We start from the raw sequence: 57671 nt of genomic DNA on the forward strand, positions 1-57671 counted from the left end.
TTTTATACAGTTTTGTCTTTTCGACCTTTTGGGAGAAATCACATAAAGTTGCTCTATTTTGTATTCTCTTCTTTATGTGACTTCTCACGCTGTTCGAAGTGACAATTGTTTTAGGTTTGTTGTATTTTCTTAACCATCTCGAATAACTAACTTCGCGTTAAGGATTACTCATACTTTAATATTTTTTTGAAATCGTGAATGCTTCGCATTTGAAGCAATTGTTTGAGCTCTTTTTTGTTTTTCACAAAAAAAGCGAGTGCGAAAGCCTGACCCTTTTGGGGAACGCCCAAGAAATAATATGAGTTTTTATTTTTTATATGAGCCTTTTTGGTAAAATTTTTTATTTATGATTTGATGGTAAATCAACATCACAAATGATATCTTTGCGTTTTTAAAATTTACACCCATGTTACAAGTACAATTTATTAGAGACCACCAAGAAACTGTTTTAGCTGGTTTGGCAAAACGTAATTTTGCGAATGCTAAAACGATTATAGAGCAGGTTTTAACGACCGATGAAAATAGAAGAGCAACACAAGTTGAGTTGGATAATACATTGGCAGAATCTAATAAAATATCTAAAGAAATTGGTGGTTTGTACAAATCTGGAAAAGCACAGGAAGCAAATGTTTTAAAAGAAAAAACGGTTCTGCTAAAAGAAAAATCTAAAGAACTTGGAGAACGTTTTAATAGTATTTCTGATGATTTACAAGCGTTGTTATATCAAATACCAAATATACCTCACAGTTCTGTAAAACCAGGAACTTCTGAAGAGGATAATGAGAATATTTTTAGTGAAGGTACAATTCCTGATTTGGGAGAAAATGCTTTGCCTCACTGGGAATTGGCTAAGAAATACGATATTATAGATTTTGAATTAGGGAATAAAATTACAGGTGCTGGTTTCCCTGTTTATAAAGGAAAAGGTGCAAGATTACAACGTGCTTTGATCAACTATTTTTTAGATAAAAATATAAAAGCTGGGTATACAGAAGTGCAAGTGCCACATTTGGTAAATGAGGCTTCTGCAACTGCTACTGGGCAATTGCCAGATAAAGATGGGCAAATGTATCATGCTACTGTAGATGATTTGTATTTAATTCCTACTGGTGAAGTGCCAATAACAAATATGTTTCGTGGTAATTTAATGCAAGAAACAGAATTTCCTATAACTGTTACTGGTTATACACCTTGTTTTAGACGAGAAGCTGGTAGTTATGGTGCTCATGTGAGAGGTTTAAACAGATTGCATCAATTTGATAAAGTAGAAATTGTTAGAATTGAACATCCAGATAATTCTTACCAAGCTTTAAACGGAATGGTAGAACATATTAAAGGTATTTTAAGAGAATTAAAATTACCTTACAGAATTTTACGTTTGTGTGGAGGAGATACTGGTTTTACAGCTGCTTTAACATTCGATTTTGAATTGTTTTCTACGGCTCAAGACAGATGGTTAGAAATTAGTTCTGCATCTAATTTTGAAACTTTTCAGGCAAATAGATTAAAATTACGTTTTAAAAACAAAGAAGGAAAAAGCGAATTGGCACATACTTTAAACGGTAGTTCTTTAGCTTTACCAAGAGTTTTAGCAGGTATTTTAGAAAACTACCAAACTGCAGATGGTATTGTAATACCTGATGCTTTAGTGCCTTATTGTGGGTTTTCTATGATAGATTAAATTTGATAAGTAGCAGTTTTTAGTTGTCAGTATTCAGTCTAAAACTGACTGCTTACTGAACACTGCATACCAACTTTAATTCGCAATAACTGCAATCATTAATCGTTTGTATTTATTCATTTCTAAAAGCGAGTTTAAATACTCGCTTATTTGTCCTTTTTTCATAAACTTAATTGAGTTGTTTTTTGCAGCTTGGTATTTTTGTGAAAAAGTAGTCATCTTCTTAAAATTTGATTTGTTATTTATACATTATTCAAGTTCCGTGCCAAAAATTTAAAACAGTGTATTTTATAATTGATTGGTTTCATAGAAATTAACAATTATCTTGAGTATCTTTGATTTGAAATGAAAAAACTATTTATACTTATTTTTTTTACTATCAGCAGTTTTACTGTTGCACAAAACGCTGCACAAAACGATTATCTTTTAGCTGAAAGCTACTACAGAGAAGGTGAGTATGAAAAAGCAACTCAGATTTATAAAAACCTATATTCTAAAAGTACTTTTAATACTACGTATTTAAAACGATTAATTTCTTGCTACCAAGAAACAGATCAATTTTTAGAGGCAGAAAAATTATTAAAATCGAACTTAAAAAAAGACGCCAAACAGCATTTTTTATATGTGTTTTTAGGGTATAATTATGAGCGTCAACAATTAAAAGAACTCGCTACTAAAAACTATCATTTAGCCTTAAAAGCTATTGGTAAAAAAACACGTTATGGAGGTGTTATTGGAAAAGCTTTTAAAGAATACAACCTTTTAGACTATGCAATTTTAGCCTATGAAAAAATTATGGCAGAAAATGAAAATGCGAATTATAATTTTCAAGTTGCAGAAATTTATGGAGAAAAAGGGGACTTCAAAAAAATGTTTGAGGCCTACATTAATATGATTGATAAAAACGAAAGCTTTTTTAATATTGTACAAAGATATACTAGTAAATATATTACTGATGATGCAGAAAACGAAGCCAATATTTTATTTAGAAAAACACTTTTAAAAAAATCTGCTAGCAACCCAAAAGATATTTGGAATGTGTTGTTGAGTTGGTTATTTACCCAACAAAAAGACTATAACAAAGCATTGATTCAAGAAAAAGCTTTGTATCAAAGAAACGCATCTGATTTAACAGCTATATTTAGTTTAGGCAAGATTGCTTTTGAAAACAAAAATTATGAAGCATCAAAAGATTGTTTCGATTTTATCACTCAAAAAACCACATTTGCAGAAGAACAAGTAGAAGCGTTTTTATACATCGCTAAAATTGCTGTTGCTACCAATAATCCTGATACAGAAAAATTATTTCAGTCTTTATTTAGTAGGTTTGGTAAAAATAAATATACCATTCAATTACAGGTAGCTTATGCAGATTTTTTAACCTTTCAACAAAACAAACCTAATGAAGCAAAGGTTATTTTAGAAGAAGCTTTATCATTTTCTAATTCTAAATTTGATAAAGCAAGAATTAAATTAAAATTAGGAGATATTTTAGTATTTACAGGCAAATACAACAAAGCTTTAATTTATTTTTCTCAAATACAAACACAGTTAAAAAATCACGAACTAGCACAACAAGCTCGTTTTAAAGTTGCCCAAACAAGTTATTTTAAAGGAGATTTTACTTGGGCAAAAGCTCAATTAAAAGTTTTAAAAAGTGCTACTTCACAATTAATTGCAAATGATGCTTTAGAGTTGTATTTAACCATTATAGACAATGAACCTGTAGATTCTATTCCTTCTGGATTGATACAATATTCTAAAGCAGCATTGTTATCTTTTCAGAATAAAAATCAACAAGCAATTGATACTTTAAGTACGATTGATCAAAAGTTTAAAGGTCAGCCAATTGAAGATGAAGCATTGTTTAAAAAAGCAAAATTATATGTTAAACTGAATCAGTTTGAGGCTGCAATTACAAATTTTGAAAAAGTAATTGCATTAAATACTGAAGGCATTTTAATTGATGATGCTTATTATGAATTGGCAGAGTTGTATAAAAATCAATTAAACAACCCAGAAAAAGCATCAGAATACTATCAAAAGATTATTTTTGATTATTCTTCTAGTATTTACCTAGTTGATGCTAGAAAAAAATATCGAAAATTAAGAGGAGACAATATTTAGTGGGTGGTTTCTGGTTGATGGTTTTTAGCCTGAGTTAATCAGAATAACTAAAAAGAGTCAATTTTTAACCAAAAACTAATAACTAATAACTAAAAGCTAAAATGTACATATACAACGTAACTATAAATATTGATGAAAGCGTCCATTTAGAATGGCTCACTTGGATGGAAACTCACATTTTAGAGGTATTAAACACAGGCAAATTTATATCAGCAAAACTAACAGAGGTTTTGGTGGAAGAAGAAATGGGTGGCAGAACCTATTCTATACAATATACTGCAAATACAAAAGAAGATTTAGACGATTATTACAAACACGATGCCGAAAAATTGCGTGGAGAAAGTCTTCAAAAATTTGGCGATAAAATGTTAACTTTTAGAACAGAATTAAGGTTGATTAAAGAGTTTTATCCTACAAGTGTGGGGAATTAGAAACTAATTTCAACTCCTAAAGAAAAAGTATTAATTTTAGAAACAGCTAACTTATAATGCTCATATCCAGAAGAAATTCTATAGTTTTTTATATGATATTTTAAAAGCAATTTTGTGTTTCTAATCGATTCTTGATGAATGGTTGTCCATTTATGAGAACCCACTAAACTAATTGGCTTTTTTATAAATATTTCTCCTCCAAACCCAAAAGTAAAACCAGTTTCGTTCACATTATTTGCTATATGTGTTGCTCCTAAACCAAACCATGCATCAAAACGTTGTGTTCTAATTCTGTAGTATTTTAAAAGTGCGGAATACATATTAAAAGAATCTTTTTTACCCTCTACTTTTTCTAAAAAAGTGGTGTAATTTATATCAATCGCAAAACGTTTTAAAAAACGAAAGTTTACTCCTAAATCATTGCCATATAGGTTTTTATTTTCGATTAAAATGTGATTATAAATATCAAATCTTGTAATTTTATAGTTTATAGAATCTGTATAAATAAAATTGCCAGATTTAGACTCTTTATAAGGATAATTAGATATTTCTGCATTGTGCATTTTTCCTTCCTTTTCAAATTCAGACTCTATTGCAACACCATAAACTGTATACTTTGCTATCTCCCAGAAAAAACCAGCGAAAATTGAACCAAAAAAAGACTCATTATCATTATTATTTGCAGAAGAACTTCTTGAAGATTTATTTGTTTTAATTGATGTTGAACTTGAAGAGGAACTTTTTAAGCTCTCTTTTGCTTTCTCTAGTTTTCCCTCTTGTGAAAATCCTTTGAAGCAAATTATAGAGAATAATATTGATAAAACAAGTAAATTTTTAGTCATTTAGGGCGATTTTTAAAAAGCCAAACTGACCAAAAATTATGCCGAATTAACTGTATCTTTGTTTTTTCAGAAGCATAAAAAACAAAAACTGTGTCAGTTAAAGCAAAAAAACATTTAGGTCAGCATTTTTTAACAGATGAAAGCATTGCAAAAGATATTGCAGATGCCTTATCTGGCAATGGTTATGATGATGTCTTAGAAATTGGCCCAGGAATGGGTGTTTTAACAAAGTATTTATTGCTTAAAAAGCCTAAAGTTACAGTTATGGAATTAGACAGAGAATCTGTTGCTTATTTGCATGACACTTTTCCTTTAGAACATATAAAACTAGATACATCAAAAGAACATTTTGAAATTATAGAAGGCGATTTTTTAAAGAAAAACATTCAAGGTATTTTTAATAAAAAACAAGTAGCTATTATTGGTAATTTTCCCTATAATATTTCTACACAAATTGTTTTTAAAGCCATTGAAAACAGAGCGTTTGTACCCGAATTTGCAGGCATGTTTCAAAAAGAAGTTGCTATGAGAATTGCAGAAAAAAAAGGCAGCAAAGTATATGGAATTTTATCTGTTTTAACACAAGCATTTTTTGATGTTGAGTACCTTTTTACGGTACCACCAACTGTTTTTAATCCGCCACCAAAAGTAGATTCTGGCGTAATAAGATTCGTTAGAAAACAAGATTATTCACTTCCTGTAGAAGAAAAATTATTTTTTAGAGTGGTAAAAACAGCATTTAATCAACGTAGAAAAATGTTACGTTCTAGCTTAAAATCTTTCAATCTTTCGGATTCTTTAAAAGAAGAACCTATCTTTGCAAAAAGACCAGAACAATTATCGGTTCAAGAGTTTATTTCACTCACGCAAAAACTAGCAAATAATGCCATTTGAAATCTCAGACGACTTTCTAGATAACCTTTCAGAATTAATTGCAAAAGACCAATCAAAAGAAATTACAACTTTATTTGAAGACGTCCATTTTGCAGATATTGCTGAGGTTTTAGACGAGTTAGATTTCGATGAAGCTATTTACATTATTAAACTTTTAGATAGTGAAAAAACATCTGAAATTCTTACAGAATTAGAAGATGACATTCGAGAAAAAATCCTAGAAAATTTATCTGCCAAAGAAATTGCCAATGAAATTGGCGAAATGGATTCTGATGATGCTGCAGATATTATTGGAGAACTTTCCGTTGAACGTCAAGATAGAGTTATCAAGGCCTTAAATGATGAAGAATTAGCTGCAGATATTAAAGAACTTTTATCTTACGAAGAAAATACTGCTGGTGCTTTAATGGCAAAAGAATTGGTAAAAGTTTATGAAACTTGGACAGTTGCAGGTTGTATGCGTAGAATTCGTGGACAAGCTAAAGAAGTAACCAGAGTACATTCTATTTATGTGGTCGACAAACAAGATAAATTAGTTGGACGCTTGTCTTTAAAAGACTTAATTATTGCCAAGTCAGATCAAAAAATAGCAGACATTTCTAAAGATTCTGTAGATTCTGTAAACGTAGATGAAGATGATGAAGAAATTGCCAAAATTATGGCAAAATACGATTTAGAAGCCATACCTGTTGTAGACAAAAACAATGTTTTAGTGGGTAGAATTACTATTGATGATATTGTAGATGTTATTAGAGATGAAGCTGACAAAGATTACCAAATGGCAGCTGGTTTTTCTAAAGATGTAGAAGTAAATGATACTATTTGGGAGTTAACAAAAGCACGTTTACCTTGGTTAATTTTAGCCCTTTTTGGCGGTTTTATTTCGGTATCAGTTTTAGGAAGTTTTGATGGTGCCATGAAAAACTATCCAGAACTATTTTTCTTTACACCTTTAATTGCTGCCATGGCAGGTAATGTTGGTGTACAATCGTCTGCAATTATTGTACAAGGTTTGGCAAACGATAGTTTAAGAGGCTCACTTTTTAAACGACTTTTAAAAGAAATTTTACAAGGTTTATTAAACGGATTTGTTTTAGCAGCCTTATTAATGTCTGCAGGAATGTTGTTTCTTGGTTTTCCTTTAAACTTAGGTGTTACAGTAGCTGCATCGCTAATTTCTGTAATTATAATCGCTTCTATTATTGGTACATTTATCCCTATTATTTTAGCCAAAAGAGGTATAGATCCTGCATTGGCAACAGGCCCTTTTATTACCACAAGTAATGATATTTTAGGAATTTTAATTTACTTTTCTATTGCACAATTGGTGCTGGGCTTTTAATTTTTTTTAGAAGCTATTTCCAGCTTTCAGCACTCGCTTTTTTTGCCTGAAAAAGGCAAAAAAGAGCTCAAACAAATGCTTCAATCTGGGCTAAGCCTATTTGCTAACTTTTAGCTTTTTTATAAGTTATTCCTTTTTTAGAAACGATACTTAGTTACATATCATAAAGGTCAATTGTTAAAAAAGAGCGATAGCAAAAAACAACATCCTTTTTAAAAAATAACTTTTGCGAATCTCTTTGTTTTCTCTATGAAATTCAGAGTAATTACTCACTTTTTTACCTTAAATACTTCTTATCAACATAAAAAGTACCAAAAGGAATTACAGAAGCAATTAAAACGATTCCTAAAGTTTTGTTGTTCCAATTCATTTCTTTTTTAATAATAAAAGCCAAAACAATATATAGCATAAAAAGAATTCCATGAGGCATTCCTAACATTTTTACATAACTAGCATCTCCTTGTGTGTATTTAATGGGTACTGCAATAAAAAGTAATAATAAGTAAGAAATTCCTTCTAATAAGCTTACAATTCTAAAGATGTTTTTCATTTTTATAAAGTATTAAAAATTAGATGACAAAGATACATTTTGAATTACTATTTTTGTGGATGTATGCAGAGAACTTCAATTAAAATTACATCAGAAAAATTAGATTTACAAGAATGCTATCGTTTTGTAGAAGATGCTTCTTGTGGAGGTATTTCAGCATTTATAGGAACTGTTAGAAATGATACTCAAGGAAAAGAAGTTACACAGTTAGATTTTTCTACCTACAAACCAATGGCAATTAAAGAAATGCAAAAAATTGCAGATGTAACGTTAGAAAAATTCAATATAAAAAAAATAGCCATTCATCATGCAGAAGGAATGTTGCAAATAGGAGAAATACCAGTAATAATAACGGTTTCTTCTAAACATAGAAAAGCAGCCTTTGAGGCTTGTGAATTTGCTATTGATACCTTAAAAGAAACAGTACCAATCTGGAAAAAAGAACACTTTTCTGATGGTGAAGTTTGGGTAAATGCACATCCGTAATTTTAGTTTTTGAGCAGGCATTAATTATCTGAATTTTTAATATTAAACTTAAAAAAACTTTGTTTTCTATATCACTTCTTTGTAGTTAATTTTTCAGTTAAGACAAAAGTGTGAAACTGAAAACTAATTACTTAGCATAGCGACTCTGCAACCATAAATAAAATTGCAATCCAAATAAAATAGCACCAGACATTAAATGTATTGCTTGTGTTCCAATAGGTATTGCAGCATAGTACATTAAAATACCAGTTATTGCTTCTAAGAATATTAAAAAAAGTATCCAATTTAATAATTTATAGCCTAGGTTTTTAATTTGGTTTAGGTAGAACATTGCTAAGTTTACCAAAACAATTGCAATGGTAAAAGATCTGTGAAAATAAAAATTAAGATTGGCATTCATTAGACTATGGTTCTTATTTTCAAAACCATATAATTTTACTTGTTCATCTATAAATTGCCTTACTTGAGTTCCCATTGCAATTTGTACTAATGAAAAAATTACAGATATAATTAGTAGTTTATTAAAAACAGTATTGTATTTAAAATTTGTTTTTTTGTCTGAAATTATAAATTTTAACCACAGTAAAAGTGCAATTATAATTAAGCCAACTACCATGTGAATGGTAATAATTTCTGGTTTTAAGTTAGTATCTACCACTGTTTTACCTAACCAAGCTTCAAGTAGCATTAAAAAGAAGGCACCAAAAGCTAAAAGAGGAATTCTTTTGTCTGTTTTTCTTAGTTTAAATGCTCCATAAATTAAAAATAAGAATACAAAACCTGCTAAAACAGAAACCAGTCTATTAATATATTCTGTCCAAGTATGAAAAACATTGAAAGTATTATAATCGTGTTTAACGTATTTTTTCCAGTTTTTTTGATTAAAGTTTGCTGCTGTTTTTAAATCTTTTTCTGCAACATATAAGGTTTCATTTTTAATAATGATAAAGCCTTTTTTAAATTCGGTATTTGGTTTCCAAGTAATTTGTTGTTCAGAAGTTGGTGGAGTGTAATAACCAAAACACTTTGGCCAATCAGGGCATCCCATTCCAGAACCTGTCATTCTAACAAAAGAACCTGCTAAAAAAATTAGATATACAGATAGAATAGCAATTTGTGTGGTTTTTAAGAATTTACTTTTCATCACTAATAAATTTTTTACAAAAATAAGGCAAAAAAAACAGGCTTAAAATTTTTTAAACGACTTGTTGTTATGTGAAAAAAATCTAAATAAGGTATTTGTAGTTTAATTTGTTTCTATTTTAGAAAAAGGCATAAAAAAAAGTCACTTAAATATTAAGCGACTTTCTGTTTCTTTCAAAGAATTTAAAGAAGTAGTAATTAGATAACTCTAACGTCTACAGCATTTAAACCTTTTCTACCTTCTTTAAGGTCAAATTCTACTGCATCGCCTTCTCTAATTTCGTCAATTAATCCTGATACATGTACAAAGTACTCTGTGTTTGAATCATCTTCTGTTACAAATCCAAATCCTTTAGATTCGTTGAAGAATTTTACGGTTCCTTTTTTCAAAATAAAATAATATAAATTGTTAATAATACTACAAATATAGCAATATAATAATTGGTATTGCAATAATGTTGTTTAAAATTATTTTGTTTAATCTTCAACGAAAATTTAAGTATTGAAAATTAAATTTTAGTGCTATTATCTATAATTTTAATTATCTTTGATTAATATTTAAGAATGTCAATAAACATAGTGCTTGTAGCGATTTTTATTTTGTAAAATATTAATAAACAGGTTTTTAAAAATTTATTTTTTAAATGTTAAAATTTTAAAAAAAAGGCATTTTGTTAAAAACTTCAAGGAGTTTGTGAATAACTATAACTTTCATTTTGGAGCAAAAAACGCAATCTTTGTAGAGCCACTATATTACATTTAACCAACTCTTAAACAAATCTAACAAACATGGAAATTACACAAATAATAAAAAGAGATTCCGAAATAACCAATTTTGAATTAGATAAAATTACTAGAGCTATAGAAAACGCTATGCTTTCTGTAGATAACGGAACTAGAGAAGATGCTATTGCAATTACCAATATTGTAAATGGTACTTTGTTAGAAAGGAAATTAAATGAGCCCAATTATACCCCTACAGTAGAGCAAATACAAGATATTGTAGAGTTTAAGTTAATGGACAGCCCTTTTCATGATGTAGCCAAAGCATATATTTTATATAGGAATGAGCAAACAAGAAATAGAAAGAAAAATATTTTTGAGAAAAGGTTAAATTTAAAGCCTTATGATTATCCTGCTTTAAATGAATATGTAGATGCTATTAGGCACTCTTATTGGATACATACAGAGTTTAATTACACCAGCGATATTCAAGATTTTAAAGCTACACTTACTAAAGTAGAGCAAAATGCTATTAAAAACACAATGCTTGCAATTTCTCAAATAGAAGTTGCTGTAAAGACTTTTTGGGGAGATATTTATAAAAAAATGCCAAAACCAGAAATTGGTTCAGTAGGCTCTACATTTGCAGAAAGTGAAGTACGTCATCACGATGCATATTCTCACTTACTAGAAATTTTAGGTTTAAATAACGAGTTTAAAAACTTAAAGAAAAAACCTGTAATAATGAAACGTGTTAATTACTTAGAAAACGCGTTGAAAAATGTAAATAGTGAAGACAATAAAGAATTTTCAGAATCTATCATTTTATTTTCTTTGTTTATAGAGCATGTATCTTTATTTTCTCAGTTTTTAATTATCATGGCTTTTAATAAGCATAAAAATGTATTAAAAGGTATTTCTAATGTTGTAGAAGCTACTTCTAAAGAAGAGCAAATACATGGTGATTTTGGAATTGATGTTATTAAAATTATCAAAGAAGAAAACCCAGATTGGTTTAATGAAGACCATGCTTTAATGGTACAAGAAACTTGTAAAGAGGCTTATGAGTCTGAGAGTAAAATAATTGATTGGATTTTTGAAGAAGGTGAATTAGATTTTTTACCTAAAAATGTAATTAAAGAATTTTTAAAGAATCGTTTTAACAACTCTCTAACAAGCATTGGAATTACCAAAATATTTGATGTAGATCAAGTATTATTATCTGAAACAGATTGGTTTGACGATGAAATTATTGGAACAAAACATGGAGATTTCTTTGTAAAAAGATCTATAAACTACAGTAAAAGAACGAAAAGTATAACCAGCGACGACTTATTTTAAACTATGATCCCTAACAAACTAAAGACTTCCGAACTTACAGAGCACGAAAAATTAATACAAGCTACAAATATTGCTAGAGAAAAAATGCTAAAAGAAAAAAATAAACCAGATATAGCCTGGTTAACAGAAAATAGTCGTAAGTTTTTACAGTCTGGTTATTTAACTGGGAACACAACGCCTGAAGAAAGAATACGCGAAATAGCAGATAATGCAGAAGGTATTTTAAAAATTAAAGGTTTTTCTGATAAGTTTTATAAATACATGGCTGCAGGATACTTTTCTTTAGCATCGCCAGTTTGGTCTAACTTTGGAAAAAAAAGAGGCTTACCTATTAGCTGTTTTGGTTCTCATGTAGCAGATGATATGGGAGATATTTTATTTTCTCAATCAGAAGTTGGTATGATGTCTAAATTAGGAGGTGGAACTTCTGGCTACTTTGGCAAGTTACGTGAAAGAGGAGCAGATGTAAAAAACAATGGTTCATCATCTGGTTCTGTACACATTATGCAATTGTTTGAAAAAATGGTGGATGTTGTTAGTCAAGGTTCTGTAAGACGTGGACGTTTTTCTCCTTACTTACCAATTGATCATCCAGATATTAAAGAATTTTTAGAAATAGGTACAGAAGGAAACCCAATACAAGAGTTAACACATGGTGTAACTGTAAGTGATGAGTGGATGCAATCTATGGTTGATGGTGATGTAGAAAAAAGAAGTATTTGGGCAAAAATATTACAAAGAAGAGGAGAAATTGGATATCCTTATATACTTTTTAGAGACAATGCAAATAATGGAACGGTAGATGTTTACAAAGACAAAAACCACGAAATTTATGCAAGTAACTTATGTACAGAAATCATGCTTCCTTCTAATGAAGATTGGTCTTTTGTATGTTGTTTATCATCAATTAACTTGGTGCATTATGACAAATGGAAAGATACAGATGCAGTAGAAACATTGGCATATTTTTTAGATGCAGTAATGCAAGAGTTTATCAATAAATTGGATGTTTATAGAGATTCTCCACATAGAGACGATCAGTTTACGTTCCGTTTTATGGAAAAAGCTTATAATTTTGCAAAAGACAATAGAGCTTTAGGTTTAGGTGCTTTAGGATGGCACTCTTTATTGCAATCTAAAATGTTACCATTTGATAGTGCAGAAGCTTATGCGTTAAATAGCGAAATATTTAAGGTAATTAAAGAAAAATCATACAAAGCCTCTGAAGAGATGGCAAAAATGTATGGTGAACCAGCAGTTTTAAAAGGTTATGGAAGACGTAATGCTACTTTGAATGCAGTTGCCCCAACTACATCATCTGCATTTATTTTAGGACAAGTATCACAGGGTATTGAGCCAATTTGGTCTAATATTTATGTAAAAGACATTGCTAAGATAAAAACAACTATTAAAAACCCTGTTTTAGAACAACTTTTAGAAGAAAAAGGTCAAAACACATCTGAAATCTGGAAAAGTATTAGAGATAATGATGGTTCTGTACAACATTTAAGCATCTTAACTGAACATGAGAAAGAGGTATTTAAAACCTATTCTGAAATAGATCAAAATGTAATTGTATATCAAGCAGCAAACAGACAAAATCATATAGATCAAGGGCAATCTATCAACGTAATGGTACATCCAGATATGCCAATTAAAGAAGTAAATGCAGTGTACATAAATGCATGGAAATTAGGCGTAAAATCTATGTATTACCAACACAGTATGAATGCTGCACAGAAATTTAAGCAAAAGAAAGAATGTGCTTCTTGCGAAGGATAGTATATATTTTTTATTATTAGAGATACAAAGAGAAGCTGAAAAGCTTCTCTTTTTTTGTAAAACTAATTAATAAAAAAGCAGGTAAACTAATACGCATGCAATTTTATAGATAATCGATGTAAAATAATTACTTGAGTTAATTCAAAATGATATAAAAAAAGTTAAACGTTTACTTTTTTAGCAGCAGATCTTAAAATAAAATACCCTAAAATTGCTGAGATTAACGAGCCTAAAAGAATACCAATTTTAGCAGAACTTATGTATTCTGGAGAAGAAACAAAAGCCAAACCTGCAATAAAAATTGCCATGGTAAAACCAATACCAGCAATAAATGAAACGCCAATTATTTGTTTAAAATTTATATCTATTGGTATCTGAACCAAGTTTAATTTTTTTGCTATAAGAACAACTAAAGGAATTCCTAGTCCTTTACCTAGCACCAAACAAATGATAATGTTTATAACTAAAGGAATTTCTATTGCTACAGAGCTATCAATTAAAACACCTGCATTTGCCAACGCAAAAACAGGAATGATAAAGTAGGCAACCCAACCATGCAAAACATGCTCTAAATGCTGTAAAGGAGATTGAAATTTGCTACTCCAATCTTCTAAATCATCTAAATGCTCAATTTGCTCTTTAGATAATATTGGTTTTTTAAGGTTGGTTGCATTCTTAATATCTGTATAAATTTTTTCTAATTGAGTAGCAAAGGTTGCTACATCTATTTTTTGTCTTATAGGTACAGAAAAGGCTAATAAAATACCAGCAACTGTTGGATGAACACCAGATTTTAAAAATAATAACCAAACAATAATTCCTACAAAAAACAGTAAAAATTTAGAATAAAACCCTTTGTAAGATATAAAGTATAAAACGGCTAGTAAACCTAAACCAAACAATAATAGCGTAGTTTTAATAGCACCACTATAAAAAATTGCTATTACCAAAACAGCTTCAATATCATCTACAATAGCAAAAGCAATTAGAAAAATTTTAAGACTCAAAGGAACACGTTTTCCTAGGGCATTTAAAACGGCCAAAGAAAAAGCAATATCTGTTGCCATTGGTATGCCCCAACCTTTAAAAGTTTCTGGGTTTTGGTTTAGCAGCATATATAGAGCAACAGGAACAATAACACCACCTAAAGCACCAAATAAAGGAAATGCTAATTTTTTTAAAGAGTTTAACTCGCCTATTAATACTTCTCTTTTAATTTCTAAACCAATTAAAAAAAAGAAAATTGCCATTAAACCATCGTTAATCCAAAGTATTAATGGTTTTTTAAGCTCAAAGGTTTCACTTGTAATACCTATTTCAAAGTTCCAAAGTGCGTTATATGTATCTCCAAAAGCAGAATTTGCCCAAATTAGAGCAATAATGGTGCTTAAAAGTAATAGAATTCCACTAAAACCTTCAATTTTTACAAATTTTTGAAATGGGGTAAGAACTATTTTTTGAATCATAGATTTAATTTAAATAAACAGCTTCAAAAACTGCTAGAGAAGCTTGTTTGCCAATATTTAAAAATAAAATATCGTTTGTTATTGTATAATTGTTTACTGTGTTTAAAACGTCTAAAAAAGTTTGTTCATCGGTATTAGGACAAAACATTTTAGTCGATGCTATTTCACCAAATTTTATTCTATTGCCTTCATCTAAAATGTATTCGCCATTTATAACATTACAACCAGCAAAACCAGTAAATCTATTATCTTTTGTTTTTAAAGTGATATAAATTTCTCGTTTTTGATTTTCTACCATTTTAACTTTTTTACCTTTTAAGGTTTTTAATTTCCAATACTTTTCTGTGATTGTATTAGAAGCAGTATCATTGTTGTTTTTAATACTATTACAGCTCATAATAGTTGTACAAATAACGATTAATAAGAGTATTTTAATTTTCATAATTAGAAAAGTAATTATAAAAAGCAATATAGTAATATTCTAACAATTAAAAATAGCTTCCTTTTTTAGTAATTTTATCAACCTAAAAAATAATAGTTTGTATTTTTACGTTTTAAACCTTACAATTTATACAGAGATGAACTGGGAACAACTCCTTTCTTTAAAACGCTTTGGCGATACACAAAAACGCCCTAGAGCAACGCAAGATGAAACCCGTTTAGGTTTTGATGTAGATTTTGATAGAATCATTTTTTCATCGGCATTTAGAAGCTTGCAAGACAAAACACAAGTAATTCCGTTATCTGAAACCGATTTTGTGCACACGCGTTTAACACATAGTTTAGAGGTTTCTGTAGTGGGTAGAACTTTAGGTAGAAGAGTTGGTAAAGTGTTATTAGAACGTCATCCTAATTTAGTAGATCTAGGCTATACTTTTAACGATTTTGGAGCAATAACTGCAGCAGCTTCTGTAATGCATGATATTGGAAATCCGCCTTTTGGGCATTCTGGAGAAAAAGCCATTGGAGAGTATTTTAAAACAGGAAAAGGTGTAAAATATAAAGACCAATTGTCTGATGTTGAATACCAAGATATCATCGATTTTGAAGGAAATGCTAATGGATTTAAAATTTTAACAGAATCTAGAGAAGGCATTTCTGGAGGATTACGTTTAAGTTATGCTACTTTAGGAGCCTTTATTAAATACCCAAAAGAGAGTCTTCCTAAAAACCCAACAAATCATATTGTAGATAAAAAGTATGGTTTTTTTCAATCAGAAAAGACAGCATTTTTAGAAGTGGTAGAGGATTTAGGGATGAAACAAAAATCTACTTCAGCAATTTCATTTTATAGGCATCCTTTGGCTTATTTAGTAGAAGCAGCAGATGATATTTGTTACACAATTATAGATTTTGAAGACGGAATTAATTTGGGTTTAATTGATGAAGAGTTTGCGTTAGAATATTTAATAAAGCTAGTAAAAGATACCATTGATAGTAAAAAATACCATTCATTAAAACATAAAACAGATAGGGTAAGTTATTTACGTGCTTTGGCAATTGGTGTACTAATTAATGAAGCTGTAGATATTTTCTTAGAAAATGAAGTAGCTATTTTAAACGGAACTTTTGAGAAGTCTTTACTAGATAAATGTAAATACGAAGCCCAAATAAATGATATCATAAAAATTAGTGTAGAAAAAATTTATAATAGTACAGAGGTTGTAGAAAAAGAAATTGCAGGTTATAGAATTATTGCCGATTTGTTAGATGTTTTTGTTACTGCTCTAAACAATAAATTTAATGGTACTACTTCTAATTTTGATGAACTTGTTTTAAATTTATTACCAGAAGAATATCAAACAGACCTAGATAATTTATACAATAGAATCATGCAAGTTTGTAGCTATGTTTCTAGAATGTCTGATAGTTATGCGATTAGAATGCATAAAAAGATGACAGGGAATATTGTTTCTTAAATTTTTTTAATTTCATTATTTCTAATAATAACCTATAATTTTGTCTTTTCGACGTCAAGAGAAATCACATAAAGTTACTCAACTTAGCATTATCACTGTTATGTGACTTCTCATTGTTTAGAAGTGACAAGTTTGAATATTGTTATTTATACTCCGTTTAGACTTTTATCCCTATTTAAACTCATAAAAAAAGCCTTGATACATATAAACGTATCAAGGCTTTTTATTAGAAATTTTTGTTTATTTTACATTTAGTTTGTCACGCTGAAAGCGTCTCACGCAAGCGTAAGTAAACTTATATTACAACCCATAACGCAAACCAAACAAAATATTACTTGGTGGCATGGGTACAAAGCCAGATTCTATATAATCTGCATTAAAAATATTGTTTGCAGTTATTGTAAAACTAAACTTATGTACATCTACAATTACAGAAGCATCCCAAACATTATAACTTGTACCAATAGTACGTTCTGCATGTTTGTAGATAATATTTTGTCTTATGTTTTTAAAGAATTTAGATGAAAAACGAGTTGTAAATTGATGTTTTAAGGTGTTTAAAGAATAACGAGATAAATCTTTATTTTGATCTAAAATATCATCATTTAAATACGTGTAACCAAAATTTAAAGTTTGATGATACGCTGCTAATTTAAAATTATAATTTCCTTCAAACTCAAAGCCTTGAGTGTTTACTTCTGCAATATTTGTTGCTGTAAATTTACTAATACCTGTATTTGGTCTAATATAATCTATTAAATTATCTGAATCTCTATTAAAAATAGCGATAGCACCAGAAAAACGAGTATCATTATATTTTAAACCTATTTCTTGTGCAAAAGCACTTTCTGGTTCTAAATTTTCGTTTCCAGAAGTTACAGGATCACTGTAATATAGATCTGTAAAAGTTGGCACTCTAAAAGTATAACCAACATTACCATAGGCTTTTAAGTTATCTGAAATTTGTATACCTATATCCAACCCAGGAAACGCATTAAAATCGAAATCAGAAAAGTAAGTAACAGCAACTCCTGGAGTAATATCTATTTTATCGCCTAATTTAAAAAGGTGTTCTAAAAATAAATTAGCCATATTTCTATCTCTATCTCCTAAGTTATTACTTGCAATTGAAAAGCGAGAAATATCGATTCCAAAACCTGTAACACCTAAATCTGATGTATAAGAAACATTTGTTTCAAAGCCAACTTTGTTGGTAATATGTAAATTTCTAAAAAAACTAGGATCGTCTCTTTTTAATAAGAACATATCTTGTCCTCTTCTCCAATAAACTCTTGGTGTAATTTTAAATTTTTCTGATTTAAAAGTTGTAGAAACCCCCAATAAACTATTTTCAGTTTCTTCATACTCGTTCCAAGCAGGGTTTGTTGTGTAAAAGTTTTCTGCACCAAAATCTTTATCAAAAAAAGTAGCAATTATTTCTATCGCTTGTTTTTTCTTATTTAAAATGGTTTTTAAAAAAAAGTTTTTATTTTCATAATCAGAGTTATTTCTGTAGCCATCAGAAGTTAATGCCCCAACATGTGCAATAAAAGAGGCGTTTTCATAATCTACACCAAAAGTTGCAGAACTATTTAGTTGCCCAAAAGAACCAGTTTCTACGTTTATAGAAGCAGTATTTGTTAATTTATTTTTAGTTACAATATTTATGGCTCCTGTAAAAGCATTCTGACCAAAAATTCTTGCTGCAGGTCCTTTAATAATTTCTATTCTTTCAATAACTTCTATTGGTAAAGCTGCATTCATGGTATGATGTCCTGTTTGTGCATCATCCATTTTAATACCGTCAATTAACAATAATGTTTGGTCAAAACCACCACCTCTAATAAATAAATCTGCTTGTGCACCACCAGTTCCTCTTCTTCTAATATCTACTCCAGCAACTTGTTGTAACAAGTCTGCAACATTTGTAGCGGCACTATTTTTTATTGCTGTTGATGAAATAATATTGATGGTTCTAGAATTTTCTTTAAAAGGCAAATCTATTCTGGTAGATTTTATTAGAACAGTATCTAAGGCTTGTATTTCTTTTTTTTCTTGAGAAAATAGCTGAATTTGCAATATTAAAAAGGCAATAATTGGTAATTTACTTTGTATCATTTTTTTTAGTTTAAAAACGATACAAAAGTCGTAACTTTCTGAACTATTAAGCTAGTCCAGTTTTAAAATGATAGATAGTCCGGAATTTGCAATTTTTAAACAATTATTACCTTTTGATAGGTCTATTGCACAACCTGTTTACAGTCAGGTTTCGCAACAAATTATCAATGCAATTCAGCGAAACTATTTAACAAAAGGAACTCAACTACCAGGAACCCGTGTTTTAAGCAATATTTTAAACATCCATAGAAATACTGCAGTTGCTATTTATGATGAATTAGCCTCACAAGGTTGGGTAAAAATTATTGCAAATAAAGGTACGTTTGTTTTAGATCCAAAGCAAAAATCAACCAAAAAAAGAACCGTTTCTACAACCATAAATAAGGCATATTCTTATGCAAAAAAAACAGGTTTTTCATTTCAAGAATCATTTCACTTGGCTTCTACTGCCACTTTAGTTGATGTAAAATATGCTATTAATGATGGCAAACCAGATTTACGATTACATCCAGTAAATCAATTTACGAGATGGTATAGTGCTGCTATGAAAAGAAAAACGCTGATAAAAAAATGGAACAATGCTAATGTTTCTTCACTTTTATTATTTGAAACACAATTGTGTAATTATTTAAATGTAACTAGACGTTTACACATTAATCCTAAAAACATTATTAGTACAAGAAGTACAGAAATGAGTTTGTACATTGTTTGCCAGTTATTAATAAAGCCAAACGATGTAATATTAGTTGGTAATTTAAGTAATTATGCTGCAAATATGACTTTTCAGCAAGTTGGTGCTACTATAAAAACAATTCCGGTTGATACAAATGGTTTGGATATTTCATACATAAAAAAACATTTCATCAAAGGTAAAATTAGGGCAATTTATGTTTCTGCAAATAGAGATTACCCAACAACCGTTAGTTTAAGTGCTAAACGCAGATTAGAATTGATACAATTAGCAAAAGAATATGGTTTTGCTATTATTGAAGACGATTTTGATTACGATATACAGTTTGATGGTGCTGCAATGTTGCCAATGGCAAGTATAGATGAAAATGGAATGGTTATTTACTTAGGTAAATTGGGGCAATCTTTATTTCCTAGCTTTCAAACAGGTTTTGTAATTGCCCCAGAAAATTTAATTAATGAGGCAAAAAATTATTTGTATTTATTAGATGAACAAGGAGATTTAATTCAGCAACAAATGCTTTCTGAATTAATTAATGAAGGTGAAATTTATAGGTTGATGAAAAAAAATATTGTTGTTTATCAACAAAGACGCGATTATTTGTGTGCACTATTAAAAACACATTTTTCTAAAATTGCAATTTGGAAAATTCCTTCTGGCGGATTGGCTATTTGGTTAGAGTTTCAGGTTAAAATATCACTAGTAAAACTAGCAGAAACAGCCCAAAAAAACGATTTATTTTTACCAAAAACCATTTTATATCAAGATAAAAACACCTGTGCTATTCGTTTTGGTTTTGGACATTTGAATATTGAAGAAATTGAAATTGTGATAGGAAAACTTAAAAAAGCTTATAATTCTATTGTTAGAGATACTGCTTTTTTAACAGATTAAGATATTAACAAAACTCATTTCGCCTTTTATTTTATGCTATTTTTACAACATGTTTGCACTCGTAGATTGTAATAATTTTTATGCTTCTTGTGAGCGAGTTTTTAACCCAAACTTGCAAGGAAAACCTGTTGCTATTTTAAGTAATAATGATGGTTGTGTAATTTCTATGAGTGATGAGGCTAAGGCTTTGCAACTGCCTTTTGGTGCACCTATTTTTAAGTACGAAGCTTTTTGCAAAGCAAATAATATTACTGTTTTATCATCTAACTACCCTTTGTATGGAGATATGAGTGCCAGAGTAATGAATATTCTTGCCGATTTTTCTCCAGATATAGAAGTCTATTCTATAGACGAATCTTTTTTAGAATTAAAAGGATTTGATAATTATAATTACGCAGATTATGCTACTAAAATGCGTAGCCGAATTTTAAAATGGACAGGCATACCAACTTGTGTTGGCATTGCACCAACCAAAGCATTGAGCAAAGTAGCCAATAAAATTGCACGTTCTAACCTAAAACAATCTAAAGGCATTTGTATTATAGATTCTGATGAAAAAAGAATTAAAGCTTTAAAATGGACAAAAATTGGCAAAGTTTGGGGAATTGGTAGCCAATTAAAAAAACGTTTAGAAGCTAAAGGAGTAGAAACTGCATACGATTTTACACAATTGCCTAGTGATTGGGTTTTAAAAAATTTTTCTATTGTAGAATGGCGTTTGCAAAAAGATTTACAAGGCATTTCTAAAATTCCGTTAGAAGAATATATTTCTTCAAAAAAAATGATTGCTACTACAAGAAGTTTCGAAAACACGTATTCAGATATCGATAATATAAAGGAACGTATTTCTACTTTTGCTAGTCATTGTGCTAAAAAATTACGCGAACAAAAATCGAATTGCCATACAATTACCGTATTTTTAAGAAGCAATCGTTTTGATAAAAATCAAGCTTATTTAAAAGAAAACAGCACTGTTATTTTAAGTTATCCAACAGATTCTACCTTGGTCATTTCTAAAGCTGCAATAGAAGCTGTAAAAACTATTTTTAAAAAAGGAATTAAATACAAAAAAGCAGGTGTTATTATTTCTGGTTTGGTGCCTAATGATAATTTTCAATTGAATTTATTTTCATCAGAAAATCCAAAACACAAACCATTAATGTCTGCAATAGATGGTTTAAATAAAAAGTTTAAAGCAGATAAAATAAAATTAGGAAACCAAGATTTAAAACGCACTTGGAAAATGAAGCAAGAACGATTGTCTGGAAGGTTTACAACAAATATTAAGGATGTTTTTCTAGTAAAATAAACGAACATTATGAATAATAATTATAAAACTTTGGCTGTTTTTGAATACTCTACAGAAGCACATGTTGTAAAATCTAGGTTAGACTCAGAAGGTTTGCTAACCATGTTAATGGATGAGAAAACAATAGACGCAGATCCATTTATAAGCAATGCAATTGGAGGCGTAAAATTATTGATTCATTATAAAGATTTTGAGAAAGCTGCAGCAATTTATAACGAAATTAGAATTTATCAAAAAGATAAAAATGGCAATGCTATTTCTTGTACTAACTGCAGTTCTAACAGAATATTAGTCGCACCAATTCAAAGAAAAAATATGTTTTATATGTTGTTTCCTTTCTTTGAAAAAAGAAGATATATTTGTAATAATTGTAAAACTATTTTTTAATTAATTATATTTTTAAAAAAAAGTTATAACTTACTATTAAATGAAAACATCTAAAACACTTACTTTTTTTACACCAAAAATATCTTCTGGTAACGGAGCTATTTTGGTTGATGTTGGTATTGCTGCTGGCTTTCCTTCTCCTGCAGATGATTTTAGAGAAACTAGAATTTCTCTAGATGATGAACTGATTCAGAATAAAGACGCTACTTTTTTTGCAAAAGTAAAAGGGCAATCTATGATTAATGCTGGTTTAGATGATGATGATTTATTAGTAATTGACAGAAGTTTAGAACCTACCAACAATAAAATTGCCGTTTGTTTTTTAGATGGCGAGTTTACTGTAAAACGCTTACGTGTAGAAAAAAATGAAGTTTGGTTACAACCAGAAAACCCTAATTACCCAGTTATAAAAATTACAGAAGAAAACGATTTTATGATTTGGGGCATTGTAACAAGCGTGATTAAAAAAGTTTAAAACTCTAAAATATAACATATTTATAATGGCAAATAAAGTAATTGATATCAATGAAGCAACTATAAAAAAGTATGTAGAATCTTTACGACCAGAAGATCTAGAAATGAGAAAGCAAGTTGATATTGGGTATTCTTATGATGGAAAAGTGGTTATATTATACGAAATTCGTCCAGATTTTATGAATCCTAAAGAAAAGATACAACTAGAGTTTGCTAAATTTAGATATTACAAATCTAAAAAAGAGTGGAATTTATACTGGATGAAATCTGATGAAAAATGGCAACTTTACCAACCTTTTCCGGTTTCTACACATTTAGGAGAAATTATTGAAGTTATAAAAAAAGACAAACACGGTTGTTTTTTTGGGTAATTTTAGATAGTTACTTTTCTTAAATCAACTAAAATATAAACCTAGTTTTACTTTTTAAAGTCTATTCAGACCTTACAGGTTCTTGTATTGAACTCGATTCAGTATCTAAACCTGTGAGGTATTTTTTTGTAATCTATTTTTATCAAAAAATAGTAAAATTACCTTTTTTTAATGTTTTATTATTGTTTATCAATAATTTTTGTATGTTTGTAATCTCAAATACAAATTACTATGAAAAAAAATAAACTTTTAAATATTGCAATTGCTGCTTGTAAATGTATTCAGATTTTTTATGTATTAATGTTTATTGCTTTAACGGCTTTATTTGTACATGTTCAGATATCACCAGAGAGTTATAAAAAAAATCACTTTGGCCAAAATATTTCATCAGGTATAAACTTTGGAAATTCTATTCATTTTGGAAAGTATAAAAGTTGGAAAATTGATAGTAAAGCTGATGATAAAGAGGTGTTTACTTTAAATAAATTAAAAACTTCTTCTTTATATTTTATTTATTTTAAGCTTTCTGCTATCTTAATTTTTATTTTTTTAGCTATTAGAGAGTTTCAAAAAATAATGCAGTCTGCTAAAAACCATAAAACTTTCCAAGAAAATAATATTAAATCCTTTAGAAAAATAGGAAAATATATATTTATTATTTTTTTATTAACGAGTTTTGAAATCTTGGAATTTCAGCAGGGTGGTAAAAGTGGAATACGTATAGAATTTACATCTTTAATTTTAATGCTAATTTCTTTTATTATGGCAGAAATTTTTAAAGAAGGAAATTTGTTACAGCAAGAAAAAGATTTAACTATTTAGAATATGAAAGAAATTTTAGAACTAAAAAAGTCGATAAAATATTTATACACAATATTTTTTGTTGGTATAATAGTAGTATATCCCATTAAAGCTTTATTTGCTTTTATGGAGGATGATTTATCTTACCTTAGCATTTCAAATATTGAAATGTATTCTTCTTATTGGATTTGGATTATTTTTTTAATTAAATTTATAGCTATTCTTATTTTTATTATTGGTGTTTCTTATTTAATTAAAACCTTAAAAATAAAACAGATTAATGAAATTTTCAATGATGAAAAAATCAAACTATTTCATAAATCTGGAAAATTTTTTCACTATTCAGCTTTTGTTGGTACTTTTAAAATTTGGATTGATGTAATTAATGGAACATTCTCTGGTCTAAAATTGAATAATGACTTTCTTTTTATGCTATATTTTCTAATGATTATTGGATTTTTTCTAATCATATTTAGTAAAATCTTAGAAAAGGCAAAAGAAATTCAACAAGAAAACGATTTAACTATATAATATGCCAATCATCGTAAATTTAGATGTAATGCTTGCCAAACGCAAAATGCGGAGTAAAGAATTGGCAGAAATTATTGGCATTACTACGGCAAACTTATCTGTTTTAAAATCGGGCAAAGCAAAAGCGGTTCGTTTTTCTACTTTAGAAGCTATTTGTAAGGCTTTAGATTGCCAACCAGCAGATATTTTAGAATATAAAGAAGCGTAATTTAACACCCAGAGTTTTGTCATTCTGACGATAGGAGAAATAACATAAAGTAGCTCAAGTTTTGCGTTCTTTTCTTTATGTAATTTGTCATTAGAATCGAAGTGACAATTTTAGATGGATTTTATTACAATTACTCCTTGTTTAAATGCTTTTCAGCTACTTTTTCTAACTCTGCATACCAATCTTCTCCAAACTTTCTTATCAAAGCTTGTTTTACAAATTTGTAAACAGGTACTTGTAATTCTTTACCAAGAGTACAAGCATCATCGCAAATTTCCCATTTGTGGTAATTTACAGCAGCAAATTCGCTATATTCTTTTACTCTTACTGGGTATAAATGACAAGAAACAGGTTTTTTCCAGTCTATTTCGCCAGAATTATATGCTTCTTCAATAGCACAAAGAGCAGTATTTTTTTCATCAAAAATAACATAGGCACAATCTGCACCATTAATTAAAGGAGTTTCTAACTCTCCCCATTCACTAGTAACCCAAGTACCTTCTTTTTCTATAACAGCAATACCTTCTTTTCTTAAAAAGGGTTTTACTTTGGGATAAATAGCCTCTAAAATTTTAGTTTCCTCTTTATCTAGAGGTGCACCTGCTTCACCATCTACACAACAAGCACCTTTACATGCAGACAGATTACAAACAAAATCTTTTTCTATAATATCTTCTGATACAATCGTTTTTCCTAGTTGAAACATATTACAAAAATAGTCTTATTTTTTTCTATAACTTTACGTTTTTACAAACTAACTTTTCTGTTTTTGTAAATTATTCAAATATTATAGATTCTTATATTAAAACTTTTTTATTAAAATGAATTTTGATGTTATTATTGTTGGTGGAGGTGTAGCAGGATTGCAATGTGCATTAGTACTAGGTTCTGCAAAAAATAAAGATTTTGCAAAGGATAAAAATATTGGAATTATTACCCATCAAAAAACATCTCATTTGCAAGATGCATTGTTTAATAATGTATTAGGTTTGGCACCTAAAACTTTAGGAAAAGATATATTGGTTGAGGGTAAACAACAACTTTCTACTTTATATCCTCATGTTCATCAAATAGAAAGTGAAAAAGTTTTAGCAGTTTTAAACGATGAAAAAGGGTATCAGATTAAAACAAATAAAAATACCTACTTCAGTAAAATAGTTATTATTGCTTTAAATTACTCTAAGCCTTTCACAATAAAGGGTTTAGAATCGTTTATAATCCCTCATCAAAGAGCAAATCCTACAAAAGACAGAATTCAACTTAAAAACAAGCATCATCTTATAAAACAAGGTTTGTATTGTTGTGGCACAATTGCTGGTTTTAGAAGTCAGTTTGCAATTGCAGCAGGAAGTGGTGCAAGTGTTGCTACAGATATACTAACACTTTGGAATGATGATATTCCTACAAAAGTGCATGATAAGGCATGATGAAAATCATGTTTTAAACTTTTTTTCTTTTCTACTTTTATATCGAGTAATTAGTTAGATATCTTACTCTTTTACTCCATGACTATTTTTAGATAGCCTATTAATTTTTATACAAACTTAAAAGGATTTTAAAATGGAAATAAAAAAACACCCAAAACTACAGCTAGAAAATTATAGTAAAATTTTCTTACAAATAGGATTAGCACTTTCCTTATTTATTGTACACACTTTAATTGACCACAAAACCTATGAAAAAAATGTATTAAAAGATTTAGGAGAAGTGGTAATGATTGATGAGATGCAAGAAGATATACCTATTGTTCAAATTAAAGTAGTAAAACCACCTAATAGTGTTGCTCCACCTCCTGTTGTAGAACAAATTAAAATTGTAAAGGATGATAAAGAGGTAGAAGAAACGATTATAGAATCTACAGAAACAGATGAAACAGAAAGTGTTGTTGTAAATACAGATGATATTGTTGAAATACAAGAAGGAGAAGTTTTTGAAGAAGACATTCCTTTTGTATTAATTGAAAATGTACCTGTGTATCCAGGCTGTAAAGGTAATAATGCAGAGTTAAAAAAATGTTTCACAAAAAAAGTAACAACTTTTTTTAGTAGAAAATTTAATACTAATTTGGCAAACGAGTTGGGTTTAAGCCCAGGTAGAAAGAGATTATTTGTACTTTTTACAATCAATAGAGAAGGAGGTATCTCTAACATTAAAGCAAGAGGGCCTCATCCTAGATTAGAAAAAGAAGTTGCAGAAATTATTGGCTCTTTACCTAAAATTACACCAGGAAAACAAAGAGGAAAACCAGTTGGTGTTAGTTATAGCATACCAATAACTTTTGAAGTTAGAAATTAATAAACAATAAAACCCAGCTATTTAGCTGGGTTTTATTGTTTATTATTAAGAGTTTATTTTATTTAAACAGCCTAAATATATCATTTCCATTTGCAAAAAGTAACAAGGCAATTAAAAGAATAAAACCAGTTACTTGTGCGTATTCTAAAAATTTATCTCCTGGTTTTTTACCTGTAATCATTTCCCAAAGAGTAAAAACTACGTGTCCACCATCTAAAGCAGGTATTGGTAAAAGGTTCATAAAACCTAACATAATAGATAAAAATGCTGTGATGTTCCAAAATGATTCTGCACTAAATTCAGAAGGAAAAATACTTCCTATAGAAATAAACCCCCCCAAACCTTTATAGGCACCTGTACTTGGATTAAAAATTTTCTTTAATTGTTTCATATAATCTGTAAGTGTTTTTACAGATTTGTTCCATCCTGCAGGAATTGCTTCTGCAAAAGAGTATTCAATTTCAGATAAATTATAGTAGCCTAATTTTTCTAAGTCAGTAAAAGACAATTGGCCTAAACCAACACCAATTTTACCATGATCATTAATTTTTACAGGAATTGCTTTTGTTTCATTTCCTCGTTTAACTGTTAAAGTAACTTCTTGATTTTTAAATTTATTTAGTTCTACTTGTGCTTCATCAAAATACTTTACTGTATTACCATTAATTGCAACAACAATATCTTTAGCTTTTAGGTCAGCATTTTTGTTAGGAGAATCTTCAGAAACACTTGCAATTACAAAAGGATATCTAGGTAGTAAAATAGCACCAGCATCTTTGCCTCTGTCTACTAATTGAGAAATAAAATCTTCTGGAATTACTTTATCTACTACAGTTCCATTTCTTTCAATTTGAAAGTTATTACCATTCACAAAACCTAGAGTTAATTCAGAGAATTTTTTAACTTTTTCTCCATCAATGCTTAATACTTTATCTCCTGTTTGTAAACCTAAGTTTATAGCTAAAGAATCTTGTACCCAAATACCATCTGTTAAATTATCGTTTGGTAAAAACTTTTCTCCATAAGCATACATTAATAGTATATAAATAAAAATACCCAACACAAAATTCACAAAAACTCCACCCAACATAATAATTAAACGTTGCCATGCAGGTTTAGAACGAAATTCCCAAGGTTGAGGTGGCAATGCCATTTGCTCAGTATCCATGCTTTCATCAATCATTCCAGATATTTTTACATATCCACCTAAAGGAATCCAACCAATTCCATAAACAGTATCCCCAATTTTTTTCTTAAAAAGTGAAAATTTATAATCAAAGAATAAGTAGAACTTTTCTACTCTAGTTTTAAATAATTTTGCAGGGATAAAGTGCCCTAATTCGTGCAATACAATCAATAAAGATAAACTTAGTATAAATTGCGATGCTTTTATTAATATTTCCATTCAGTGTTAAATCATTAATTAAAAAACGCACAAATGTACGTTTTTAAAGAGAGTTGCAAAAGAACTAATTAAGCTACGTTTTTATTTTAACAAACATTTTAGATAGATGATGTCTTTAAACTCTTTTCTGTGGATATTTTAAATTGTAATTTTGTAACTATAAAAATGTTTTTATGGACATAAAATTTTTTAAAAAATCGATTCCGACACTTATTTTTTTAGCTGTTTTTTCTGCAGCTGCAATTCCTGTTTTTTATCATTTATTAAAAGTTGATAATCGTCTTAAAATTTATAATCCTGTTGATGTAAACCCAAGATTGGTAGATGATAGCATGTTACATGTTCAAAAAAATCATACTATTGCAGATTTTAATCTCATCAACCAAAATGGAAAAACAGTTACAAATGATACTTATAAAGATAAAATCTATGTTGCAGACTTTTTCTTTACACGTTGCCAAACCATTTGTATTGCCATGGCTTATAATATGAGTGAATTGCAAGAGTTTTATAAAAACGATAGCGATATTATGTTTTTATCTCATTCTGTAACTCCTGTTATGGATAGTGTTTCTGTTTTAAAAAAATATGCAGATAAAAAGGGGGTTATTGATGGAAAATGGAATGTAACAACAGGTGCTAAAAAACATATTTACGAGTTGGCTAGAAAAAGTTATTTTGCTGTTTTAGAAGAAGGTAATGGTGATGAAAATGATTTTATACACACAGAGCAGTTTGTTTTGGTAGATAAAGAAAGACGTATTCGTGGTTATTATGATGGCACAGAAAAAGCAGATATTGAAAAGTTAAAAGCAGATATTGTTTTGCTAAAAGCAGAATATGCGTCAAAATAAGTTGTTTAGAATCATTCTAAATGATTATCTTTGTTGAAAATTTATGATTCCCGCTTTTTTGCGGGAATCTTTTTATACCAAAAACGAGTGAGCACAATAGCAACATTACAAAAAGGAGAAATCGGATATATTTCTGAAGAGTCTTTAGATTTTATTCCTTTAAAATTATTAGAAATGGGTTGCTTGCCTGGTGCTGAAGTTCAATTAGTGCAAATTGCGCCCTTAAAAGATCCATTATATATTTGTGTGAATGGAAGTCATTTAGCGATTAGAATAGAAACTGCTTCTAAAATTCAAATTCTTAAAAGTTAAATTTCCATGTCTAAAAACGATATAAAAGTTGCTTTAATTGGGAATCCTAATACAGGGAAAACATCACTTTTTAATCAACTTACAGGTTTAAATCAAAAAGTAGGTAATTACCCAGGTATTACTGTTGATAAAAAAGAAGGTATTAGTAAATTATCAGCTACACAGAATGCTGTTATTACAGATTTACCAGGAACTTATAGTATAAACCCTACTTCTTTAGACGAAAGTATTGTTTTAAAAACGTTATTAAAAAAAGATATTAAAGAATCTCCAGATGTTATTTTAGTTGTAGCAGATGTTGAAAATTTAAAGCGTAATCTGTTACTTTTTTCGCAAATTAAAGATTTAGAAGTACCAACTGTTTTGGCAATCAATATGGTTGATCAAATGAATAGAAAGGGAATTACGATTGATTTATCACTCTTAAAAAAAGAATTAAATACAGAAGTAGTTTTAATTAGTGCCAGAAAAAATGAAGGTATTGATGCTGTAAAAGCAGCAATTATTCGTTGTCATGTTGCTGCAAAAGCATCTCCCTTGTGTGGAATAAATAATCAAATTGATCCAGATTATTTTACAAAATTAAAAGAAATTAGTCCTAATTATTCGTTGTATGAATTATGGTTGATGGTAACACAGAGTAATTATCCAGACGCAATTTCATCCGAAGAAAAACAAAAATTACTTGCTTTTAAAAAGGATGTTTCTAAATTAAAGAAATATCAGCACAAAGAAACCATTTACAGATATCAAGAAATTAATAAAATTCTTAAAAAAACATATATAGTTGATAAAACTAAAGCAAAAGACTTACGTGGTAAATTAGATAGAGTATTTACGCATCAATTTTTTGGATATTTTTTCTTTGTTTTCTTATTGTTAGTTATTTTTCAATCTATTTTTGAATGGGCTTCTTTACCAATGGACCTCATTGATGGTACGTTTGCAGAATTAGCTAGTTTTGCAAAGAGTAATTTGCCAAGTGGTGTTTTTACAGATTTATTAACAGAGGGAATTATTCCAGGAATTGGAGGTGTACTTATTTTTATACCTCAAATAGCTATTTTATTTTTATTTATTGCAGTTTTAGAAGAAACAGGTTACATGAGTCGTGTTGTTTTTTTGATGGATAAAATTATGCGTCGTTTTGGGATGAATGGCAAAAGTGTAATTCCTTTGATTTCTGGTACTGCATGTGCAATACCTGCAGTAATGGCAACCAGAACAATTAGTAGTTGGAAAGAACGGTTAATAACTATTTTGGTAGTACCTTTTACAACTTGTTCTGCACGTTTGCCTGTATATGCAATTTTAATTTCTTTAGTAATACCTGAAACAAAAATATTTGGATTTTTAAATATTCAAGGTTTGGTTTTATTAGCATTATATGCATTGGGTTTTGCTACTGCAATTATTGCTGCCTATATTTTGCATAAAACATTAAAAATAAAAACAAAATCATTTTTTGTGGTAGAAATGCCTAATTATAAAATACCATCCATTAAAAATATTTTTTTTGAAGTAGTAGAAAAAACAAAATCGTTTGTTTTTGAAGCAGGTAAAATTATTTTAGCATTCTCAATTGTACTTTGGTTTTTAGCTTCAAATGGACCTACTTCTTTTGATGATGCTGAGAAAAACACCATAGAAAACCTTTCAAATAATAGTTTATCTGAGCAAGAATTGCAACAAAAAATAGCATCAGCAAAATTAGAAAACTCCTATATTGGTATTTTAGGTAAAACAATAGAACCTTCTATTAAACCTTTAGGTTATGATTGGAAAATAGGAATTGCTTTAATTACATCTTTTGCAGCAAGAGAAGTTTTTGTAGGTACTTTAGCAACAATATACAGTGTGCAAGCAGATGATGAAAATACCACTACAATTAAACAAAAAATGCGATCAGAAATAAATCCAGATACAGGAAAAAATAGGTTTAATTTTTCTGTAGGAATGTCTTTAATGGTTTTTTACGCATTTGCCATGCAATGTATGGCAACTTTAGCTATTGTTAAAAGAGAAACCAAAACCTGGAAATGGCCTTTAATTCAGTTATTTGGCATGGGTTTATTGGCGTATGTTGCTTCATTTATAACCTATCAAATTTTAAGTTAATGCAAGAAATAATAGCATATAGTCTTGTCTTTTTAGCAATTATTTTTTTAGTAAGAAAATATATCTTCCCTTCTAAAAAGGATAAAAGTTGTGGTTCAGGCTGTGGTTGTTAAAAGTATTTTAACACTAAAAATGAAGTCTTAGAATGTAAGAATTTCTATTTTTGATGAAATAACTTACATACATCAAAAAAAGTAAAATGAAAAATCTCCTTTTAATAACTAGTCTTTTTATATTCTTAATTTTTCCATCAACAGATATTTTAGCACAAAAATTTCCTAGGTTAGATATTAGTCCTATGGATGCAGCAACCTATCCAATAGATTGGAAAAATTCAGACAAATTGGTAAAAATAATCTATGGAAGACCACAATTAAAAGGAAGGTCTTTGTCTGATTTGGCATCAGTTTCTAAGAAAGGAGTTTGGAGAACAGGAGCAAATGAAGCTACTGAAATTACTTTTTTTAAAAATGTTCTGTTTGGAGGAATAGAGGTAAAAGCAGGTACTTATACTTTATTTACTATTCCTACAGAAAACGAATGGACTTTTATTCTTAGTTCTGTTAGAAATGTTTGGGGTCATTATACTTATGATCAAAAGAATGATGTTTTAAGAGTTGCTGCCAAAGTATCTGAATCAAAAAAAATAATTGAAGCACTTTCAATTGCTTTTGAAGAAAACAATGATAATAAGGTTACAATGTTTTTAGGTTGGGCAAATGTTATTGTCTCATTAGATATTGAAGAAATTATTGAAAAATAACACATCTACCTAAATGAATATTAAAATAGAATAAATATTAAAATAAAAGGTGATTAAGACTTGAGTTATTACTAGCAATAAACATAAAATGGAATCATAAATTAGTTATGATTCCATTTTTATAATTAAGTCATTTTAGTAGAGGTAATTAGTTTTATCTAAACTACTTACCCATTGGAATTACAATAATACCAGTGAATTTTTTTTGAAACTTCATCAAATCTTTATCAGCTTCTAGTTTTGTTTTATAATTACCTACTTGTACTTTCCATTCAGGAGCATTATATATTAATTTTGAAAAATTTCCAGGAAATTCTGCTTCAAACCGAGCTTTAAAAGCTCTTGCTTTTTGCTCATTACCATTGTACAACTGTATCCTAAATCCAAAACCATAGGTATTATTAAAGCTTCTTTTTTTAGAAATTATGCTTTTAATTTCTGTTGTTTCATTTGTTTTATTTTGTGAAAATGTGATGTAACTTGTTGTAAGTAAAACAACAAAAAAAGAAAGCGGTTTTAATTTAATTCTCATTCTAAATATTTTTTGCTAAAATAAAGACTAGTTTGTTAATAAGTTAGTAAAACTTATTATTTAGACTAATTATAAATTAATGTTTAACCTCAGTTAAGTTTTCCAAATTTTAGGAAGAAGTAGTACTTTTGTACGACAGAAAAAAAATGACTTTTATCATTTTATATTAGATATTTTTTAAACAAAGTTTGAATATGAAAAGTGTAGAATTGCACATTAGGCTTACTAGAGGACTCGTAAAGGGTTTTGCTTTTTTCTTATTTTTTGCGTTAAGCTTGTCTTCGTATTCGCAAGAAGTTGATGAAGCTCGTCATAAAGAAGGAAGAAAAATATACAAATCACAATGTGCTTCTTGTCATAAATTAGACAGGAAACTTGTGGGTCCTGCTTTAGGTAACGTTGAGCAGAGAAGAGAGAATACATGGTTAAAAGCTTGGATTAGAAATAATGCGGAATTTAGAGCTACTGGAGACAAGGATGCAATAGCAATCTATGAAGAGTATAATGGTGCTGCAATGAGTGCGTTTCCTCAGTTGACAGATCAAAATATAGACGATATTCTATATTATACAACTATTGGCGAAATTAAAAAGAAAGTAGTTGCTGATGAAGCAGGTGTAGCAAATGTACAATCTACTTCAAATGCACCAGGTTGGTTAATATATATATTAGCCGCTGCTATAGTTGTTGCCTTTTTGATGATTGCAAGTTTGTTAAAACAAGTAAATGAACTTAAAGGGAATACAGCAGTAAAGCAAGGTGCTAATCTTAAGCAAGATTTAAGTGAACTTTGGGAGGGTGTAAAGAAAAATACTTTCTTAAAAGTATTAGCAACCATACTTTTAATTTTGATAGGAATTTATATTTTCTTTGGTACATTATTTAAAGTTGGTGTGGATCAAGGTTATCAACCAATTCAACCTATTGTATTTTCACACAAAATACACTCTGGAGATAATAAAATAGATTGTCAATATTGTCATTCGTCAGCAAAACATAGTAAGCATTCTGGTATACCATCTGTAAATGTTTGTATGAATTGTCACATGAATATTGCAGAAGTTGCAGAAACTACTGTTGTTGAATTAGAAGATGGTGTTGTTCTTGGTAAAGAAGAATTAGATAAGGAAATTGCTAAAATATACGATGCATCTGGATGGGATGTTGATAATTTAGAGTATACAGGTGTAGAAAAACCAATTAAATGGGTTCGTATTCATAATTTGGCAGATTTTGTATATTTTAATCACTCACAACACGTAACTGTTGGTGGTTTAGAATGTCAAACATGTCATGGACCTGTAGAGGAGATGGAAGAAATGTATCAATACTCTTCGTTAACAATGGGTTGGTGTATCAACTGTCACAGAGAAACAAAGGTAGATTTGAAAGGAAATGAATATTATGCTAAAATTCACGAACAACTAGCTAAAAAGTATGGTGTAGAAAAAGTTACAGCTGCTCAGTTAGGTGGATTAGAGTGTGGTAAATGTCACTATTAATAAAAGAAGAAAAGATAGTTTGGGTTTAGTGAAAACTAACAATTAAAACTAACAACTAATAACTAGATATAAATGGCTTCAAACAAAAAATACTGGAAAAGTGTTGAGGAACTAAAAGATAGTCCTATTGTTGAAACGTTAAGTAAAAATGAGTTTGTAGAAGACATTTCTACTGAATCATTTTTAGGAGATAAAGAAACATTAGAGAATTCTTCTACTACGCGTAGAGATTTCTTAAAATATGTTGGTTTTACTACAGCAGCAGCTTCTTTAGCTGCTTGTGAAGGTCCTGTGGTTAAATCAATTCCTTATGTTGTAAAGCCAGACGATATAATAGCTGGTGTTGCAGATTGGTACGCAACTTCTATTGCAGATGGATTCGATTTTGCAAATGTGTTGGTTAAAACACGTGAAGGTCGTCCAATTCAAATCATGCCAAATAAAGAGGCAAATGGTACTACAAGTGCAAGAGTACAAGCTGCCGTTTTATCTTTATATGATGAACAATTACGTTTAAAAGAACCTACCAAAGGAGGTGAAGCAATTTCTTGGTCAGATGCTGATAAAGAAATAGCAGCTAAATTAAACGAGTTAAAAGAAGCAAATAAATCCGTTGTTCTTTTATCAGGTACCATGGCAAGTCCATCAACAGATAAAATTATTGCTGAGTTTTTAGTTGCAAATCCAAATGCGAAACATGTTATTTATGATGCTGTTTCAGAAGATGCAGCAGCAGATGCTTTTAAAGCAATGTATGGTAAAAGAGCATTGCCTAATTATAAGTTACAAAATGCGGAAGCAATTGTTTCATTTGGTGCAGATTTCTTAGGGGATTTTCATGGTGGTTTTGAAAAAAATTATGTCGCAGGTAGAAAATCAGAAACTGGTAAAATGTCTTACCATGTTCAAGTAGAAAGTAATATGTCTCTTACAGGAGCAAATTCAGATAAAAGAGTGGTTGCAAAACCTTCTGATGTTGTTTTTGCTTTGATCAATTTATACAATCAAATTACAGGAGCATCTGTTTCTTCAAATGCAACTCCTATTGACGGAGAAATTAAAAAATTAGCATCCGTACTTAAAAAAGCAGGCTCTAAAGGGGTTGTAATGACAGGTATTAATGATGTAAATGCACAATTAATTTCTTTAGCAATTAACAAAGCTTTAAACAGTGAGATTTTAGATCCTAATACCTCTTTAAATATCCGTCAAGGTAATTTTAAAGAAGTTCAGGCTTTAGTTTCAGATATGAAATCTGGTAAAATAGGAGGACTTTTAACTTTAAATATAGATCCTTCTTATTCTTTACCAAATGCATCAGAATTTACAGAAGCATTAAATAAAGTTGATTTAAAAGTAGCATTATCTGTAGAGAATAATGAAACAGTAAATGCAATGGAGTATGTGCTTCCTGCATCACATTTCCTAGAATCTTGGGGAGACACTCATTTTTCCGAAGGAAATTATGGTTTAGTTCAACCTACAATTCAGCCTTTATTTAAAACGCGTCAAATTCAAGACACGTTGTTAAAGTTAACTGGTAATAGTACTTCTTATTATGACTATTTAAAAAGTTTTTGGTCTACTAATGTTTTAAACGGAGCTTCATGGAATAAAGCTTTACATAATGGTTTTTTCACAAAGTCATCTTCAACCAGTACTGAACAATTAGCAGATGTTTCTATTGCTGATGCAGCTAGTTTATTAAAGAAGAATACAAAAGCTTCAGCAATGGAGTTAAACTTATATATTAAAACTGGTTTAGGAGATGGTAAGCAAGCAAACAATCCTTGGTTACAAGAATTACCAGATCCAATAACAAGAGCTTCTTGGGATAATTACTTAACAATGTCTTTGGCAGATGCAAAAGTATTAGGTTTTTCTAATCCTGTAAAAGATAACGGAGCAATTAATGGAGATTTTGCAAAGGTTTCTGTTAATGGTAAAGAAGTTACAGTTCCAGTATTAATTCAACCAGGTCAAGCAAAAGGATCTGTTGGTTTAGCTGTTGGTTTTGGTAAGACTTTTGGTTTAAAAGAAGAAATGCAAGTAGGTGTTAATGCATATCCATTATACACTAATGCAAATAATATTCAATACGGAGTATCAATAGAAAAAGTATCTGGTACACATAAGTTTGCTTGTACGCAAGTGCAAAAAACTATTGCAGGTAGACATGATATTTTAAAAGTTGCTTCCCTAAAAGAAGTTACAAGTAGTGCAGATCCAAAACATTCTTGGAACAAACCAGCTTTTGTTTCTTATGATCATCAAGAAGTAGAAGCAAAATCTATTGATTTATGGGATGAGCACAATAGAGAAGTTGGTCATCATTTTAATTTATCTATTGACTTAACATCTTGTACAGGTTGTGGAGCGTGTGTTGTAGCATGTCATGCAGAAAATAATGTACCTGTTGTTGGTAAAAATGAAGTTAGAATTGGTAGAGATATGCATTGGTTGCGTATTGATAGATATTATTCTTCTGAAGTTGAAACACGTGAAGAAGCTAAAGAAATGGGCTTAAGTGGTGGAGACTTATACAAAGTTTTAGAAACAGAAGCAGAAAACCCTGAGGTTACTTTTCAACCAATGATGTGTCAGCATTGTAATCATGCTCCTTGTGAGACTGTTTGTCCTGTTGCTGCAACAACTCATGGTCGTCAAGGTCAAAATCAAATGACTTATAATAGATGTGTGGGTACAAGATATTGTGCAAACAACTGTCCATATAGAGTTCGTCGTTTTAATTGGTTTAAGTACAATAATAATGATGAATTTGACTTTAATATGAACAACGAATATGGTAAAATGGTTTTAAACCCAGATGTTGTAGTGCGTTCTAGAGGAGTTATGGAAAAATGCTCTATGTGTATTCAAATGACACAAGCAACTATTTTAAAAGCAAAGAAAGAAGGTAGAGCAGTAAAAACAGACGAATTTGAAACAGCTTGTTCATCTGCATGTACTACAGGTTCTTTGGTTTTTGGAGATGTAAATAATAAAGAAGATAAAGTAGCTGCCTTAGCAGAAGATAAAAAAGCATACCATGTATTAGATTATCTTCAAACGAAGCCTAATGTAGTATATCAAGTAAAAGTAAAGAATACAAACGAAGCGTAATAAAATTCAAAGTTTAATATCTTTGAAAGTTTAAAAACTATTATAAACTAAGTAATAAAAATATGTCTCATTACGAAGCACCCATAAGGGAACCTTTAGTATTAGGTGATAAAAGTTATCACGATATTACAGAAGACATTGCAAAGCCAATAGAAGGTACTGCAAATAAAAACTGGTACATCGCATTTTATATTTCATTAGCAGCAATGCTTTGGGGATTTGGATGTATTTTTTACACTATTGGTACTGGTATTGGAGTTTGGGGATTAAACAAGAACATTGGATGGGCTTGGGATATCACAAACTTTGTTTGGTGGGTTGGTATTGGTCACGCTGGTACATTGATTTCAGCAGTACTTTTATTATTTCGCCAAAAATGGAGAATGGCAATTAACCGTTCTGCAGAGGCAATGACAATTTTTGCCGTTTTTCAAGCAGGATTATTTCCTATTATTCACATGGGACGTCCTTGGAATGCATATTGGGTATTGCCACTTCCAAATCAATTTGGTTCGTTATGGGTAAACTTTAACTCTCCATTATTATGGGATGTGTTTGCAATATCAACTTATTTATCTGTATCATTAGTTTTCTGGTGGACAGGTTTATTACCAGATTTTGCAATGATTCGTGATAGAGCTGTTAAGCCATTTCAAAAGAAAATTTACGCATTATTATCATTTGGTTGGTCTGGTAGAGCAAAAGACTGGCAACGTTTTGAAGAAGTATCATTGGTACTTGCTGGTTTAGCAACACCATTAGTACTTTCTGTACATACAATTGTATCTATGGATTTTGCTACATCAATCAATCCAGGTTGGCACTCAACTATTTTTCCTCCTTATTTCGTAGCAGGAGCAATCTTTTCAGGATTTGCAATGGTGCAAACTCTTTTAGGAATTATGAGAAAAGTTACAAATCTTGAAGATTATATTACACGTATTCACGTAGAATATATGAACATTGTAATTATTGTAACAGGTGGTATTGTTGCTGTAGCTTATGCAACAGAATTTTTTATAGCATGGTACACAGGTTCTCCTTATGAAAACTATACCTATTTATCTGTAGGTGCTGCAACAGGTCCTTATGCTTGGGCTTTCTGGTCTCTAATAATATTTAATATTATTACACCACAATTATTATGGATTAAGAAATTTAGAAGAAGCTTTATCATTACTTTTATTATTTCAATTGCAATTAATATTGGTATGTGGTTTGAGCGTTTTGATATTATTGCAATTGTATTAAGTAAAGGTCACTTACCATCTACTTGGTGGCGTTTTGAGCCTACATTTGTAGACGTAGGTATCTTTATAGGAACAATAGGATTTTTCTTTGTATTATTCTTATTGTATGCAAGAACCTTCCCTGTTATTGCACAAGCAGAAGTAAAAACAATATTAAAATCTTCTGGTGAATTTTATAAGAAGAGAAGAGAACAAGGGATACCAACAAAACCTGCTATTGTGATAGCTAATGATGCAGGTTTAAATGATAAATCTAATAAAGAATAATTATGGAATCATCAAAAGTTATTCACGCGTTTTATAATGATGATGAGATTGTGCTTGATGCAGTAAAAACTGTAAAAGCAAAAGGTCATCACATAGAAGAAGTATTTTGTCCTTTTCCAGTACATGGTTTAGACAAAGCAATGGGATTAGCACCAACAAGATTGGCAATTACTGCTTTCATTTATGGAATCACAGGATTATCATTTGCTATTTGGATGACTAATTATATGATGATTCAAAATTGGCCAATGGATATCGGAGGTAAACCAAGTTTTTCTTGGGCAGAAAATATGCCAGCATTTGTGCCGATTATGTTTGAATTAACAGTATTTTTCGCAGCCCATTTAATGGTTATAACTTTCTATATGAGAAGTAGATTATGGCCTTTTAAAGATGCAGAAAATCCAGATCCTAGAACTACAGATGATCATTTCTTGATGGAAATACCTGTACATAACAATGAAGCTGAAATTACTGCTTTATTAGCAACAACAGGAGCTGTAGAAATTAATATAGTAGACAAGCACTAATATATAGATAATGAAGAATTTTAAATTAATTATCGCTCTAGTTATTTTTACAAGTATGGTTTCTTGTAATGATAAACGTACGCCTCAACTACAATACATGCCAGATATGTACGAATCTGTACCTTATAATACAGATGGAGACAATGGTTTAAATGGTAATCCTGTAAATAGCAAACCTGTTGCAGGTACTATTTTTAGAGGTGGTCATCCTGCCTATGATATCCCTGATACAAATGAAGGTTATCAGAAAGCTAAGACTGAGTTAAAATCTCCGCTTGAAAAATCCGAAGAAAATTTAGAAAATGGTAAAAAGATGTACACAATTTACTGTATTTCTTGCCATGGAAAAAAAGGAAATGGAAATGGTTATTTATCTCAAGCAGAAAAGTTTGAAGGAATACCAAGTTACAAAGATAGAGACATTACTGAAGGAAGTATTTACCACGTGTTAATGCATGGTAAAAATTTAATGGGTTCTCACTCATCTCAATTAACGTATAAAGAACGCTGGCAAATTGCTCAGTACGTAGAAGTTTTACGTGCAGATTTATTAAAATAATTACAAAAAGATAGAATACTAAAGATATGTATCAATTCTCAGGTAAATTAAAGACATTCTCATTAGCACTAATACTTATTGGTTTGGTGGGAATTGCATGGGGTTTTTATTCAGCACCAACAACTGTTGAACAAGCCAAAGATATTATTGCACATCAATCTGCACATGGAGATAGTCATGAAACTTCTCATGGAGATGTAAAAGGAGATACTCATTTACATAGTGAACATGCTTCTGCAGATGCTCATAGTGAGCATCATGATGCATCTCACGATGAACATGTTTTTCATCAATTACAAAACAAACCTTGGGCAGCAATATATGTAGCATTATTTTTCTTTTTAGGATTAACATTACTGGTTTTGGCTTTTTATGCAATTCAAAGAGTAGCACAAGCAGGTTGGTCTGTTGTGTTATTTAGAGTGATGGAAGCTATTACAGCAAATTTAGTTCCTACATCTATCGTAATGCTAATTGTTATTATAGGGGCTGTTATGCATTTAAATCATCTTTTTCCTTGGATGGCAGAAGGTACTTTTACACCAGGTCATGAAAATTATGACGCAATTGTTGCAGGTAAGTCTTGGTGGATGAATTTACCAGGTTGGGCAATTAGAAGTGTTCTTTATTTAGCTATTTGGAATGCCTACAGATTTTTTATCAGAAAAAATTCAATTAAAGAAGATACTGCTAATGACAATGGTAAAACATACAAATCAAATTATAATGTTTCTGTTATTTTCTTATTCCTATTTATGATTACTGAATCTATGATGGCTTGGGACTGGATTATGGGATTAGATCCTCATTGGTTTTCAACTTTATTTAGCTGGTATGTCTTATCTAGTTTATTAGTTAGTGCAGTAACAGTGATTGCTCTTGTTACTATTTATTTAAGATCTAAAGGTGTTTTACCAGCAGTTAATGATAGCCATATTCACGATTTAGCTAAATTTATGTTTGGTTTTTCTATATTTTGGACCTATTTATGGTTTGCACAATTTATGTTAATTTGGTATGCAGATATTCCTGAAGAAGGAGTTTATTTTGCACAACGTTTTAACGAATATAAGGTGCCCTTTTTAGCAATGGTGGTTATGAACTTTGTTTTTCCTGTATTAGTCCTATTAAACAGTGATTTTAAAAGCTTACCATGGTTTGTTATACTTGGTGGTGTTGTAATACTTGTAGGACACTATATTGATATTTTTGTAATGATTATGCCAGGAACAGTTGGTGGTCAATGGTCTTTTGGTATTGCAGAATTTGGTTCTTTATTATTTTTCTTAGGCCTATTTATTTACGCTACATTTAGCTCTTTTGCAAAAGCGAATCCAATACCGAAAGCAAATCCTTTCTTAAAAGAAAGTGAACATTTCCATTATTATAATATTGAACACAGAGGTGAGGGTTCAGATGCTCATCACTAACAAATAATTAAATCAAAATAATTAAGACTAGATAAATATGTTAGCTCTATTTTATATTTTTATAGCTGTTGCAATTGGTGTAAGTTTTTGGCAAATAACCAGAATTTTAGACTTTAGAGGCGTAATTGCTACAGATGAAGACAACGCAAAGCAAGGTGTATATGCCATTTATTTTATGGTATTTTTATACATAATGATGATTTATTGTTTAATCTTCATGAATGTAGTGATGTTACCAGAGTCTGCATCTATTGAGGGTGAGCATGATGACAGATTGTTTGATATGACTTTTTGGTTGATTGGTATTGTACAATTTGCTATGCAATTCTTAATCTTCTACTTTACTTTTAAATATAGAGGAGAAAAAGGCAAAAAAGCAAAGTTTTATGCTGATAGTCATAAATTAGAATTAATCTGGACAATCACTCCAGCAGTAGTTTTAGTATTTTTAATCGGATATGGATTATGGCAATGGAACAACGTTATGGATTTATCAGATGAAAATGATGCTGTTGTTATTGAAGTATATTCTCAACAATTTAGATGGGATGCACGTTATGCAGGAGAAGACAATACCTTAGGTTTAGGAAACGTAAATTATATAAAAGGTATGAACACTATGGGTGTTGATATGTCTGATAAGAATTCACAAGACGATAAACAAGTCACAGAATTATACTTACCTAAAGGTAGAAAAATACACTTTAAGTTCCGTTCTCAAGATGTTTTACATTCAGCTTATATGCCACACTTTAGGGCACAGATGAATTGTGTACCTGGTATGGTTACTGAATTTGGTTTTACACCAAAGTACACTACCGAAGAAATGAGAAGAAAAGAAGAAGTTATTAAAAAGACGAATGGTATTAACAAAATAAGAAAAGAAAAAGGTGAAGAGCCTTATGTATTTGATTATCTTTTGTTATGTAATAAAATTTGTGGAGCTTCTCATTACAACATGCAAATGAAAATTACAGTGGTAGAGGAAGAAGAGTATAACAAATGGATTGCAGAACAACCAACGTTAGCATCAGTTATTAAATAATTATAATTAAAAGACACTACAAATTAAAAGATTATGTCAGAACATCATCATAAAGAAACATTTGTAACAAAATACATATTTAGTCAAGATCATAAAATGATTTCTAAGCAATTCTTGGTTACAGGAATAATTATGGGAATTATAGCTGTTATGATGTCTATGTTAATGAGACTACAACTTGCATGGCCAGAAAAATCTTTTTCTATAGTTGAAGCATTTTTAGGGCATCATCAAACAGATGGTGTTATGGATCCAGATTTTTATTTAGCTTTGGTTACTATACATGGTACTATAATGGTATTCTTTGTTTTAACTGCGGGTTTAAGTGGTACGTTTTCTAATTTACTAATACCATTACAACTTGGAGCAAGAGATATGGCTTCAGGGTTTATGAATATGGTATCTTATTGGTTGTTTTTCCTATCTAGTGTAATTATGGTTTGCTCATTTTTTATTGAAGCAGGACCTGCATCATCAGGTTGGACAATCTATCCACCATTATCTGCATTACCACAAGCAATTCCAGGTTCTGGAACAGGTATGACCCTTTGGTTAGTTTCTATGTCAATATTTGTTGCTTCATCTTTAATTGGGGCATTAAACTATATTGTAACTGTTTTTAATTTAAGAACTAAAGGAATGAAGATGACAAGAATGCCATTAACAATTTGGGCATTTTTTGTAACAGCTATTATAGGTGTTGTTTCATTTCCTGTATTGTTATCTGCAGCATTATTATTAATGTTCGATAGAAGTTTTGGTACTTCTTTTTACTTATCTGATATTTTTATATCTGGTGAAGTATTGCATTATCAAGGAGGATCACCAGTTTTATATGAACACTTATTTTGGTTCTTAGGGCATCCAGAGGTTTATATTGTATTGTTACCAGCATTAGGTATCACATCAGAAATTATATCAACCCACTCTAGAAAACCAATTTTTGGATATAGAGCAATGATAGGTTCTATCTTAGCAATTGCATTCTTATCTACAATTGTATGGGGGCATCACATGTTTATTTCAGGTATGAATCCTTTTTTAGGGTCTGTATTTACTTTTACAACCTTATTAATTGCAATTCCTTCAGCTGTAAAAGCTTTTAATTATATCACTACTTTATGGAAAGGAAATCTCCAATTAAACCCAGCAATGTTATTTTCTATTGGATTAGTTTCTACTTTTGTTACAGGAGGTTTAACAGGTTTAGTTCTTGGAGATTCTGCACTAGATATTAATATACATGATACTTACTTTGTAGTAGCACACTTTCACTTAGTAATGGGAGTATCTGCAATTTTTGGAATGTATGCTGGTATTTACCACTGGTTCCCTAAAATGTACGGTAGAATGATGAATAAAACTTTAGGCTATTGGCATTTTTGGATTACAATTATCTGTTCTTATGGTGTTTTCTGGCCAATGCATTTTATTGGTTTGGCAGGTTTACCAAGAAGATATTATACAAATACAAACTTTCCAATGTTTGATGATTTATCAGATATCAATGTAGTAATTACAATGTTTGCTTTTGTTGGTGGTCTTGCTCAGATATTATTTATTGCTAATTTCTTTATCTCAATGTATAGAGGACAAAAGGCAACACAAAATCCTTGGAAATCGAACACTTTAGAATGGACAACTCCTGTTGAACACATTCATGGAAATTGGCCTGGAAAATTACCAGAAGTACATAGATGGGCTTATGATTACAGTAAAAGAGTCGATCCAAAAGATGATGATAGTGATTACTTACATGGTCAAGATTACGTTTTACAAACGACTCCTTTATTAGAAGGAGAAGAAGAATCTTAAAATCATTACTTTACAAAATATATTAAAAACCTTTCCAATTTGGAAAGGTTTTTTTGTTGTGTAACATTTCTTACAAAAATGTATTTTAAAAACATTTATCTTTGTAGTTATGAATGAAAAATTAAATCCTGAAAACGACAATTTATCAAACGAAGATTTAGACGTAGAAAAAAAATTACGTCCGCTTTCTTTTGATGATTTTACAGGTCAAGATCAAGCCTTAGATAATTTAAAAGTTTTTGTTGAAGCAGCCAATCAAAGAGACGAAGCTTTAGATCATACTCTTTTTCATGGTCCTCCAGGTTTAGGAAAAACAACTTTAGCACACATTTTAGCAAACGAATTAGAAGTAGGTATAAAAGTTACTTCTGGTCCTGTTTTAGACAAACCAGGTGATTTAGCAGGCTTATTAACAAACCTTGATGAAAGGGATGTGTTGTTTATTGATGAAATTCATCGTTTAAGCCCTATTGTAGAGGAGTATTTATATTCTGCTATGGAAGATTATAAAATTGATATTATGATTGAATCTGGGCCAAATGCCAGAACAGTTCAAATCAATTTAGAACCCTTTACATTAATTGGTGCAACAACTCGTTCTGGTTTACTTACAGCACCTATGAGAGCTCGTTTTGGAATTAGTAGCAGATTACATTATTATAAAACAGACCTTTTAACAACAATTATTCAAAGAAGTGCACATATTTTAGGAGTTCCCATTGCAATGGAAGCAGCCATAGAAATTGCAGGTAGAAGTAGAGGAACTCCAAGAATAGCAAATGCATTATTACGTAGAGTTAGAGATTTTGCACAAATAAAAGGTGATGGAACCATAACCATAGAAATTGCAAAATATGCTTTAAAAGCCCTAAATGTAGATGCACATGGCTTAGATGAAATGGATAATAAAATATTATTAACCATTATCGATAAATTTAAAGGAGGTCCAGTAGGATTAAGTACTATAGCTACTGCTGTTTCAGAAAATACAGAAACTATTGAAGAAGTCTATGAACCTTTTTTAATACAGCAAGGTTTTATCATGAGAACACCAAGAGGTAGAGAAGTAACAGAATTAGCTTACACACATTTAGGAAGAGAAAAAGGAAGAACCCAAGGAGAATTGTTTTAAAATGACTATTAGCTTATATAATTTAGCTATTGGCTAAAAGCAAAGAGCCAAAAGCAAAAGGCTGAAAAATATGAATATTAAAAAAATAATACCAATTTTAGATTGGTTACCAAACTACAACACTTCCCTTTTTAAGGGTGATTTAGTTGCAGGTATCACAGTAGGTATTATTTTAATTCCACAAGGAATTGCTTATGCATTAATTGCAGGTTTGCCACCAATTTATGGTTTGTACAGTGCATTATTTCCTCAAATAATGTACGCTATTTTTGGATCTTCAAGGCAAGTAGCCATTGGACCTGTTGCCATGGATTCCTTAATAGTAGCAACAGGGGTTTCTACATTGGCTTTAGCTGGTTCTGAAAGTTATATATCTATTGCTATTTTATTGGCTTTAATGGTTGGAGCCATCCAATTTATTATGGGGGTTTTTAGTTTAGGATTTATTGTAAACTTTCTATCTAAACCAGTTATTACAGGTTTTACATCTGCAGTAGCATTAATTATTGGCTTTAATCAGTTTAGAAATTTATTTGGTGTCAATTTTATACAAAGTGATCAAATACAGTATCTTTTAATTGATATTTGGCAACGTATAACAACGTATCATTTACCTACAACTATTATTGGTTTAACTTCTGTTATCTTGATTATCATCTTTAGAAAAATCAACAAAAAAATACCCAATGCATTAATTGTTGTTGTTGTTGGAATTTTATTGATGAAGTATTTTGGTAAAACACTTGGCGATATTTCCATGGTAAAAGATATTCCTTCTGGTTTGCCTTTGTTTGGTATACCAGAATTTGATTTAGACCAAATAAGAGAGTTGTTGCCCATTGCATTTACATTGGTAATGGTTGGTTATTTAGAAACAATATCCATAGGTAAATCTTTAGAAGCAAAACAAGATGAATACAGAATAAGACCCAATCAAGAATTAATAGCTTTAGGCTTAAGTAATATGGTAGGCTCTTTGTTTAAAGCTTATCCAACCACCTCAAGTTTTTCTCGTTCAGCAATAAACCAAGAAAGTGGTGCAAAAACAGGTATGGCTGCTTTAATATCAGTTGTAATGGTTGTTTTTACATTACTTTTTTTAACACCTTTATTTTATCATCTACCAAAAACTGTGTTGGCTGCAATTATTATTGTAGCTGTTTTTGGATTGGTCAATTTTAAAGAAGCTACTTTTTTATGGAAAGCAAATCATTTAGATTTTTGGTTGATGTTTGCCACATTTATGGGCACTTTATTACTAGGAATTGAATTTGGTATTATTGTTGGAGTAGGACTCTCGTTAATTGTATTAATTTTTAGAACCTCTAGACCTTATGTAGCTGAATTAGGAAAAGTACCAAACTCAAATTTTTACAGAAATAAAAGTCGTTTTGAAGAAGTGATTATAGAAGATGAAATTTTAATTTTCAGGTTTGATGCTCAGATTTTTTATGCCAACTCAAGCTATTTTAGAGACAAATTAGATGAAATGGTAGATGAAAAAGGAACAGCTTTAAAATTAATTGTTTTAGATGCAGAAAGCATCAATAGAGTAGATAGTACAGGAATAGAAATGTTAAAAGAGCGAATTAAATTTTATAAAAAGAAGGACATTCTTTTTTTATTAGCTGCTGTAAAAGGACCAGTAAGAGACGATTTTTTTAGAAGTGGACTCTTAGAAATTATAGACCTCAATCATTTTTTTATGAGACCAAATGATGCTGTTAAGTTTTATAAAACAGGAGATAGAAAACACCAAGATAGATATGCTAAATACATTCATCAAGCATACAATTAAAAGAAATTAAATAACATAAACATGATTATACAACAAATATATACAGGATGTTTGGCTCAAGGAGCTTATTATATAGAAAGTAATGGCGAAGTTGCTATTATAGATCCATTAAGAGAAGTACAAGATTATATTGATAGTGCAAACAAAAATAATGCGAAAATTAAATATATTTTTGAAACGCATTTTCATGCAGATTTTGTGAGTGGTCATGTAACTTTGGCTGAAAAAACGGGTGCTAAAATTGTATTTGGGCCAACTGCTAAAACTGATTTTGATGTAATTGTAGCAGAAGATAACCAAGTATTTCAATTAGGCGAAATTACAATTACAGTGTTACACACTCCAGGTCATACAATGGAGAGTTCTTGTTTTTTATTGAAGGATAAAAACGGAAAAGACCATGCACTTTTTAGTGGAGATACCTTGTTTTTAGGTGATGTTGGTAGACCAGATTTAGCACAAAAAAGTGATGTTACAGAAGCAGATTTGGCTGGTTTTTTATACGATAGTTTGCGTACAAAAGTAATGACGTTGGCTGATGATGTTATTGTATATCCAGCTCATGGAGCTGGTTCTGCTTGTGGTAAAAATTTAAGCAAAGAAACAGTGGGTACCATTGGCAATCAAAAAGAAACCAATTATGCTTTAAGAGCAGATATGACAAAAGCAGAATTTGTAAAAGAAGTTACCGATGGTTTGTTACCTCCTCCAGCTTATTTCCCTTTAAATGTAAAACTGAATAAAGAAGGATATCAAAGTATAGATGATGTAATTAAAAATAGCGAAAAACCATTATCTGTTAAAGATTTTGAGTTGATTGCAAATGAAACGAGTGCTGTTATTTTAGATGTTCGTCATCAAACAGAGTTTGTAGAAGGATTTATACCACAATCTATTTTTATTGGTATTGATGGTGGTTTTGCTCCTTGGGTTGGTGCTTTGATAAAAGATATTCAACAACCTATATTACTAGTAACTCCAGAAGGTAGAGAAGAAGATACCATTACACGTTTGTCTAGAGTTGGTTTTGATAATGTTTTAGGCTACTTAGATGGCAGTTTTGAGGCTTGGAAAAAAGCAGGAAAAGAAATTGATACTTTAATTTCTGTTTCTGCGGATGTTTTAGAGGCTAAAATCAAAAAAAATGCACCTATTTTTGATGTAAGAAAACCAGGAGAATTTACTAGTGAACATATTGTTGTTGCAAAAAGTACCCCATTAGATTTTTTAAACGATCATATTACTGATTTCCCAAAAAAAGAAGATTTTTATGTGCATTGTGGTGGTGGTTATCGTTCTGTAATTGCTGCGTCCATCTTAAAAGCAAGAGGAATTCATAATGTAATTGATGTTGCAGGAGGTTATGCTGCTATTAGAAATACTGAAATTGAAAGAACAGCAGCTGTTTGTCCATCAACTTTAAAATAAAAAAATGAAAAAAGTTATATTTATTTTTTTGATGAGTTTGTTTTTTATCAATTGTAATTCTCAAGAAGATATTAAAACAGTTTCAACCAAAGAATTAAAGGTTTTATTAGAGAAAGAAACAATTCAATTAGTAGATGTTAGAACACCAAAAGAAATAAAAAAAGGAAGTATAGAAAGTGCTCTTTTTGTAAATTTTTTTGATGAAGATTTTACAGAAAAAGCAGTAAACAAACTAGATAAAAGCAAACCTGTTTATATAGTTTGTAGAAGTGGTAATAGAAGCACAAAGGCTTGTAGAGTACTAAAAGAAAAAGGGTATAATGTTTACAATGTTTTAGGCGGATACAATAAATGGAAAAAAGAAAATTAGAAATGATGAACACAGATATACAAATAGAAAATTTAAAATGTGGTGGTTGTGCTGCCACTATAAAAAAAGGAATATTAGCTTTAGAAGGTGTAAAAGATGTAGCAATAAATATTGAGAAATCTATTGTATCTATTGCATCAGAAAAAGCAAATATTGAAGAAATTAAAGCAAAATTATCTAAATTAGGCTACCCAGAGGTAGGTGATAAAAATACGGTTTTACACAAAGCAAAATCATTTGTTAGTTGTGCTGTTGGAAGGTTAGATTCTTAAAAAAATAACAAACATTTTAAAGAGCCTACAAAAACTTAAAAAGCATAGTTTTTGTAGGCTCTTTTTATTAATTTAGTTTAATGAAAAAAATACTCTGTGTACTCCTTTTTGTGGCTAATTTTAGTTTTTCCCAAGATAAAATACCTTTTATTGATTATGATGATGTTGTAGAAAAAATAGCAACAGAAGAAAATGATGAGAACATATTAGCTCTTATTAATACCATTAGTAAAAACGATTCTACTTACTTTTCTTTATTAACTTCAAAATCGTATTATCTTCTAAATTCAGAAAAGTATCAAGAAGCAATAAATGTTGCTAATGAAGGTATTGATAGTTCTGTAAAACATTCTAAAGCAAACTTTTATGTGAATAAAGGTATTGCATTGATCAATCTTAAAAAAGAAAAAGAAGCGTTAGAAAACTATAGTGAAGGTTTACAATTGTATCCTAAAAATTATTTATTGTGGTATAATAAAGGCTATATTTTAGAAACACAAGGCAAGTTAAATAAAGCAATTGCTGCTTATAAGCAAGCAATTTCTTTTAGTCCAACCTATACAAAACCTCATTTACGAATTGGTAATATTTATTATAAACAAGAACGTTTTACCCAAGCGTTAATGTGTTTTAATATGTATTTACTTTTAGAGCCAGATGCAGATGGAGCTTTTGCTGTTTTAGAATCTTTAAATAATGTTGCTCAGGCAAAAAATGCGAATAAAAAAGATGTAAATATTCAATTAGATGATCAAGATGATACTTTTGAAGAAATAGATTTGATATTGTCTAGTAAAATAGCTCTTAATGAAGATTATAAAACAAACAATCCTATAAATGTTGCTTTGGTAAAACAAAATCATGCAATGATTACTCAGTTAAAAAGCTTTAATGGAAATGGTGGGTATTGGGATAAAACGTATCTATCTTTTTACAAATGGATTGCCAATAATAATAAATTTGATGATTTTGTATACACCTTAACTTATTCTATAGAGAATAAAGATTACAAAAATATTATTGAAAAAAATACAGAGAATATCATTGCTTTTTTAGATGAATTAAAAACAAAATGGGCCAGCAAAGTGGCAAATAACAACGTTATTTTTAATGGCAAACAGCAAGATGTAGTATATGAATATACAGATGGTTATGTAGATGCTATTGGAAAAAAAGAGAATGGAAAATCAATTGGGTTTTGGCAATTTTATAATGAATCTGGTCGCTTAATTGCTAATGGAAATTTTAATAATTCTGGTAAGAGACATGGTAAATGGACTTGGTATTCATCTCCAAATACTATTAAAGAAACCGCTTTTTATAAAAACGGAGCTTTAGAAGGGCAAAATTTAATGTATTATAATAATGGTAAAAAGCAGTTAGAGACATCTTATAAAAATGATTCTTTAAATGGTAAATACGAATATTATAGTAAAAAAGGAGCTCTAGAACAAAGAAAGTATTTTAAAACGGGTATTTTAAATGGTATTTACAAATCGTACTTTAAGGTAGGAGAAAAAATTGTTGAATTTGAGATTCCATATAAAGATGGCAAAATAGAAGGTGATGCTTTAGAGTATTATGCAAATGGTAACTTGTATCAAAAATCCTTTTATATAGCTGGTAAAAAAACAGGCGTTGTAACTACTTACCATCATAATAAAAATATTTCTTCTGAAGCTAATTTTGCAGATGGTAAGTTAAATGGAACTTACAAATCTTATCATTTTAATGGAAAACCAAATGAAGTAGGGCAAAGTTTAGATGGTTTTTATAACGGTCCTTGGAAACTTTTTTATGATGATGGTGCCCTTCAAAGTGAATTTAATTATAAAAATGGAAGTTTAGACGATTTATATAAATTTTATGATACTGATGGCAAACTCTATTATGAATATGTATACAGAAAAGGAGAAATAATTGCGTTTACTTTTTATAATAAAGAGGGTGCTATTTTAAAAAAAGGAAAAAAGAAAAGTGGTGAATTTTATTATGAAGGTTTCTCTCCAAAAGGTCATAAAACATCTGAAGGATTGTATGATATTTCTGGAGGAAAAACAGGCGAATGGAAGTTTTATACAGATAATGGAGTATTACAAAACAAAGGAAATTACAAAGAAAATAAAATAATAGGTGCTTATTTTACGTATTTTAAAAACGGAGAAATAGAGAATATTACAGCTTATAAAGATGGAAAAGCAGATGGTTATTATAAAGCAAATCATATCAATAATCAAATGAGAACACAGGGTTGGTATAAAAACGGAAATCAACATGGTGAATGGAGATATTATTTTTTAGATGGAACATTAAGTGCTATTAACTTTTTTCACAAAGGAAAGCTACATGGAACTCAAAAATATTACAGTGTAAATGGTGATTTAGCATCTACATCAAACTATAAATATGATGATTTAATATCCGAAGAAATTTTTAAAAAGGATGAACGAATGTTCGAGAAAATAGATTATGTCTCTAAAGAAAACCAATATAATTTAGTATTAAAACATTATAACGGAACTATAAAAACCAATATTTCTTATGTTAATGAAGTAAAACATGGGCTTTATGAACTTTTCTATTTTAATGGCAATAAAAAAATGGTAGGAAGTTATAATAATGGTTCTCAAAACGGACTTTGGACTTGGTATTATGATAATGGAAATATTGAGAGTACAACTAATTATATAAACGGAAACATAGAAGGAAAAGTACTAAACTATGCCAAAAACGGAAGCATAGAAGGAGATTATAATTTTGAAAACGATTTAGAAACAGGTACAAGTTTGGTATTTTATAAAACAGGTGTTAAATCTGCAGAAATAAATTATTACCAAGGTAAAAAACATGGAAGAAGAATAATTTTTGATGAAATAGGAAAAACACAATTGATTCGTTTTTACAATCATGGAAAAATTATTGGATACAGCTATTTAGATAAAAACGGAACAGAAATTGATATGATTCCTTTTGATAAAGAAACAGGAAAAATTAACGCATTTTTTGAAAACGGAAATCCATCTGTTATTATGGAGTATCAATTTGGTAATCTTATAAATACTTTTAAATCTTATTCTTATAATGGAAATTTAGAAACTGAAACTCCTTACTTAAATGGTAAATATCATGGTACTGTAAAAAAGTATTATTTAAATGGAAATTTAAAAGAGGAAACCATCTATAAATATGGAGAAAAAAACGGAAAAATGATTATTTATTTTGAAAATGGAAACAAGAAAGAAGAAAAAACTTTTTTGAATAACGAAGCAAATGGAATGTCTTATTTATACAATGAATTAGGCAAATTAACAAAAGAAAAAGAATATTTTAATGGAGCATTATACAATGTTAAAAATTTATAAATCAGGTTTATTTGCGTTTTTACTTTTTATAGTAACTAGTTTACAAGCTCAGTACTCACCTGAGTTTTTAAAGTATAGTAAACTGCACCCAGAAGAGCCAAGAATTCGTTTGTTAGAAGAAACTATTATTACTATAGAAATTGGTAAGGAAGGTTTAGAAATTCATCAAGAATTTATGCAAGAAGACTTGTATTTAAATGAATCTGCAACCTATAACTCTAAAGATAGATTAAGTTTTTCTGCCTTTTTTGAATTAGATCAAATAGAAGCATCTTCTTATTCTTTTGAAAACAATACGTATGTAAAATCAGCTGTAGAAAAATTTACAGAAAAAGATGAATTAAATACTTCTTTTTACGATGATACAAAAACGTTAAACTTTGTATATCCTAATTTAAGAAAAGGATCAAAATCAGCATTAAAATATTCACAAAAAATTAAAAATCCGCGTTTTTTAATGCCTTTTTATTTTGGGGATTACTATCCTGTAAAACAAAATAAGATCACAATAATTGCTGATAAAGAGGTGGATTTAGAATTTAGAAAATTTAATATTTCTGAAGATAAAATAAAATTCACAAAAGAAGAAAAACGAAAAAAAACAATTTATACTTGGTTACTTACAAATCAAGAAGCCTATAAATTTGAGTCTAATTCGCCCAGTTTTAAAACAGTTGTGCCTCATATTATTCCCATTATAAAATCTTATAAAATAAAAAAGGAAACCAAAAACGTATTGGGTGAAGTTTCTGATTTATACAATTGGTATTATTCTTTGGTAAAAGGAGTTAATATTGAGAAACCTGATCCAGAATTAGTGGCTTTAGTTAAAGAAATTACTGCTGATAAAAAAACCGATTTAGAAAAAGTAAAAGCGATTTACTACTGGACTCAAAAAAACATAAAATACATTGCTTTTGAGTATGCTTTAGGAGGTTTTATACCCAGAGAATCGAACGATGTTTTTAGAAAAAAATATGGAGATTGTAAAGATAATTCCAGCATTTTGTATAGAATGTTAGAAATTGCAGGTGTAAAAGGCAATTTAACATGGATTGGTACTAGAAAAATACCTTATACGTATGAAGAAGTACCAACACCTGTTGTAGATAATCACATGATTCTTTCTTATGAAAATGAGGGAAGAACCTATTATTTAGACGCTACAGGTAGGTATATAAAATTCGGAATTCCGACTCCTTTTATACAAGGGAAAGAAGCATTGGTTTCTTATGGAAAAGATTTTAAGGTTAAAAAAGTGCCTGTTATCGCTGCTAAAGAAAATGCATTAATAGATATTACAAACATCAAAATTGAAAATGGTAGTGTTTTGGGAACTTCAAAAACAAGTATTTCTGGATATCCTAAAATTGATGTTTTTCATGATTTAGAAAACTTAAAAAATCAAACAAAATTGAAAGAGTTTTACAACAGCATGTTTGAAAAAGGAAACAATAAGTTTTTAGTCAATAATTTTAAAGAAACCAATAAATATCATTATGATGATGATTTTATAGTAGATTATGATTTCGAAATTAAAAATTATGCTAAAAGTTTGGGAGATGAAATTTACATCAACCTAAACTTAAACAAAGATTTATCATATTATAAAACAGATGAAAAACGTGAAAACGATATAGAATATGATTATAAACAATATTTTAAAAATACAACATCATTAGAAATTCCTACAGGTTATAAAGTAGATTATTCTCCAGAAAATATAAAAGTAACCAATGATTTATTAACTTGTGAAATTACCTACCAATTAGAAGGAAATAAAGTAATTTACAATCAAACTATTGAACTAAACTTCTTAGTTTTAAGTGTTACACAGCAAAAAGAAGTAAATAAATTGATTGATAAAATTGAAAGAAATTATAAAGAAATTGTAGTTTTAAAAAAAGAATAAATACAGATGATGAAAATTAAAATTAGCTTATTATTTGCCCTGTTATTGGCTTTTCAAATTGGAATAGCACAAGAAGACCCTTATTTTGAAAGTTATGATTGGGAAGAAACGCCAAATTATTCTGTTGAAAAACAAAGCACAGAAGATATGATTGCTGTAAAAGAAAAAACCGTTACAGAGTTTTATTTTGATAAAAAAGATTTGGTAGAATTTTACTTAGAACATAAAGTTTTATGGCTAAATTCTGATGATGCAATAGAAGGCTACAATAAAATTTATTTACCTTTTTCATCAAGAGATAAATTACAAGTAAACAAAGCAAGAGTAATTACTCCAGAAGGTAAATTAATCAATTTAGATAAGTCTAAGATACTAACTGCAGAAGATGAAGAATCTGGCAGAAAATACAAATATTTTGCCTTAGAAGGTATTACAAAAGGTAGTTTTATAGAATATATGTATGTTGTAAAAAGACCCCCAAATTACACCGGAAGAAAATTCAACATTCAAGATGCTTACCATAAAGATAAAGTAGAATTCGATTTATTTTCGCCAAGTAATTTACTTTTTAAATTTAAGAGCCTTAATAATTTGCCAGAAGTTGAAAGAGATACCTTAACAACACAAAAATTACATTATAAATTACATGTAAATAACGTTGAAAAACTAGAACCTGAATACCAAGCACCTTACAATGCAGCTAGAGCTTGTATTGTTTATAAAATGGATAAAAATACTGCTGGTAATGGTGAAGATATGATTTCTTACAAGAATGTTTCACAGAACTTGTATAAGCGATATTATGTAGATTATTCTAAAAAAACTCAAGAGTTAATTAGTAATTTTATTAAAGAATTAGAAATACCAGAAAATGCAGATGATGAAAGTATTGTTAGAAAATTAGATTATTATATTAAAATAAATGTGTTTTCTCAAGATGTTTACAATGAAGAATTACAAGATTTAGATGCAATTTTAACCAAAAAAGTGGCCAATGATACAGGTATTATAAAACTTTATATTGCTGTTTTAAGAACTTTAAATATAGCACATGAACTTGTTTTAACTACCAACAGAAAAGAGCTAAAGTTTGATAAAGAGTTTGAAGCTACTAATTTTTTAACTGATTATTTACTGTATTTCCCAGAGTCAGAAAAGTACTTATCTCCAAATGCATCAGGTACAAGATTTGGTTTTCCAATGCCTTATGTGATGGATAATTATGGACTCTTTATAAAAGAAGTTGCTATTGGAGATTATAAATCTGCCGTTGGCAAAATTAAATATATAGAACCTGTAAAAGCCAAAGAAATTGTTGATGTTATGAATGTGAACATTTCTTTTAACGAAGAAAACTTAACAGAAAATAACATTCATTTCGATAGAGCTTTCAGCGGATATTATGCCATGAATATTCAACCTTTTATGCATTTGATAAAAGGAGAAAAAAGAGAAGAATTGGTAGAAAATTTTGTACAAAACATTACAAAAGAGTTAAAAATTACAGATCGAAAAATAGTAAATGGAGAATCTGAATTGTTTGGTGTAAAACCGATGCAATTTATAGTAGATTTTACAACAGAAGCTTTTGTAGAAAAAGCAGGAAGAAAGTATCTATTTAAGTTAGGCGATTTAATTGGTCCTCAAATACAATTATATCAAGAAAAGGAAAGAGTATTGCCTTTAGAGGAGCAATTTCATAGAAGTTATTTTAGAACCTTAACAGTAAACATACCAGAAGGTTATAAAATTAGCAATTTAGACGATATTAATATAGATAATTCATACATAGAAAACGAAAAAGAATTGTTTTCATTCAAGTCTTTTTACAAGTTAGAAGGAAACACTTTAACAGTTACTGCAGATGAACATTATAGAGAAAATATTGTTCCTGTGCATCTATATGAAGAGTATAGAACTGTAATTAATAGTGCTGCAGATTTTAATAAGATAGTGCTATTAATTGAGCCAGAATAAGAAGTTTTAGTAATTTCAATTCAAAAAAATATCCCAAGCAAAAACTTGGGATATTTAATTTAATAAGAAATGTATCTTTTTAAAACTATTTTTTTACTCTAAAAGCACGTTTGTGTAAAGGTCTTGATTTAGAATTTTGCTATTTTCTAACCCTTTTTCTACCAACCATTCTAAAAACAGCTGTACCTTTTTATCTTTCATAAAACCACAAGTATCAGCAGTACCAAAATGCATTTTTGTTGCTTGTAATGCTTTGGTAATATTGATGTTTTTTTGGTCGTATTCAGTTATGTTTTTCTGTAAAATAGCAACAGCTTCTGCTTCATTTTCTACAGCATATAGGTAGCCTTTTTTAGTTGCATTCACAAAATTAGCATAGTCAGTTTTAAAATTTGCTATATTTTTATTTTTAGCAATTACAATTGGCGAATATCCATAAGGAATACCACTATCTTTTAGCTTCCATGTGTTTAAAGCAATGGTTTTATCATTGGCTTCTACACCTTCCCAATTGTTAAAAATCAAAGTGGCATCTGCTTTACCTTCCAATAAGGTATTCCAAATACCTAATTTTTCTGGGTAACTGATTTTAAAATCACCTTTTCCACCATCATTTTTTACCAATTCTTGTACAATTTTATCTTCATAACGAGCTTTGTAAGAAGCATAAATTTTACCATCTAATTGTTTAGGATTGGTTAAATTATTAGATTTTAAAGAGGCAATACTACTTAAATCTTCTTGTAAAATGGCATAAATAGCAATAGCATCTACTTTATTTGCCTTGTTATTTAAACTAATAACAGTTTCAAACGGAGCAATATAAAAATCTGTAATATCTAACTCTAATTTTTTGCCAGGCGTTACAGCATAGTTATCGTCTAAAGGATTTAAAATTTCTAAATCGATATTTTCATCCGCATAAAAACCCAATATGATTAATGTTTGGTGTCCAATCTAAGGCTAGTTTTAATGTTTTCATGATAACTTATTTTAAAAGCGTAAAGTTGCACCTAACAAAAAGTTTCTGGTTGCTTGAGGATAAAAGCCTGCTCCATCAACTGTAGTTGTAACATTTGGTTGAGACCAATTATCATCAAACGTAAAAT

52 protein-coding genes (1 of these 52 running past the window's edge) are annotated in these 57671 nt (G+C 29.6%); 39 read left to right on the forward strand and 13 right to left on the reverse strand.

Translation table 11 applies throughout. From position 1 onward, the window contains the following. Nucleotides 1-406: 406 nt before the first annotated feature. Nucleotides 407-1681 (forward strand): serine--tRNA ligase, encoded by a 1275-nt coding sequence (gene serS / locus Q0731_RS09760; RefSeq protein ID WP_299063337.1) that lies wholly within the window; start codon nt 407-409, stop codon nt 1679-1681. A gap of 75 nt (nt 1682-1756) precedes the next feature. On the opposite strand, the gene Q0731_RS09765 is transcribed toward serS, so the two are convergent. Then, on the reverse strand, nt 1757-1900 hold the full coding sequence (locus tag Q0731_RS09765; RefSeq protein WP_299063340.1) for a hypothetical protein: 144 nt from the start codon (nt 1898-1900) through the stop codon (nt 1757-1759). Nucleotides 1901-2026: 126 nt separating this feature from the next. Here Q0731_RS09765 and Q0731_RS09770 point away from each other — a divergent pair, with 126 nt between their 5' ends. Both Q0731_RS09770 and Q0731_RS09775 read left to right on the forward strand, forming a co-directional pair. Further along, entirely contained in the window at nt 2027-3808 is a 1782-nt protein-coding gene (locus tag Q0731_RS09770) for a tetratricopeptide repeat protein (protein ID WP_299063343.1), read from the forward strand. A gap of 101 nt (nt 3809-3909) precedes the next feature. Further along, nucleotides 3910-4239 carry a DUF4286 family protein gene (locus Q0731_RS09775; RefSeq protein ID WP_299063346.1) on the forward strand — a complete coding sequence of 110 codons (330 nt, stop codon included), beginning with the start codon at nt 3910-3912 and terminating at the stop codon, nt 4237-4239. On the opposite strand, the gene Q0731_RS09780 is transcribed toward Q0731_RS09775, so the two are convergent. Then, complete coding sequence (locus Q0731_RS09780) at nt 4236-5081, reverse strand: hypothetical protein (RefSeq protein ID WP_299063348.1); 846 nt, start codon at nt 5079-5081, stop codon at nt 4236-4238. The genes Q0731_RS09775 and Q0731_RS09780 overlap by 4 nt on opposite strands. Nucleotides 5082-5171: 90 nt before the next feature. On the opposite strand from Q0731_RS09780, the gene rsmA reads away from it, so the two are divergent. Both rsmA and mgtE read left to right on the forward strand, forming a co-directional pair. Further along, complete coding sequence (gene rsmA / locus Q0731_RS09785; RefSeq protein ID WP_299063349.1) at nt 5172-5975, forward strand: 16S rRNA (adenine(1518)-N(6)/adenine(1519)-N(6))-dimethyltransferase RsmA; 804 nt, start codon at nt 5172-5174, stop codon at nt 5973-5975. After that, nucleotides 5965-7317 carry a magnesium transporter gene (gene mgtE / locus Q0731_RS09790; protein WP_299063352.1) on the forward strand — a complete coding sequence of 451 codons (1353 nt, stop codon included), beginning with the start codon at nt 5965-5967 and terminating at the stop codon, nt 7315-7317. Before rsmA ends, mgtE begins: the two co-directional genes overlap by 11 nt. 277 nt (nt 7318-7594) lie before the next feature. Here mgtE and Q0731_RS09795 read toward each other — a convergent pair whose 3' ends face one another. Further along, nucleotides 7595-7867 (reverse strand): DUF3817 domain-containing protein, encoded by a 273-nt coding sequence (locus tag Q0731_RS09795; RefSeq protein WP_299063355.1) that lies wholly within the window; start codon nt 7865-7867, stop codon nt 7595-7597. A 63-nt stretch (nt 7868-7930) separates the two neighbouring features. Here Q0731_RS09795 and Q0731_RS09800 point away from each other — a divergent pair, with 63 nt between their 5' ends. Then, a complete protein-coding gene (locus Q0731_RS09800; RefSeq protein ID WP_299063358.1) occupies nt 7931-8353 on the forward strand; it encodes a molybdenum cofactor biosynthesis protein MoaE in 423 nt (140 codons plus the stop codon). Between the two features lie 127 nt (nt 8354-8480). Here Q0731_RS09800 and Q0731_RS09805 read toward each other — a convergent pair whose 3' ends face one another. Together Q0731_RS09805 and Q0731_RS09810 are read right to left on the reverse strand one after the other, a co-directional pair. Further along, complete coding sequence (locus Q0731_RS09805; RefSeq protein WP_299063364.1) at nt 8481-9497, reverse strand: COX15/CtaA family protein; 1017 nt, start codon at nt 9495-9497, stop codon at nt 8481-8483. 197 nt (nt 9498-9694) lie between these two features. Then, nucleotides 9695-9886 (reverse strand): cold-shock protein, encoded by a 192-nt coding sequence (locus tag Q0731_RS09810; protein WP_036825331.1) that lies wholly within the window; start codon nt 9884-9886, stop codon nt 9695-9697. A gap of 399 nt (nt 9887-10285) precedes the next feature. Between Q0731_RS09810 and Q0731_RS09815 the strand changes: the two genes are divergently transcribed. Further along, nucleotides 10286-11560, forward strand: coding sequence for a ribonucleotide-diphosphate reductase subunit beta (locus tag Q0731_RS09815; protein WP_299063367.1), 1275 nt, complete (start codon nt 10286-10288; stop codon nt 11558-11560). A 3-nt stretch (nt 11561-11563) separates the two neighbouring features. Beyond that, complete coding sequence (locus tag Q0731_RS09820) at nt 11564-13342, forward strand: ribonucleoside-diphosphate reductase subunit alpha (RefSeq protein ID WP_299063371.1); 1779 nt, start codon at nt 11564-11566, stop codon at nt 13340-13342. A gap of 161 nt (nt 13343-13503) precedes the next feature. Here the strand turns inward: Q0731_RS09820 and nhaA are convergent, their stop codons facing one another. Both nhaA and Q0731_RS09830 read right to left on the reverse strand, forming a co-directional pair. Next, nucleotides 13504-14808 carry a Na+/H+ antiporter NhaA gene (nhaA, locus tag Q0731_RS09825; RefSeq protein ID WP_299063374.1) on the reverse strand — a complete coding sequence of 435 codons (1305 nt, stop codon included), beginning with the start codon at nt 14806-14808 and terminating at the stop codon, nt 13504-13506. Nucleotides 14809-14812: 4 nt separating this feature from the next. Continuing rightward, nucleotides 14813-15250, reverse strand: coding sequence for an META domain-containing protein (locus Q0731_RS09830; protein ID WP_299063377.1), 438 nt, complete (start codon nt 15248-15250; stop codon nt 14813-14815). A 136-nt stretch (nt 15251-15386) separates the two neighbouring features. Here Q0731_RS09830 and Q0731_RS09835 point away from each other — a divergent pair, with 136 nt between their 5' ends. After that, nucleotides 15387-16727 carry a deoxyguanosinetriphosphate triphosphohydrolase gene (locus Q0731_RS09835; protein WP_299063380.1) on the forward strand — a complete coding sequence of 447 codons (1341 nt, stop codon included), beginning with the start codon at nt 15387-15389 and terminating at the stop codon, nt 16725-16727. Between the two features lie 300 nt (nt 16728-17027). Here the strand turns inward: Q0731_RS09835 and Q0731_RS09840 are convergent, their stop codons facing one another. Next, on the reverse strand, nt 17028-18845 hold the full coding sequence (locus Q0731_RS09840) for a TonB-dependent receptor (RefSeq protein ID WP_299063382.1): 1818 nt from the start codon (nt 18843-18845) through the stop codon (nt 17028-17030). A gap of 67 nt (nt 18846-18912) precedes the next feature. On the opposite strand from Q0731_RS09840, the gene Q0731_RS09845 reads away from it, so the two are divergent. The 8 genes from Q0731_RS09845 to Q0731_RS09880 all read left to right on the forward strand — a co-directional run bounded on the left by Q0731_RS09845 (nt 18913) and on the right by Q0731_RS09880 (nt 24511). Beyond that, nucleotides 18913-20430: a PLP-dependent aminotransferase family protein gene (locus Q0731_RS09845; RefSeq protein ID WP_299063385.1), complete on the forward strand. Its 1518-nt coding sequence runs from the start codon at nt 18913-18915 to the stop codon at nt 20428-20430. 49 nt (nt 20431-20479) lie between these two features. Next, entirely contained in the window at nt 20480-21739 is a 1260-nt protein-coding gene (locus tag Q0731_RS09850; RefSeq protein ID WP_299063387.1) for a Y-family DNA polymerase, read from the forward strand. Between the two features lie 9 nt (nt 21740-21748). Beyond that, complete coding sequence (locus Q0731_RS09855) at nt 21749-22126, forward strand: DUF2007 domain-containing protein (protein ID WP_299063389.1); 378 nt, start codon at nt 21749-21751, stop codon at nt 22124-22126. A 40-nt stretch (nt 22127-22166) separates the two neighbouring features. After that, nucleotides 22167-22601: a translesion error-prone DNA polymerase V autoproteolytic subunit gene (gene umuD / locus Q0731_RS09860; protein ID WP_299063392.1), complete on the forward strand. Its 435-nt coding sequence runs from the start codon at nt 22167-22169 to the stop codon at nt 22599-22601. A gap of 25 nt (nt 22602-22626) precedes the next feature. After that, complete coding sequence (locus Q0731_RS09865) at nt 22627-22971, forward strand: DUF3024 domain-containing protein (RefSeq protein WP_299063395.1); 345 nt, start codon at nt 22627-22629, stop codon at nt 22969-22971. A 231-nt stretch (nt 22972-23202) separates the two neighbouring features. Beyond that, nucleotides 23203-23793 (forward strand): DUF2975 domain-containing protein, encoded by a 591-nt coding sequence (locus Q0731_RS09870; protein ID WP_299063400.1) that lies wholly within the window; start codon nt 23203-23205, stop codon nt 23791-23793. Nucleotides 23794-23796: 3 nt separating this feature from the next. Continuing rightward, the gene (locus tag Q0731_RS09875) at nt 23797-24303 is read left to right on the forward strand and encodes a DUF2975 domain-containing protein (RefSeq protein WP_299063402.1); all 507 of its coding nucleotides are present in this window, start codon (nt 23797-23799) and stop codon (nt 24301-24303) included. Nucleotide 24304: 1 nt separating this feature from the next. Beyond that, a complete protein-coding gene (locus tag Q0731_RS09880; RefSeq protein ID WP_299063405.1) occupies nt 24305-24511 on the forward strand; it encodes a helix-turn-helix transcriptional regulator in 207 nt (68 codons plus the stop codon). A gap of 130 nt (nt 24512-24641) precedes the next feature. On the opposite strand, the gene Q0731_RS09885 is transcribed toward Q0731_RS09880, so the two are convergent. Continuing rightward, the gene (locus Q0731_RS09885) at nt 24642-25217 is read right to left on the reverse strand and encodes a DUF3109 family protein (protein ID WP_299063410.1); all 576 of its coding nucleotides are present in this window, start codon (nt 25215-25217) and stop codon (nt 24642-24644) included. Between the two features lie 115 nt (nt 25218-25332). Here Q0731_RS09885 and Q0731_RS09890 point away from each other — a divergent pair, with 115 nt between their 5' ends. Both Q0731_RS09890 and Q0731_RS09895 read left to right on the forward strand, forming a co-directional pair. Continuing rightward, nucleotides 25333-25938, forward strand: coding sequence for an FAD-dependent oxidoreductase (locus Q0731_RS09890; protein ID WP_299063412.1), 606 nt, complete (start codon nt 25333-25335; stop codon nt 25936-25938). A 133-nt stretch (nt 25939-26071) separates the two neighbouring features. Then, nucleotides 26072-26806: an energy transducer TonB gene (locus Q0731_RS09895; RefSeq protein ID WP_299063414.1), complete on the forward strand. Its 735-nt coding sequence runs from the start codon at nt 26072-26074 to the stop codon at nt 26804-26806. A 58-nt stretch (nt 26807-26864) separates the two neighbouring features. Here Q0731_RS09895 and rseP read toward each other — a convergent pair whose 3' ends face one another. Next, nucleotides 26865-28211 (reverse strand): RIP metalloprotease RseP, encoded by a 1347-nt coding sequence (gene rseP / locus Q0731_RS09900; protein WP_299063416.1) that lies wholly within the window; start codon nt 28209-28211, stop codon nt 26865-26867. A 173-nt stretch (nt 28212-28384) separates the two neighbouring features. Here rseP and Q0731_RS09905 point away from each other — a divergent pair, with 173 nt between their 5' ends. From Q0731_RS09905 to Q0731_RS09925, 4 genes are all read left to right on the forward strand, one after another. Beyond that, on the forward strand, nt 28385-29065 hold the full coding sequence (locus tag Q0731_RS09905) for an SCO family protein (protein WP_299063419.1): 681 nt from the start codon (nt 28385-28387) through the stop codon (nt 29063-29065). Nucleotides 29066-29152: 87 nt separating this feature from the next. Continuing rightward, the gene (locus Q0731_RS09910) at nt 29153-29377 is read left to right on the forward strand and encodes a FeoA family protein (RefSeq protein WP_299063421.1); all 225 of its coding nucleotides are present in this window, start codon (nt 29153-29155) and stop codon (nt 29375-29377) included. 6 nt (nt 29378-29383) lie between these two features. Next, entirely contained in the window at nt 29384-31495 is a 2112-nt protein-coding gene (gene feoB, locus Q0731_RS09915; RefSeq protein ID WP_299063423.1) for a ferrous iron transport protein B, read from the forward strand. A gap of 199 nt (nt 31496-31694) precedes the next feature. Next, on the forward strand, nt 31695-32258 hold the full coding sequence (locus Q0731_RS09925; protein WP_299063429.1) for a DUF2911 domain-containing protein: 564 nt from the start codon (nt 31695-31697) through the stop codon (nt 32256-32258). A gap of 163 nt (nt 32259-32421) precedes the next feature. Here the strand turns inward: Q0731_RS09925 and Q0731_RS09930 are convergent, their stop codons facing one another. Next, nucleotides 32422-32790 (reverse strand): SPOR domain-containing protein, encoded by a 369-nt coding sequence (locus Q0731_RS09930; protein WP_299063432.1) that lies wholly within the window; start codon nt 32788-32790, stop codon nt 32422-32424. 194 nt (nt 32791-32984) lie between these two features. Between Q0731_RS09930 and Q0731_RS09935 the strand changes: the two genes are divergently transcribed. From Q0731_RS09935 to Q0731_RS10010, 16 genes are all read left to right on the forward strand, one after another. Then, on the forward strand, nt 32985-34292 hold the full coding sequence (locus tag Q0731_RS09935) for a cytochrome c3 family protein (protein ID WP_299063435.1): 1308 nt from the start codon (nt 32985-32987) through the stop codon (nt 34290-34292). Between the two features lie 72 nt (nt 34293-34364). Further along, on the forward strand, nt 34365-37415 hold the full coding sequence (locus tag Q0731_RS09940) for a TAT-variant-translocated molybdopterin oxidoreductase (protein WP_299063438.1): 3051 nt from the start codon (nt 34365-34367) through the stop codon (nt 37413-37415). Nucleotides 37416-37477: 62 nt separating this feature from the next. Next, nucleotides 37478-38932 (forward strand): NrfD/PsrC family molybdoenzyme membrane anchor subunit, encoded by a 1455-nt coding sequence (gene nrfD, locus Q0731_RS09945; protein WP_299063441.1) that lies wholly within the window; start codon nt 37478-37480, stop codon nt 38930-38932. A 2-nt stretch (nt 38933-38934) separates the two neighbouring features. Further along, a complete protein-coding gene (locus tag Q0731_RS09950; protein WP_299063443.1) occupies nt 38935-39462 on the forward strand; it encodes a DUF3341 domain-containing protein in 528 nt (175 codons plus the stop codon). Between the two features lie 10 nt (nt 39463-39472). Beyond that, nucleotides 39473-40021 (forward strand): cytochrome c, encoded by a 549-nt coding sequence (locus Q0731_RS09955; RefSeq protein WP_299063446.1) that lies wholly within the window; start codon nt 39473-39475, stop codon nt 40019-40021. 26 nt (nt 40022-40047) lie between these two features. After that, entirely contained in the window at nt 40048-41451 is a 1404-nt protein-coding gene (locus Q0731_RS09960; protein WP_299063448.1) for a quinol:cytochrome C oxidoreductase, read from the forward strand. A 37-nt stretch (nt 41452-41488) separates the two neighbouring features. Beyond that, complete coding sequence (locus Q0731_RS09965) at nt 41489-42496, forward strand: cytochrome c oxidase subunit II (RefSeq protein ID WP_299063451.1); 1008 nt, start codon at nt 41489-41491, stop codon at nt 42494-42496. A 33-nt stretch (nt 42497-42529) separates the two neighbouring features. Further along, complete coding sequence (locus tag Q0731_RS09970; RefSeq protein ID WP_299063454.1) at nt 42530-44311, forward strand: cbb3-type cytochrome c oxidase subunit I; 1782 nt, start codon at nt 42530-42532, stop codon at nt 44309-44311. Nucleotides 44312-44420: 109 nt separating this feature from the next. Then, nucleotides 44421-45443, forward strand: coding sequence for a Holliday junction branch migration DNA helicase RuvB (gene ruvB, locus Q0731_RS09975; RefSeq protein WP_299063457.1), 1023 nt, complete (start codon nt 44421-44423; stop codon nt 45441-45443). A 70-nt stretch (nt 45444-45513) separates the two neighbouring features. Then, the gene (locus Q0731_RS09980; protein ID WP_299063460.1) at nt 45514-47241 is read left to right on the forward strand and encodes a SulP family inorganic anion transporter; all 1728 of its coding nucleotides are present in this window, start codon (nt 45514-45516) and stop codon (nt 47239-47241) included. Between the two features lie 21 nt (nt 47242-47262). After that, complete coding sequence (locus Q0731_RS09985) at nt 47263-48669, forward strand: MBL fold metallo-hydrolase (protein ID WP_299063463.1); 1407 nt, start codon at nt 47263-47265, stop codon at nt 48667-48669. Between the two features lie 4 nt (nt 48670-48673). Continuing rightward, nucleotides 48674-49039, forward strand: coding sequence for a rhodanese-like domain-containing protein (locus tag Q0731_RS09990; RefSeq protein WP_299063466.1), 366 nt, complete (start codon nt 48674-48676; stop codon nt 49037-49039). Continuing rightward, nucleotides 49021-49311 carry a heavy-metal-associated domain-containing protein gene (locus Q0731_RS09995; protein ID WP_299063468.1) on the forward strand — a complete coding sequence of 97 codons (291 nt, stop codon included), beginning with the start codon at nt 49021-49023 and terminating at the stop codon, nt 49309-49311. Before Q0731_RS09990 ends, Q0731_RS09995 begins: the two co-directional genes overlap by 19 nt. A gap of 80 nt (nt 49312-49391) precedes the next feature. Then, nucleotides 49392-52673, forward strand: a complete 3282-nt coding sequence (locus Q0731_RS10000; RefSeq protein WP_299063470.1) for a tetratricopeptide repeat protein — start codon at nt 49392-49394, stop codon at nt 52671-52673. Continuing rightward, a complete protein-coding gene (locus Q0731_RS10005; protein WP_299063473.1) occupies nt 52642-54585 on the forward strand; it encodes a transglutaminase domain-containing protein in 1944 nt (647 codons plus the stop codon). Before Q0731_RS10000 ends, Q0731_RS10005 begins: the two co-directional genes overlap by 32 nt. A 6-nt stretch (nt 54586-54591) precedes the next feature. After that, the gene (locus tag Q0731_RS10010; RefSeq protein WP_299063476.1) at nt 54592-56562 is read left to right on the forward strand and encodes a DUF3857 domain-containing protein; all 1971 of its coding nucleotides are present in this window, start codon (nt 54592-54594) and stop codon (nt 56560-56562) included. Between the two features lie 93 nt (nt 56563-56655). Here Q0731_RS10010 and Q0731_RS10015 read toward each other — a convergent pair whose 3' ends face one another. Both Q0731_RS10015 and Q0731_RS10020 read right to left on the reverse strand, forming a co-directional pair. Next, complete coding sequence (locus Q0731_RS10015) at nt 56656-57495, reverse strand: ABC transporter substrate-binding protein (RefSeq protein WP_299063479.1); 840 nt, start codon at nt 57493-57495, stop codon at nt 56656-56658. A 60-nt stretch (nt 57496-57555) separates the two neighbouring features. Next, nucleotides 57556-57671, reverse strand: partial view of a TonB-dependent receptor gene (locus tag Q0731_RS10020; RefSeq protein WP_299063482.1) — the final stretch only. 2236 nt of this gene lie beyond the right edge of the window; 116 of the gene's 2352 nt are visible here — the last part of the coding sequence; the start codon falls outside the window, past its right edge; the stop codon is at nt 57556-57558.

It is taken from the genome of uncultured Polaribacter sp. (genome assembly GCF_947497695.1).
Lineage (GTDB): Bacteria > Bacteroidota > Bacteroidia > Flavobacteriales > Flavobacteriaceae > Polaribacter.

Excerpts from the sequence above, each read along its gene's own strand:
- Q0731_RS09830 (WP_299063377.1), bottom strand. The coding sequence starts at position 15,250 with ATGAAAATTAAAATACTCTTATTAATCGTTATTTGTACAACTATTATG.
- Q0731_RS09965 (WP_299063451.1), top strand. The coding sequence starts at position 41,489 with ATGTTAGCTCTATTTTATATTTTTATAGCTGTTGCAATTGGTGTAAGT.
- Q0731_RS09880 (WP_299063405.1), top strand. The coding sequence starts at position 24,305 with ATGCCAATCATCGTAAATTTAGATGTAATGCTTGCCAAACGCAAAATG.
- Q0731_RS09765 (WP_299063340.1), bottom strand. The coding sequence starts at position 1,900 with ATGACTACTTTTTCACAAAAATACCAAGCTGCAAAAAACAACTCAATT.
- Q0731_RS09815 (WP_299063367.1), top strand. The coding sequence starts at position 10,286 with ATGGAAATTACACAAATAATAAAAAGAGATTCCGAAATAACCAATTTT.
- Q0731_RS09940 (WP_299063438.1), top strand. The coding sequence starts at position 34,365 with ATGGCTTCAAACAAAAAATACTGGAAAAGTGTTGAGGAACTAAAAGAT.
- Q0731_RS09855 (WP_299063389.1), top strand. The coding sequence starts at position 21,749 with ATGAATAATAATTATAAAACTTTGGCTGTTTTTGAATACTCTACAGAA.
- Q0731_RS09905 (WP_299063419.1), top strand. The coding sequence starts at position 28,385 with ATGGACATAAAATTTTTTAAAAAATCGATTCCGACACTTATTTTTTTA.
- Q0731_RS09845 (WP_299063385.1), top strand. The coding sequence starts at position 18,913 with ATGATAGATAGTCCGGAATTTGCAATTTTTAAACAATTATTACCTTTT.
- Q0731_RS09870 (WP_299063400.1), top strand. The coding sequence starts at position 23,203 with ATGAAAAAAAATAAACTTTTAAATATTGCAATTGCTGCTTGTAAATGT.
- Q0731_RS09930 (WP_299063432.1), bottom strand. The coding sequence starts at position 32,790 with ATGAGAATTAAATTAAAACCGCTTTCTTTTTTTGTTGTTTTACTTACA.
- Q0731_RS09935 (WP_299063435.1), top strand. The coding sequence starts at position 32,985 with ATGAAAAGTGTAGAATTGCACATTAGGCTTACTAGAGGACTCGTAAAG.
- Q0731_RS09800 (WP_299063358.1), top strand. The coding sequence starts at position 7,931 with ATGCAGAGAACTTCAATTAAAATTACATCAGAAAAATTAGATTTACAA.
- Q0731_RS09865 (WP_299063395.1), top strand. The coding sequence starts at position 22,627 with ATGGCAAATAAAGTAATTGATATCAATGAAGCAACTATAAAAAAGTAT.
- nhaA (WP_299063374.1), bottom strand. The coding sequence starts at position 14,808 with ATGATTCAAAAAATAGTTCTTACCCCATTTCAAAAATTTGTAAAAATT.
- Q0731_RS10010 (WP_299063476.1), top strand. The coding sequence starts at position 54,592 with ATGATGAAAATTAAAATTAGCTTATTATTTGCCCTGTTATTGGCTTTT.
- nrfD (WP_299063441.1), top strand. The coding sequence starts at position 37,478 with ATGTCTCATTACGAAGCACCCATAAGGGAACCTTTAGTATTAGGTGAT.
- Q0731_RS10005 (WP_299063473.1), top strand. The coding sequence starts at position 52,642 with ATGGAGCATTATACAATGTTAAAAATTTATAAATCAGGTTTATTTGCG.
- rseP (WP_299063416.1), bottom strand. The coding sequence starts at position 28,211 with ATGGAAATATTAATAAAAGCATCGCAATTTATACTAAGTTTATCTTTA.
- Q0731_RS09895 (WP_299063414.1), top strand. The coding sequence starts at position 26,072 with ATGGAAATAAAAAAACACCCAAAACTACAGCTAGAAAATTATAGTAAA.
- Q0731_RS09990 (WP_299063466.1), top strand. The coding sequence starts at position 48,674 with ATGAAAAAAGTTATATTTATTTTTTTGATGAGTTTGTTTTTTATCAAT.
- Q0731_RS09985 (WP_299063463.1), top strand. The coding sequence starts at position 47,263 with ATGATTATACAACAAATATATACAGGATGTTTGGCTCAAGGAGCTTAT.
- Q0731_RS09970 (WP_299063454.1), top strand. The coding sequence starts at position 42,530 with ATGTCAGAACATCATCATAAAGAAACATTTGTAACAAAATACATATTT.
- Q0731_RS09795 (WP_299063355.1), bottom strand. The coding sequence starts at position 7,867 with ATGAAAAACATCTTTAGAATTGTAAGCTTATTAGAAGGAATTTCTTAC.
- Q0731_RS09805 (WP_299063364.1), bottom strand. The coding sequence starts at position 9,497 with ATGAAAAGTAAATTCTTAAAAACCACACAAATTGCTATTCTATCTGTA.
- Q0731_RS09955 (WP_299063446.1), top strand. The coding sequence starts at position 39,473 with ATGAAGAATTTTAAATTAATTATCGCTCTAGTTATTTTTACAAGTATG.
- Q0731_RS09835 (WP_299063380.1), top strand. The coding sequence starts at position 15,387 with ATGAACTGGGAACAACTCCTTTCTTTAAAACGCTTTGGCGATACACAA.
- Q0731_RS09925 (WP_299063429.1), top strand. The coding sequence starts at position 31,695 with ATGAAAAATCTCCTTTTAATAACTAGTCTTTTTATATTCTTAATTTTT.
- Q0731_RS09995 (WP_299063468.1), top strand. The coding sequence starts at position 49,021 with ATGGAAAAAAGAAAATTAGAAATGATGAACACAGATATACAAATAGAA.
- Q0731_RS09820 (WP_299063371.1), top strand. The coding sequence starts at position 11,564 with ATGATCCCTAACAAACTAAAGACTTCCGAACTTACAGAGCACGAAAAA.
- Q0731_RS09780 (WP_299063348.1), bottom strand. The coding sequence starts at position 5,081 with ATGACTAAAAATTTACTTGTTTTATCAATATTATTCTCTATAATTTGC.
- Q0731_RS10000 (WP_299063470.1), top strand. The coding sequence starts at position 49,392 with ATGAAAAAAATACTCTGTGTACTCCTTTTTGTGGCTAATTTTAGTTTT.
- feoB (WP_299063423.1), top strand. The coding sequence starts at position 29,384 with ATGTCTAAAAACGATATAAAAGTTGCTTTAATTGGGAATCCTAATACA.
- Q0731_RS09775 (WP_299063346.1), top strand. The coding sequence starts at position 3,910 with ATGTACATATACAACGTAACTATAAATATTGATGAAAGCGTCCATTTA.
- Q0731_RS09770 (WP_299063343.1), top strand. The coding sequence starts at position 2,027 with ATGAAAAAACTATTTATACTTATTTTTTTTACTATCAGCAGTTTTACT.
- mgtE (WP_299063352.1), top strand. The coding sequence starts at position 5,965 with ATGCCATTTGAAATCTCAGACGACTTTCTAGATAACCTTTCAGAATTA.
- Q0731_RS09980 (WP_299063460.1), top strand. The coding sequence starts at position 45,514 with ATGAATATTAAAAAAATAATACCAATTTTAGATTGGTTACCAAACTAC.
- Q0731_RS09890 (WP_299063412.1), top strand. The coding sequence starts at position 25,333 with ATGAATTTTGATGTTATTATTGTTGGTGGAGGTGTAGCAGGATTGCAA.
- Q0731_RS09850 (WP_299063387.1), top strand. The coding sequence starts at position 20,480 with ATGTTTGCACTCGTAGATTGTAATAATTTTTATGCTTCTTGTGAGCGA.
- Q0731_RS09950 (WP_299063443.1), top strand. The coding sequence starts at position 38,935 with ATGGAATCATCAAAAGTTATTCACGCGTTTTATAATGATGATGAGATT.
- Q0731_RS09840 (WP_299063382.1), bottom strand. The coding sequence starts at position 18,845 with ATGATACAAAGTAAATTACCAATTATTGCCTTTTTAATATTGCAAATT.
- Q0731_RS09960 (WP_299063448.1), top strand. The coding sequence starts at position 40,048 with ATGTATCAATTCTCAGGTAAATTAAAGACATTCTCATTAGCACTAATA.
- serS (WP_299063337.1), top strand. The coding sequence starts at position 407 with ATGTTACAAGTACAATTTATTAGAGACCACCAAGAAACTGTTTTAGCT.
- Q0731_RS09885 (WP_299063410.1), bottom strand. The coding sequence starts at position 25,217 with ATGTTTCAACTAGGAAAAACGATTGTATCAGAAGATATTATAGAAAAA.
- umuD (WP_299063392.1), top strand. The coding sequence starts at position 22,167 with ATGAAAACATCTAAAACACTTACTTTTTTTACACCAAAAATATCTTCT.
- Q0731_RS09875 (WP_299063402.1), top strand. The coding sequence starts at position 23,797 with ATGAAAGAAATTTTAGAACTAAAAAAGTCGATAAAATATTTATACACA.
- ruvB (WP_299063457.1), top strand. The coding sequence starts at position 44,421 with ATGAATGAAAAATTAAATCCTGAAAACGACAATTTATCAAACGAAGAT.